Source organism: Pseudomonas sp. LP_7_YM (assembly GCF_004364435.1).
GTDB lineage: Bacteria > Pseudomonadota > Gammaproteobacteria > Pseudomonadales > Pseudomonadaceae > Aquipseudomonas.
The window spans coordinates 1-54,009 of sequence record NZ_SOCT01000018.1; the positions used below are offsets into that span (position 1 = coordinate 1).

A 54,009-nucleotide genomic window follows, 5' to 3' on the forward strand; every position below is an offset into this window, starting at 1 on the left:
ACTTCGAAGGCACCTTAGCTGCCTGACCGTCATCATCTTGTTGAGCTGCCGCAATCGCCGAATAGGAAAGGCTGACGGTGTCTTTCTTTCCCACGTCATCTGCCACTTCTCCCGAAGCGGCCACTGCGCCAGATGCTCCGGAGGCTGGCGTTTTAGTCGGGGAAACTGCGATAAGAGCCTGCGCGTGAGATGCTCCGTTAATATTCATGAGTATTCCTTGAGTGATTCGGCGTCAAACAACATCGACTACAGATGTTAGTAATGAGTTGCGGATTAGGCAAAGCCAGGTGATTCACGAGCAATATGAATTCTAAGCTTCAACAAATCAATACCTGGTCACACAAACAATAAACAACTTACAGCTCATTGATAATAAGCAGCACAGATAACAACTTCTGAAACTTTATCTCCCTATTATTGCGACGTTTCAAGCCAAGCCGACGCCAAATAAAAAGGCACCTCACGGTGCCTTTGGGCTTTGGGGCGTTACGCTACGGACTCAGCGCCCCATCAGGCGCGCCAGCCCTGCAGATAGCGGCGTCGGTTCCGGGACCTTGAAGCGTGCGAGCAGGCGCCGGTTGTCAGCCCGGGAGTGTTTGATGTCTCCGGAACGCGCGGGCAGATGCGTCACGGGCGGTAGCTTGCCGACTACACTGCCAAAGGCCGCCAGCAGCTCGTTCAATGAGGTGGTGGCATTCAGGCCGACATTGACCGCACCCTCATCAACGACAGGCAGCTCGAAGCCCTGAACCACGATATCCACGAGATCTTCAACGTAAAAAAAATCCCGCGTCTGCTCACCGTCCCCGAAAATCGAAATGGGTAGCCCCTTCTCGGCGCGTTCGGCAAAAATGCTGATCACCCCGGAATACGGCGAAGAAGGGTCCTGACGAGGTCCAAAAATGTTGAAGAAGCGAAATATCACTGGCTCCAGGCCATGCTGGCGTCGGTAAAAATCCAGGTAGTGCTCACTGGCCAGTTTGTCCGAGGCGTACGGCGTCAGCGGGGCTTTGGGCGTGTCTTCGGTGATGGCTTCGCCTTCGCCATTGTTGCCGTACACGGCAGCGCTGGAGGCAAACACCACGCGTTTGATGCCTGCCTGACGCATGGCCTCGCAGACGTTCAACGTGCCGATGAAATTACTCTGGTGGGTCTTGACCGGATCATCCACCGAAGCTTGTACCGAGGCCACAGCCGCCAGATGCGCGACTGCCTGACAACCCCTTGCTGCCTGCGCTACCAATGCGGCATCGGCCACGTCGCCCTCGATCAGTTCGACCCCAGGGTTGTCCAGCGGCAGGTTGCTGCGCTTACCGGCAGACAAGTCGTCGAGCACGCGCACTGCGTAGCCTTTGGCAAGCAGCGCGTCGACCAGATGCGAACCGATGAAACCGGCGCCGCCGGTGATGAGGACAGGAGCATCAGACATGACGGTAATAGCGGTCCAGTAAGCTTGGCAAACCGGCACGCCATGCGCGGGGTTTGATACCAAAAGTGTGAAGGATTTTCTTGCACGCCAGCACGGCATTCTGCGGCTCTTCGGCCACGTCGGGGCTGGCGGCATGGGCCTGGGCAGTCGGCGCTTCGATGGCCAGGGGGCGCATCGGACGTGCCTCGGTGAGAACTGCCTGCCCCAGCGCCAGCGGCGTCGTGGCCTCGTGGCCGGCGTAGTGATATGTGCCCCACAGCGGCGCGGCACAATCGAGTTGCTTGAGCACAGAAATGATCACCCGTGCGGCGTCATCGACAGGCGTTGGGTTGCCACGGCGATCATCGGCCAGCAACAGTTCTCCGGGGGTCTGTGCGCGGGTCAGGAAGCGCCCGAGCACACCATCAGCGCTGTCGTCGAGCAGCCAGCCGAAGCGCAACAGCACGTGTTGCGGGCAGGTGGCGCGCACGCTCTGTTCTATGCGCCACAGCGCCTGACCACGAGAGCCCAGCGGGACAGGTTCGTCCTTTTCGCTGTAGGCAGTCGCCCGTGAGCCGTCGAATACCCGGTAGCTGGAAGGCTGGACCAGAACAATGTTGTGGTGCTGGCATAGCTCAGCCAGGCGCCCAACGGAATGCTCCTGGGCGTCCAGCTTTTGCGCGCTTACCCTTTGCGCCTGAAACCAGTCGAAGTAGTAAGCAAGGTTGATCAAGGCATCCGGGCGGGTGTCATCGAGCAGTTGCGTCAGGCTTGCCGCATCCCACCCGTCTTGCGGTGGACGCGGTGCGAGGAAGCCAATGTCCTCCTCGGCACCCAGACGAATCAACGCCTGCCCAAGGGCATTCCCGCCGCCCAACAGCATAAGGCGCATTCGCATAGAGTCAGCAGGCTCGGTCTTGGAATTCAATTGGAAAAATAGGTGAAAAACGGTCGCAAACATAACACGTTGTAGGCGTTTCGCCCAATAACCCGCCCTTGAGACCGCCGCCGATCACCGGCCCTTGCATCCCCTGACGTCCACCCTCATAAACAGAGGCATGAACCTACCCCAGACGCTTACCCAAGGGCTCGACGGCTTTCATCCAGCCGTCAGCGCCTGGTTCGGCCAGACCTTCCCGGCGGTTACCGCTGCTCAGGCCCAGGCGTGGCCGTTGATCAAGCGCCGTCAATCGACCTTGATCGCCGCGCCCACCGGTTCCGGTAAAACCCTGACCGCGTTCCTGGCGGTGATCGATGATCTGGTCCATCAGGGTCTGGAGATGGGAGGCAAGCTGCCGGATCAGACTCTGGTGATTTACATCTCGCCGCTCAAGGCGCTGTCCAACGACATCCAGATCAACCTGCAAAACCCGCTTGCCGGCATCACCGCACAGCTCGAACAGCAGGGCCTGCCGGGGTTGCGCATCAGTACCGCCGTGCGCACCGGTGATACCCCGCAGAAAGAGCGCAATGCGATGCGCAAGACGGCGCCGCACATTCTGGTCACCACCCCGGAATCGCTGTATGTGCTGCTGGGTTCCGATTCCGGTCGGCGCATGCTGTCGAGCACGCAAACGGTAATCGTCGATGAAATCCATGCCATCGCCGGCAGCAAGCGCGGCAGTCATCTGGCGCTGAGCCTGGAGCGGTTGCAGGCATTGTGTAACACGCCGCTGTTGCGCATCGGGCTCTCGGCCACGCAAAAGCCCATCGAGCGGGTGTCGCGTTTCCTGGTGGGCAGCGATCCGGTCAGCCGGCCTTGCGCCATCGTCGATATCGGCCATGCACGACCGCGAGACCTGGCCATTGAAGTGCCTCCCGTGCCGCTGACGGCGGTCATGTCCAATGATGTCTGGCAACTGGTGTACGACCGTCTCGCAGAACTCGCGCGCGAACACCGCACCACGCTGATCTTCGTCAACACCCGGCGTTTGGCCGAGCGCATGGCGCGCTTTTTGAGCGAGCGTCTGGGCAAGGAAGCGGTGGCAGCGCACCACGGCAGCCTGGCCAAGGAACAGCGGCTGGATGCCGAGCAGCGGCTTAAACGCGGCGATCTGCAGGTGCTGATCGCCACCGCCTCACTGGAATTGGGTATTGATATCGGCGATGTCGATCTGGTTTGTCAGATCAGTTCGCCGCGCTCCATCGCAGCATTCCTGCAACGTGTCGGACGTTCCGGCCACCATGTGGGTGGCACGCCAAAGGGCCGACTATTCGCCATCTCCCGCGATGATCTGATCGAGTGCGCAGCCTTACTCGATTGCGTACGCCGTGGCGAACTCGACACCTTGCTGATCCCCAAGGCACCGCTGGATGTGGTAGCGCAGCAGATCATTGCCGAGGTCAGTTGTCAGGAGTGGGAAGAACAGGCGCTACTAACTATGTTTCGCAAGGCGTCGCCCTATGCCGAACTCGACGAAGGCCATTATCAGGCCCTGTTGAGCATGCTTGCCGAAGGCTACAGCGGGCGCCAGGGCGTGCGCGCGGCTTATCTGCATCGCGACGCCTTGACCCGTACGCTGCGGGGAAGGCGTGGCAGCAAACTGACTGCCGTCACCAGCGGCGGCACAATCCCGGACAATGCCGACTACAGCGTGGTTCTTGAACCGCAAGCGCTGAACATCGGCACGGTCAATGAAGACTTTGCAGTGGAAAGCCTCGCCGGCGACATCTTCCAGCTGGGCAACACCTCGTACCGGATTCTACGCATCGAATCGGGACGTGTGCGGGTCGAAGACGCGCAAGGCATGCCGCCGAATATTCCGTTCTGGATGGGCGAAGCGCCGGGGCGCAGCGATGAACTGTCATTTGCAGTGGCACGCTTGCAGGCCGATATCGATCAGCGGCTTGGCGAGCATCCGGGCAATCTGCGGCCCTGCGTTGACTGGCTGATGACCACGTTGGGCCTGGGTCTGGACAGCGCCGAGCAGTTGGTAGAATACCTGGCGCGAGCGCGCTCTGCCCTCGGCGCTTTGCCATCGCAGGATACGCTGGTGATGGAGCGCTTCTTCGATGAGTCCGGCGGTACGCAACTGGTGATCCACACGCCGTTCGGCAGTCGCATCAACCGCGCCTGGGGCCTGGCGCTGCGCAAGCGCTTCTGTCGCACCTTTAATTTCGAACTGCAGGCCGCTGCCAGCGAAGATGCCATCGTACTGTCGCTGTCCACCAGCCACAGCTTTGCGCTGGATGAAGTCTGGCGTTACCTGCATTCCAACAGCGCCGAGCACATCCTGACTCAAGCGGTACTGGATGCGCCGTTGTTCAACGTGCGCTGGCGGTGGAACGCTGGGGTTGCGCTGGCCCTGCCGCGTTACGCGGGCGGCCGGAAAGTCGCGCCACAACTGCAACGCATGAAAAGCGAAGACCTGATCGCGACGGTATTTCCGGACCAGATCGCCTGCCTGGAAAACCTGGTCGGCGAACGCGAAGTGCCCGAGCATCCATTGGTCGAACAGACCCTGGATGACTGCCTGCACGAAGCCATGGACGCCGAGGGCTGGCTGGCCCTGTTGCGGCGCATGGAAACAGGCGAGGTACGCCTGGTCGCCCGCGACCTGCCTGCACCCTCCCCGCTGGCGGCGGAAATTCTCAACGCCAAACCTTACACCTTCCTTGACGATGCGCCGCTGGAAGAACGTCGCACTCAAGCTGTGCTTAATCGCCGCTGGAGCGACCCGGAGTCGACCGACGATCTGGGCGCGCTGGACGCTGAGGCCATCGTTGCGGTGGCTGACGAAGCCTGGCCGCAGCCGCAGAACATCGACGAAATGCACGAGGCGTTGATGAGTCTGGGCTGTATCAGCGGCTCGGAGGCACGTGACCAAAGTGACTGGATGAAGTGGCTGGAGAGCCTGGCCCGTTCCGGGCGCGCCACACGTCTGCAAGTCATGCCTGAACAGGCGCTGTGGATTGCTCTGGAGCGCTTGGCCTGCCTGCAGGCGGTTTACCCGGCAGCTGAAATGCATCCGCCCCTGGTCGTGTTGCCGGGCTTCGATGAAGCCTGGAGCGAAGACGATGCCCAGGTTGAAATCGTCCGCGCCCGTCTGAGCGGCTTCGGGCCTTTGACCTTGCCGGACATCGCCCAGCCGCTGGGGCTGGCTCCCCTTGATGTCGCTCAGGCATTGGCCCGGCTGGAAAGCGAAGGTTATGTGCTGCGCGGCCGTTTCAGCCCCGGCGCCAGCGAAGAGCAATGGTGTGAACGGCATCTGCTGTCGCGCATTCATCGCTACACGGTCAAGCGCCTGCGTCGGGAAATCGAGCCTGTCTCCCTGCAGGATTTCATGCGTTTTCTATTCGACTGGCAGCACCTGTCTGCCTCGACACAGAACCAGGGCAAAGCGGCATTGCCGCAAGTCGTCGATCAGTTGGAAGGCTTTTCGGCAGCAGCGGGCGCATGGGACAGCGATATTCTGCCGGCGCGGCTGAAGGATTACTCCCAGAACTGGCTGGATGATCTGTGCCGGTCCGGCAAAGTGGTGTGGATGCGTCTGACCAATCGCAGCAAAGTGGGCAGCGCTGCGTTGCGCAGTACGCCCATCGTTTTGCTACCCCGCTCGCAGGTGCGCCTATGGAGCGGCCTGACCGAACAACCGGAGCCCACCGAATTGTCTTTGCGTGCCCAACGGGTTCATGAAGTGCTGGCGACCCAGGGCGCGATGTTCTTCGATGAACTGACGGGCGAAGCCCATCTGCTACGCGCCGAACTGGAGAACGCCTTGCAGGAACTGGTCGGCGCAGGCCTGGTGAACGCCGACAGCTTTGCCGGACTGCGCGCCCTGATTACCCCCGCCAGCAAGCGCGCTACCCACACCAGGCGGCGCAATCGCGGGGCGTTCATTGGAGGCATGGACGACGCGGGACGCTGGGCCTTGTTGCGTCGAGCGCCTGCTGCCGACACCACATCGCCGCGACGGCTGGACAGCGATACGCTGGAGCACATCGCCATGACGTTGCTGCGTCGCTATGGCGTGGTGTTCTGGCGCCTGCTGGAGCGCGAAGCGGACTGGCTGCCGAGCTGGCGCGAGTTGCTGCGCACTTTTCATCGTCTGGAAGCGCGAGGTGACATTCGTGGCGGGCGATTCATTGCCGGGCTTGCGGGCGAGCAGTTCGCTCTGCCAGAGGCGATTCCTGTACTCAGAGAGGTTCGTAAACGGCTTCTGGACGGCAGTCTGATCGGGGTGAGTGGTGTCGATCCGCTGAACCTGGCGGGCACTTTGCTGCCGGGCGCAAAGGTCGCGGCGGTGGTGGGCAATCGGTTGGTGTATCGCGACGGCGTACCCATCGCGGCAATCGTGGCGGGTAAGCCCCAGTATTGGGGCGAGCTGGACGCCGGGATGATGCTGCAGGTACGAGACCGATTGTTCAGATAACCGCATCCCGTGATCGATATCAATCTAGTGAGCCGGCTTGCTCGCGAAGGTGCTGTGTCAGTCACCGATTTGGTGTCTGAACCCATGCGTTCGCGAGCAAGCTCATGCCTATAGAACCCTTAGCGATCAATAAGTCCTAGGTTCGAACGGGGCTTTCCGAGCCATCCTTATTGACCAGAGTTGCCTTCCCAGGAATCGGTTGCTGCGTCCCCCCTTCGTCCGTAAGCGGCGCCTGCCCGTTGTGCGGGCTCATGACCAGCTGTGGATAAGTCTGCGCGAATCTCACGTCGTCGGACTTATCCACAAGGCGCTTGAGCTTGTCATTGAACGCGCGGCTCACTGCGTACTGCCCGCCCGACGACGTACGGAATTGCGCAGTGATGACGATGCCATTCATGTCCATACGGTCCAGGCCAAACACCTCCAGCGGCCCTTGCAACTTGCTCGCCAGCAGGAAGTCGTCACTGATCGCTTGCCCGGCTTCGCGGATCAGCGAAGTTGCCGAATCCACATCCGAGTCGTAGGTGAACTGGAACGAGAAGAACGCGTAGGCAAATTGCCGGGACTGGTTGGTCACCGCCTTGATCTGACCGAACGGCACCGAATGCACGAAACCCTTGCCGTCACGCAGACGCAGCGTGCGAATGGTCAGGCTTTCCACCGTACCGGCATGGCCGGAATCGAGCACCACCCAGTCGCCGATGGAAATCGTGTCCTCGATGATGATGAACAGCCCGGTGATCACGTCCTGAACCAGTTGCTGCGAACCGAAACCGATGGCCAGACCGACGACACCAGCACCGGCCAACAGGGGCGCCACATTGATCCCGAGATTGGCCATGGTGGTGATCGTACAAATCACCACCAAAATGATTTTCATCGCGTTACGCAGCAGCGGCAGGATGGTCTTGACCCGAGTACTGGGCTGACGCGAGGAGCGATGGTTAGTGGGCGGCTTCAACGCTTCCTGAATAGCGGTGTCCATCACCACCCACAGCAGCCAGGTCACCAGAAAAATCATCCCGATGCTGCTCAGCGAATCACTGATCACTTTGCCCAACGCGTTGCGCTGGGCAAACTCGAACATCGAAAAGCCCCAGATCCTGCCCAGCACTTCAATGAACCCTACCGCCAGGGCGATGCGCAGCACGGCATGCAGCAGGCTAAGCAAACGCTCTTTGTAAACACTTGAACTGTGGGCTTCGGCGGGCTTGAGCATGTGCTGGAACAGCGTGCTGAGAAACACCGCCCCGATCAGCAATACCGTGGTGAGAATGGCGCAGCGCAACGCCTCCTGACTGTCCTCGCCTGCCCCGACCAGATTGACGGCCGAGACCAGAATCATCAGCAGAATCGGCAGATGCCAGAGGCTCGAAAAAACCTTCAACGTCTGCTGCACTGCCGGGCGAGCCAGCCGAGCGGCCAGCGGGCGATTGCGGATCAGATGCGCCACGGGGCGACGCATGCGAATCACCACCATGCAGAACATGACCGAGGCCATCAGCCCGGTAAACGCGGCCACACTGGTGGTCACGTTGCCGCCCAACTGCCGGGCAATCTGCGGGCTGGTGAGCGCATCACTCAACGCCGCGAAAAAGCCGACGATGAACAGCGGATGCGGCGCGTACTCACGAATGATGCGAACCGCAGGCCGCTTGTGTCCGGCGTTGAACAGCATGACCAATGACATCAGCACCGAAGTCGAAAAAATGCCGCTGCTGGTGGAGTACGCCAGGCACAGCGCCAGCGCCCGGCCAACGGATATCGGTATGAAATGACTGACATACAGTGTCAGCGGCAGACAGATCAGCGCCGCAACGGTGAACGGCAGCACATAGCCCAGCACGCCTTGGATCCGGCCGTACTTTTGCAGCAGCTGATACCGGGACACACGCTTGGCGATAAGCACACCCACCCGGTTGAGGATCAGGAATGCGCCGATCCAGACGAACGAAAGGACCAGAAAGTCCCCGGCCATAGCCCAAGCCGAGCGAGAGGACGGTTTGTTGACCAGGGCGTCCAGTTCATCGGCGGCGCGGTCAGCTCGCAAGCGCCACGAGTCGAGCAAATGGCCATTCAGATCCAGCTTGTCTTGCACGCTATCGATGCTGGAACTGATGGCGCCGAGCAAGCCCCCCTTGACCAGAATCTCAGGTTTGGCGGGCTCGGTGGCCGGTGGCGGGTCAGCCGGTGCGCTTGATTGTGCGGTACTGGCCGCAGGCGCATCAGCCGCTTGGACGGTGAAACTACCGAAACAGAGCATCACACACAGCAGCAGGACAGATTTGAAGTTCGACAAAACGCAGGTCACTCCTTTCAGTCATGAGGGACGGCGGAATCAATGCCCAGAGAAACTGATCGATATTCGCCCCGCAAGTTCGCCTGCACCGCAAAGCTGAATACATATCGGTGTGCCGCGAGCGACGTACGCAGCACTCACGGATGCCACTTGACGCTGGAGAACGATCGTTCTACCGTAAGCGCCATGAGCACACAGACCCACGATACCCGCGAAAAAATTCTCGCGACCGCCGAGCAACTCATCTACCAGAACGGGATTCATGCCACGGGTATGGACCTGTTGGTGAAGACTTCGGGCGTCGCCAGGAAAAGCATCTACCGCCACTTCGCAACCAAGGACGAAATCGCTGCTGCGGCGCTCAATGCCCGGGATGTGCGCTGGATGCAGTGGTTCAAGACCGAATCCGACAAGGCTGGCACACCTCGCGAGCGCATCCTGAATATGTTCGCCGTACTCAAAAACTGGTTCGAATCAGAGGGCTTTTGCGGCTGCGCTTTCATCAATACAGCCGGAGAGGTTGGCGATCCGAATGACCCGATTCGGCTGATCGCCAAACTGCACAAACAGAAGTTGCTCGACTACACCGTTGAGCTGACCAAGCAACTGAACATCGAGCAACCGACAGCACTGGCCAGACAGTTGCTGATTCTGATGGAAGGCGCGATCACCACCGCCCGCGTGATGGGCGACTACAGCGCCGCCGACAGCGCAAGAGACATTGCGCAGCTGTTGTTGAATCAGGTTTCACCCTAAAAGCCTGAGCTTTACTAACGCTTTATTCGACAATCCGTAATTTGCCTGGAGGCTCCGCCATGTCCAACGCCCAGACTCGCCCGCCACTTCCCCCCTTCACTCGCGAAACGGCCATCGAAAAAATCCGCCTGGCCGAAGATGGCTGGAACAGCCGAGACCCGGAAAAAGTATCCCTGGCCTATACCCTCCACACCCAATGGCGCAACCGCGCCGAGTTCGCCAGCAATCGCGAAGAGGCCAAGGGATTTCTGACTCGTAAATGGAAAAAGGAACTCGACTATCGCCTGATCAAAGAGCTGTGGGCCTTCACCGACAATCGCATTGCGGTGCGCTACGCCTACGAATGGCATGACGATTCAGGAAACTGGTTCCGCTCGTACGGTAACGAAAACTGGGAGTTCGCCGAGGACGGTTTGATGCACCGCCGATTCGCTTGCATCAACGACATGCCAATCAAGGAGTCGGAGCGCAAATTCCACTGGCCGTTGGGGCGCCGTCCCGATGACCATCCAGGTTTATCTGAGCTGGGACTGTAGACACAACGAATGCTCAATCACCGCTATGGCTGGAACCGGACCGTTGCGAGGTTGACAACTGTGGCTGGCGCGTCAACGCACGGGCGGCGGACTGAAACGACCTTGCTCCAAAGAGCGCACATCGTTGCCCATCGCATCGCGTGCGTTCAGGTCTGCGCCCTTGGCTGCCAAAGCGTCAAGAATGTCCTTGCGCTGAAACAACGCAGCGTACATGGCAGCCGTCTGGCCTGAATGATTGCGTTCATCAGTGGCGCAGTCGGCGTTGACCAACCGGCGTGCGATGCTGACTTCACCTTTGAAAATGGCGCCCATCAGCGCGGTGTTGCCACGCTTGTCCTGGCTACACGCATTGGCACCGGCGTGCAGCAGTTGCTCCACAGCAGCCTGTTGGCCGTGATAGGCCGCAAGGATCAACGCCGTATAGCCGTTTTCATCGCGCGTGTCCAAGTCATAGTGAGCATCGATGAAAGCGCCCAGCCGATCGGTGCTGCCCTCACGAGCGGCCTCGAAATACAACGCCTGGAGTTGCTGGCGAGTGTCGGGAGAAGGGATGTCATCAGCCATGACGGTTGAAGCCAGCATGGCTGACAGCATCCCAAGGATGAGATTTCGCATAGTCTTTTCCTTGGAGAAGATCACCGGCCGTGGTTACACGGCCGGTGAACGCAGGGGTCAGTCCTGAAGGTTGGCGGCCAATTGCTTGACCTTGGCCAAATCACCTTTGGCGACTTTGGTCACGCCCGTCCCATAGGCGGGGTCGGCTTTGTAGAGGTACGAAAGCATGATGTTCTTGCTTTCAGTATCCGTATCGGCGAGGGACTCACCAAAGCTGTTGATCAGGTCCTGCTGCTCCTTGGGCGAGTAAGAGCGGTACAGGTCACCGGCCTGCTTGAAGTTCTGCTCGCGCTGGATCTTCGCCTGCTGGGTCTTGCCGCTTACGGCCATCTGGCTGTAACGCGCATTGTCATCGGCAGGTCGTGGATTCAGGCGACTCGGCTCGTAATTCACGCTACCGGTAGTGTGGCCGCTATTGAGCGCACCGTCCTGATTGCCATTGTTGACCGTCACCAGTGGACGGTTAACAGGCAGGCTCAAGCCGTTGGCGCCAAGGCGATACATCTGCGTATCGGCGTAGGAGAACACCCGACCTTGCAACAGCCTGTCCTCGGAAGGCTCGATGCCCGGCACGACGTTGGACGGTGCCATGGCCACCTGCTCGGTTTCCTGGAAGAAGTTGTCCACGTTCTTGTTCAGCACCATCTGGCCGATCTTCTGCTCCGGCACGTCAGGCCAGATCTTGGTAGCGTCCAGCGGATCGAAAGCGAACTTGGCCAGGTCTTCAGGCTTAAGCACCTGGATGTACAGGTCCCACTTGGGGTAGTCGCCCTTGTCGATGGCAGTGACCAGATCGTGAGTCATGTGGGCGTAGTCCTTGCCCTGGGTTTGCACCACTTGGGCCGGGTCCAGGTTTTTCAGACCTTGCAGACTCTTCCAGTGGAATTTCACGTAGTGCACTTCGCCCTTGGCGTTAACCAGCTTGTAAGCATGTACGCCGTTGCCGTCCATGAAGCGGTAGCCCGCTGGGGTGCCTTCATTGGAGTACAGTTGCGTGAGGGTACGCGTGGCTTCCGGGACGTGAGAGAAGAAATCGAAACGACGCGAGTCATTGTCCAGGTTGGTGCGCGGATCTGGCTTGAACGCGTGAACCATGTCCGGGAATTTGATCGCGTCGCGGATGAAGAAAGTCGGGAAGTTGTTCCCTACCAAATCCCAGTTGCCGTCGGCGGTATAGAACTTGGTGGCGAAACCGCGAGGGTCGCGCAGGGTTTCTGGAGAATGGTTGCCGTGAACCACCGCAGAGAAACGCACGAAAACCGGCGTATGGGTGCCAGGGGTGAACACCTTTGCCTTGCTCAAATCGCTGATGTTGCTGGAGGCGACGAACTCACCGTGTACGCCCGTGCCGCGAGCATGCACGACGCGCTCCGGGATTCGCTCACGATCAAAGCGTTGGAGTTTCTGCAGCAACTGCACGTCTTGCAGCAGGGCCGGCCCATTGGCGCCAGCAGTCTGCGAATTCTGGTTATCACCCACCGCGGCACCATTGTCGCGAGTCAACGTGTCAGCAAAGGCTGATGGCAACAACATACTCAGGGCCAGCATGCTGACCGCGTACCCGGATAAGCTTCTGTTTTTCATGGTAAATCCCTCACGGTTCTTATGATGTGTACAGGTCCCTAACCCTAGTGGCGAGAACCGCGAGTACCAAATTGGATGAGCCTATAGGGGCGATAGAGGAATATATGAACGGGGTCGCCCACACAATGCAGGGCAGGCCAGCCGGGACCTGTAGCGTACGAGCAGGATTCATTACGGGAGAGCGGATTTAGGAAAGCTGATGAGATGTGAGAGGCCGCTGTGGAGTGGTGTGAACCATAAGCAAAGGGAGAAGCCACTTCGGATGATGGAGAATTACACCGTTCTGTGGCTTCAAAGCGCCGGTGCTGACGGCTATTTCAGAATATTTTTTCAGCCAAGAAATACAAAACCCCCGCAGAGCGGGGGTCTCAGGTCTAAACCTTACAAAATAGTCCTAGTTTATAGATTATAAACAAACTACATCTATTATCAGGTCGGCACAAACAGAGGATTATGTCCGAATTGCATATGTTGCATGTTCGCAGCTTCGAAAATCTGTACCTCGGTACCCGTCCGCATCCCCGGCAAACTGTTAGAAAGTATGTTGATGTTGTACATAATTGAACATCTCGATGCAGGCAGCGTGAAATTTATAACTGCGTGATACATCGGTTCAACCTGCCCTTCTGTCAACCTAGTCAGCAAAGATCCCGGAATAACAATAGCTTGATCCCTGCTCAACTCTACCAAGCACTCTTGATCATTTTTGTACACGACAAGACCAGAGCCGTTGGGCTTGATGATGGTCAATAGGTGGCCATCCTCATGTTTATTTTGCAAATATTTATTACCCTGCAATCGCAAATCTTCACGATAATGATTGAACTGCAGGTAAGAATCATTTTTTATAGAAAGCTTGGTTTCGTATCCGTAATACTCCCGAATTGCATCCAAAATTCCTTGTCCATATTTCTCTGCTTGTGTCTCGTAGCGCTCCGCACGCGCATAAAATTCACTTCTACTGAACTCCCATTGCTTATGTTCAGTTTTGTGTTTCCCCCAGTAATTGAAAGTTTCGCACAAATCAGAATTTACCACCGACTCGAGATAAGAATAACCTACAGGATAGAACCCGTCCGTGCGCTCAACAAAACTGAATGTCTTCCGAACAGTTGTTGAAATATTTTTTATTTCATCTTGCATCGACTTGAAATCAGCCATCATTGAAGGTGATACAGTAATGATCGCATAGCCTTCTTTAATAATATCATTGGCCCACTGCTTAAAGTGGTAGAGGAGTAAGATTGTTGTTCACAATCAAAAAGAGTTCAGAGGCGGAAGGTAATTTGCTTTCGCCTGGCAGTGCTTGATTAGCAGACATAAAGCTCTCCGAGATCCATTATGATTAGTTTTTTAACTTCATAGTGCGAATACGCCATTTTCTTACGGCTTCAGCTTCAAACTCTGTTACTACCATTCCCGCGACTATCAGGCATGCACCTACGAGATTTACTACTCCTAGCCTGTCACCTCCTAGAAAGTACCCAAAAACCCCACCAAACACTGGTTCCAACACTAGAATCAGAGCAATTCTTGCTGGTGGCGAGGCTATCTGCGCCTTCGTTTGAATGAAATAAGCGGCCGCCGTGCCTATGACGCCGATGATGAGTACGGCGGACATGACTGATCCAGAAGCAGGAATCTGGAAGCCTCCGTCCATGACGGACCATAATAAAGAGAGCACGCCTACGACCGCGATTTGAACAAAAGCCAAAACTGCCGCCTCTACTTTTTTGCTAACTTCAGACAAGACAATGATGTGCAGAGCTGTAAATATTGCGCATACCAGCACCAACAAATCACCCACATGAATTTCCAGACCTCGAAGCGTCAGCATACCCAGTCCCGTTGTAGCAATAGCGCCTCCTAAAGCCTGGCTAAAGGTTGGCCTGGCTTTCAAAATCAGGAGAGAAAATATCGGCGTAAAAACTATGGCAAGGCCTGTAATAAAACTAGCATTGGAAGCCGTTGTATATTTAATACCACTTGTTTGAAATGCAAATGCGCAAAAAAGTGCAACCCCAACAGCCCCCGCCTGGAGATAATCAGATAGGGATGTACTCACTAACCGAGCATACACAAAGGGAAGCATGACAACTGCGCCAGTAATGAACCTGAGCGCATTGAAGGAAGGAGCAGTTACCTCCTGCAATGCTATATGGATAGCGACGAATGACCATCCCCAGAGAGCGGTTATAAGTACAAGCGCAAGAGCCCAATATTTTGCGTTCATTCGATATTTCCTCCTTTGTTAAGAAGAAAAATACCTGACATGGAAAACAAAATCCCTAATATTTTATAAGTTGTAAGCGATTCGGCAAACAGAATATTCCCACCTAAACAAACTAAGACGGCACTTCCAGATGCCCACACAGCATAAACAGTACTGATATCGATTGATTTTGCGGCAATACTCATTAAGTAAATGGCAGCCGTGTAGAAAAAGATTGTCAGCAGCGAGGGGGTAAGTTTAGAAAAACCATGTGAGTATTTTAGGGCCATCGTACCGCCGAGTTCAGCTGCAGAACTCAGGATAATCATTAGCCAAGGTGAGGACGCTACTATCATAACAACTCCTGCCACAATGCTTATACCGAGCATTGAGAAAAGGTTGTTTGTAGCGGTACCTGCAACCAAAATTAGCCAATCAATCCGTAAACGGCAACATTTTGCCCATCTTTTTTTAGATCTTTTGGTTATACAACACTCCAATTAAATATATTGAACTTTTGTCTTGTATTGCTGCCTCCCGACACTCAGCACCGACATGAAGTCCCGCAGGCGTCTACTTCGTGTGAGCACAGGAACTCCGTAGAAGCGCAGCGCGCTGCCCAGTCGATGTCAGATTTGAGGCGTAATGCGGGAGTCGGGTGCGCTCATCAATCCACGAAACATAGCGCTCACCTGATTTCATCACAAACCGTTGCGCGCGCAGCATACCCACCCTCAAACACCATAATCCTGTCAAGGTAACTGAGTAGCTCTTTCTGAGGCCGTCAAGCACAACTGGCGTGTAATAAAAAAGCCCTGACTCATCAGGGCTTTAATAGTGAATCTTTACGTTTTAATCGAACGTCCATTCTAGAACGGAATATCGTCATCGAAACTGTCGAAATCAGGCGCTGGCTGAGGAGCTGGCTGCGGAGCGGGGCGCGACTCACGCTGCGGCTGAGATTGCGGCTGAGGGGCAGCCTGCGGACGAGACTGCTGTGGACGAGGTGCGGAGTTCTGATAACCGCCACCACCCTGCCCCTGTTGAGCGTCACCTTGGGGACGGCCACCTAGCAGCTGCATCGTGCCCTGCATGTCAACGACGATTTCAGTGGTGTAACGCTTGATACCGTCTTTTTCCCACTCGCGGGTTTGTAGCTTGCCTTCGATGTAGACCTGCGAACCTTTACGCAGGTATTCGCCAGCGATCTCTGCGACCTTGCCGAACATCGAAACGCGGTGCCATTCGGTCTTTTCGACTTTCTGACCGGTTTGCTTGTCGGTCCACTGTTCGCTCGTCGCCAGACTCAGATTGGTCACAGCGTTACCGTTAGGCAAGTAGCGAACTTCGGGATCCTGGCCACATGTTCCGACCAATATGACTTTGTTAACCCCACGGGCCATAACGTTCTCCTAGGCTTCACACGTTTCCGACGCTGGATTGACCACTTCGTCGAAAGACGCCCGATCCAACAGTTCTTTGTCAAATTTGATATAGATAGCCGCTTCATCGGCCACCACAACTGCGTCTGTTACTCCACGTACGGCCAACACACGATCAGCCAGGCCAAGGTCGCGTTGAGCATCGGGCGACAACGGTAAGCGAAGGCTGGTCACGTACGGAGGTTCGCGCATGGTAACAGCAAATGCGAGCCAGAGTGCGGCCAGCCCGGCCCCGCCGAGGAAGACGACGCTCAGGCCTCCATGCTGAAACAGCCAGCCACCCAGGATGCCGCCAGCCGCAGAGCCAAGGAACTGGCTGGTGGAGTAGATCCCCATCGCCGTGCCTTTACCGCCTGCCGGAGACACCTTGCTGATCAGCGAAGGCAGAGAGGCCTCCAGTAGATTGAATGCTGTAAAAAAGACCACCGTGCCAATTACCAGCGCCCGAAGCGTGTTGCCGAACTCCCAGAAGAATAGCTCAGTGAGCATCAGCACCAACACGGCCCCTAACAATATCCGCTTCATCTGCCGCTTCTTCTCGCCGTAAATGATGAAAGGGATCATCGCGAAGAAAGAGATCAGCAGCGCTGTCAGGTAGACCCACCAGTGTTGCTCCTTGGGCAAGCCGGCTTTTTCGACCAGAGCCAACGGCAACGCCACGAAACTGGACATCAGCATCGCGTGCAACGCAAAGATACCCAAATCCAGGCGCAGCAGATCAGGATGGCGAAGCGTCGCTCCCAGCGCTTGGCGCGCGAGCCCCGATTCGCGGTGCTGCAGAGTCACCGTCGACTTGGGCACCACAAAAGCGACGATAACGATGCCAATCAGTGCCATGGCTCCGGTGGCCAGGAACAGGCCCGACAAGCCGAACGCGCTGGTGAGAATGGGGCCGACCACCATGGCAATGGCGAACGACACACCAATGGTCATGCCAATCATCGCCATGGCTTTGGTGCGGTGCTGTTCGCGCGTAAGGTCAGACAGCAATGCCATGACCGCCGCCGAAATAGCGCCAGCGCCCTGCAGAGTCCGCCCGGCGATCACGCCCCAGATCGATGTCGACTGCGCAGCCAGCACGCTGCCGAGCGCAAACACCACCAATCCCAGGTAAATGACCGGACGACGACCGATACGGTCGGAAATGATGCCGAATGGAATCTGCAGCACGGCCTGGGTCAAGCCGTAGGCACCGATTGCCAGACCGATAAGTGCCGGGCTCGCGCCCGCCAGATCCATGCCGTAGGTAGCCAGTACCGGCAGAACCATGAACATACCAAGCATCCGGAATGCGAACACCAGCGCCAGACCGCCCGCGGCGCGGGTTTCACTGCCACTCATGCGCTCGCTGTGAGAATCGTACATGGAAGAACCTCATGTGAACCGGCGGCGATTCTACCAGTCCCATCGATGTACAGCACATACGACGCTTTGCCGCGCATCGCGAGAAATTTCTTTTTCACAGATGAGGCAGAGCGCTTCTCAATAGTGTGCATCCATCCAGTATTTGGCCGTATACTTCTGCGTTTTGACGCCCGCCGTGCGAGGCCACCTTGGACAAGATCCTGATTCGTGGGGCTCGAACCCACAACCTGAAAAACATCGACCTTACCCTGCCACGCGACAAGCTGATCGTCATAACAGGGCTCTCCGGTTCCGGCAAATCATCGCTGGCATTCGACACGCTGTACGCCGAAGGGCAGCGCCGCTACGTCGAATCGCTGTCAGCCTATGCACGTCAGTTCTTGTCGATGATGGAAAAGCCCGACGTGGATACCATCGAAGGCCTGTCGCCGGCGATTTCCATTGAGCAAAAATCGACATCCCACAACCCGCGTTCGACGGTGGGGACCATCACCGAGATCTACGACTACCTGCGCCTCTTGTACGCGCGAGTAGGCCAGCCACGTTGCCCTGATCACGATATTCCCCTGGAAGCGCAGACCGTCAGTCAGATGGTCGATCTGGTGCTCGCCGAACCTGAGGGTAGCAAGCTGATGCTGCTCGCCCCTGTCATCCGTGAGCGCAAGGGCGAGCATCTGGCCGTGTTCGAAGAACTGCGTGCGCAAGGCTTCGTACGTGCGCGCGTCAACGGCAAGCTGTGCGAACTCGACGAGCTGCCGAAGCTGGATAAGCAGAAAAAGCACTCCATCGACGTGGTTGTGGACCGCTTCAAAGTGCGCTCCGACCTGCAGCAGCGTCTGGCTGAGTCTTTTGAGACGGCATTGAAACTGGCCGATGGCATTGCACTGGTGGCTCCGATGGATGACGAGCCGGGCGAAGAAATGATCTTCTCCGCGCGCTTTGCTTGCCCTATCTGTGGTCACGCCATCAGCGAGCTGGAACCCAAGCTGTTTTCGTTCAACAACCCGGCAGGCGCATGCCCGACGTGCGACGGCCTGGGCGTAAAGCAGTTCTTCGACATCAAACGACTGGTTAACGGTGAGCTTACGCTGGCCGAAGGTGCCATACGTGGCTGGGACCGGCGCAACGTTTATTACTTCCAGATGCTGGGCTCGCTGGCGAAGCACTACGGGTTCGGTCTTGAAGTGCCTTTCAAGCAATTGCCCGCCGAGCAGCAGAAAATCCTGCTCAACGGCAGCGGCAGTCAGAACGTCGATTTCCGTTATCTGAACGACCGTGGCGACATCGTCAAGCGCGCGCATCCTTTCGAAGGAATCGTTCCGAACCTAGAGCGCCGCTACCGCGAGACCGAATCAACCACGGTACGTGAAGAACTGGCCAAATTCCTGAGCACTCAGCCCTGCCCTGATTGCCGTGGCACCCGCCTGCGTCGCGAAGCACGACACGTGTGGGTGGGCGAGAAAACGCTGCCGGCTGTGACTAATCTGCCTATCGGTGATGCTACGGAGTATTTCGGCGAACTGAAACTCACTGGGCGCCGCGGCGAAATCGCGGACAAGATCCTCAAGGAGATCCGTGAGCGCCTGCAGTTCCTGGTTAACGTTGGCCTGGACTACCTGACGCTGGACCGCAGTGCAGACACCCTGTCTGGCGGTGAAGCCCAGCGTATCCGTCTCGCAAGCCAGATCGGCGCGGGCCTGGTTGGGGTGATGTATATCCTTGACGAACCGTCCATTGGCTTGCATCAACGTGACAACGATCGACTGCTGGACACCCTCCGCCACCTGCGCGATATCGGGAATACGGTGATCGTCGTCGAGCACGACGAGGACGCGATTCGCCTGGCAGACTACGTTGTGGACATCGGTCCCGGTGCCGGCGTGCACGGCGGCAGCATCGTTGCTGAAGGTACTCCGCAAGAGGTCATGGACCACCCTGATTCGCTGACCGGCAAATATCTATCCGGTCGAGTGAAAATCGAAGTACCGGCTAAACGTACCCCGCGCAACAAGAAGCTATCTCTTAAACTCAAAGGCGCGCGCGGCAACAATCTGCGTAACGTCGATCTGGAAATCCCGATCGGGTTGCTGACCTGCGTAACGGGGGTTTCCGGCTCGGGTAAATCAACACTGATCAACAACACATTGTTCCCGCTCAGCGCCACGGCACTCAACGGAGCAACCACGCTGGAAGCTGCAACGCACGACAGCATTGACGGTCTGCAGCATCTGGATAAAGTAGTCGATATCGATCAGAGCCCCATTGGTCGAACTCCGCGCTCCAATCCAGCGACTTATACGGGGCTGTTCACACCGATCCGTGAATTGTTCGCTGGCGTGCCTGAATCGCGCTCTCGTGGCTATGGTCCGGGGCGCTTCTCTTTTAATGTCAAAGGGGGTCGTTGCGAGGCGTGTCAGGGCGATGGCCTGATCAAGGTAGAGATGCACTTTCTGCCGGATATCTACGTCCCATGTGACGTCTGCAAGAGCAAGCGCTACAACCGTGAAACCCTTGAGATCAAGTACAAGGGTAAAAGCGTCCACGAAGTCCTGGAGATGACCATTGAAGAGGCACGCGCTTTCTTCGATGCCGTTCCTGCGCTAGCGCGCAAGCTGCAAACCCTGATGGATGTAGGCCTGTCCTATATCAAACTCGGGCAGTCAGCCACGACGTTGTCAGGGGGCGAAGCGCAACGGGTGAAACTCTCCCGCGAGCTGTCAAAGCGCGATACCGGCAAGACGCTGTACATCTTGGACGAACCCACGACCGGTCTGCACTTTGCGGATATTCAGCAACTGCTGGACGTTCTGCATCGCCTGCGCGATCACGGCAATACAGTAGTGGTGATCGAGCATAACCTTGATGTGATCAAGACCGCAGACTGGCTGGTGGATCTTGGCCCTGAAGGTGGCTCAAAAGGTGGGCAGATCATTGCAACCGGCACTCCTGAGCAGGTCGCCGATATGAAGCAGTCCTACACCGGCCACTACCTCAAACCGCTTTTGGAGCGTGATCGCGCTTGATTCACAGAATGTAAAAAGCCCCTGCCACGGTTACCGTGGCAGGGGCTTTTTATTGGAGCGAAATCAGAGCTGTGATTGGAGGTAGTTCTGCAAACCAATGGATTTGATCAGGCCAACCTGCTTTTCGAGCCAATAGGTATGGTCTTCCTCAGTGTCGGCCAGTTGCAGGCGCAAAATATCGCGACTGATGTAATCCTTGTGTTGCTCGCAAAGGGCAATACCTTTGCAAAGCGCGGCACGGACCTTGTACTCCAGGCGAAGGTCGCTGGCGAGCATCCCAGGAACCGTGGTACCGACATCAAGGTCGTCTGGCCGCATACGTGGCGTACCTTCAAGCAGAAGAATTCGACGCATTAACGCATCTGCGTGTTGCGCCTCTTCTTCCATCTCATGGTTGATACGCTCATAGAGTTTGCTGAAACCCCAATCTTCATACATGCGCGAATGAACGAAATACTGGTCGCGCGCAGCCAGTTCGCCGGTCAGCAGCGTGTTGAGGTAATCGATGACGTCCGGGTGGCCTTGCATAACCGTAAATCTCCTTCTTGAAAGCGGGTAGTTTGAACCAACATCTGAAGAAGATCACCGCCTAAAAGACAGAAAAGACGAGAAACAGCACGATTCTCTTACATTATGTGCCGAAAAACGCTGTAAATGAGGAGGGTTCTCTTTATCACTAAGAATTAGCGCAATAATCATGCGGAGTACCTGATAACGCGTTGTGTTCCGCCAAAAGTTACAGGCACAAAAAACCGGGCACTAGGCCCGGTTCTTTGTGAAGACTGATGTCTTACTCAGCGGCTTCTACAGAGCCACTGACAGGACGATCGACCAACTCGACGTACGCCATAGGCGCGTTGTCGCCAGCGCGGAAGCCGCACTTCAGGATACGCAGGTAGCCACCCTCACGGGTTGCATAGCGCTTGCCCAGATCATTAAACAGCTTGCCGACCATTTCTTTCGAACGAGTACGGTCGAAAGCCAGACGACGGTTAGCAACGCTGTCGATCTTGGCCAAGGTGATCAGCGGCTCGGCAACGCGGCGCAGTTCCTTGGCTTTCGGCAGGGTAGTTTTGATCAGCTCGTGCTCGAACAGCGACACCGCCATGTTCTGGAACATAGCCTTGCGGTGAGAGCTGGTACGGCTCAGGTGACGTCCACTTTTACGATGACGCATGGTTCATTCCTTACCAAACACAACGTTCGGTGATTACGACGATCAGGCAGTCGCCTTGTCGTCCTTCTTAAGACTTGCAGGCGGCCAGTTGTCGAGGCGCATGCCGAGGGAGAGACCACGAGAAGCCAGAACGTCCTTGATTTCAGTCAAGGATTTCTTGCCCAGGTTCGGAGTCTTCAACAGTTCTACTTCGGTGCGCTGGATCAGATCACCGATGTAATAAATGTTCTCCGCCTTAAGGCAGTTGGCCGAACGTACGGTCAGCTCCAAATCGTCAACCGGACGAAGCAGGATCGGATCGATCTCGTCTTCCTGTTCGACTACAACGGGCTCACTGTCACCTTTGAGGTCGACGAACGCAGCCAACTGCTGTTGCAGAATGGTTGCCGCACGACGAATAGCCTCTTCAGGATCAAGAGTACCGTTGGTTTCCAGATCAATAACCAGTTTGTCCAGGTTGGTACGCTGTTCGACACGGGCGTTTTCAACCACGTATGCGATACGACGAACCGGACTGAACGAAGAATCGAGCTGCAAACGACCAATGCTGCGGCTTTCGTCTTCGTCGCTCTGACGCGAGTCTGCTGGCTCATAACCGCGACCACGAGCTACAACGAGCTTCATGTTCAGGGCGCCGTTAGACGCCAGGTTAGCGATTACGTGATCGGGGTTAACGATCTCGACATCATGATCCAGCTGAATATCGGCAGCGGTAACCACCCCCGAACCCTTCTTCGACAAGGTCAGCGTAACTTCGTCTCGACCGTGCAGCTTGATAGCAAGACCTTTAAGGTTCAACAGGATTTCAATGACGTCTTCCTGTACACCTTCGATGGCGCTGTACTCATGGAGTACACCGTCAATCTCGGCCTCGACTACTGCACAGCCGGGCATGGAGGACAACAGGATGCGGCGCAGCGCGTTGCCCAGGGTATGGCCGAAACCACGCTCGAGAGGCTCGAGAGTGATTTTGGCGCGGGTTGGACTGACAACCTGCACGTCAATGTGACGGGGTGTCAGGAACTCATTTACCGAAATCTGCATGGATGCACCTATTTTCTAGCCCTTACTTGGAGTAGAGCTCGACAATCAGGCTTTCGTTGATGTCGGCGGACAGATCACTGCGAGCTGGAACGTTCTTGAAAACGCCAGATTTTTTCTCAGTGTCTACTTCTACCCATTCTACGCGGCCACGTTGGGCACACAGATCGAGAGCCTGGACGATACGCAGCTGGTTCTTTGCTTTTTCGCGAATAGCGACCACATCACCAGCACGAACCTGGTAGGACGGAACGTTAACGGTTTTGCCGTTTACGCTTACCGACTTGTGCGATACCAGCTGACGCGATTCGGCACGCGTGGAACCGAAGCCCATACGGTATACAACGTTGTCCAGACGGCATTCGAGCAACTGCAGCAGGTTCTCACCAGTAGCGCCTTTCTTGCCGGCAGCTTCTTTGTAGTAACCGCTGAACTGACGCTCGAGAACGCCATATATACGACGGACTTTTTGCTTCTCACGAAGCTGAGTACCGTAGTCGGACTGGCGACCGCGGCGTTGGCCGTGGATACCAGGTGCTGCTTCAATGTTGCACTTCGATTCGATCGCGCGCACGCCGCTCTTCAGGAAGAGATCGGTGCCTTCGCGACGAGCGAGTTTGCATTTTGGACCAATGTAACGAGCCATTCTTTACAATCTCCTGGATTACACGCGGCGCTTCTTCGGCGGACGGCACCCGTTATGCGGGATTGGCGTCACGTCGGTGATGCTGGCGATCTTGTAGCCACAGCCGTTCAAAGCACGGACAGCGGATTCACGACCTGGACCTGGACCCTTGACGTTAACGTCGAGGTTTTTCAGGCCGTATTCCAGCGCAGCTTGACCAGCACGCTCAGCAGCTACTTGAGCAGCAAACGGGGTGGACTTACGGGAACCGCGGAAACCCGAACCACCGGAGGTAGCCCAGGAAAGAGCGTTGCCTTGACGGTCGGTAATGGTCACGATGGTGTTGTTAAAAGAAGCATGGATGTGAGCGATGCCATCAACCACTGTCTTTTTAACTTTTTTACGAGGACGAGCAGCAGGTTTTGCCATGATTTAATTCCTGTCGATTCGCTGGGGCGATTACTTGCGGATCGGCTTACGCGGACCTTTACGGGTACGCGCGTTGGTCTTGGTACGCTGACCGCGCACTGGAAGACCGCGACGATGACGCAGACCGCGGTAGCAACCGAGGTCCATCAAGCGCTTGATTTTCATGTTGATTTCGCGACGCAGGTCACCTTCAGTGGTGAACTTCGCGACTTCGCCACGCAGCTGTTCAATCTGCTCATCGCTCAGATCTTTGATCTTCACCCCCGGGTTGACCCCGGTGGTAGCACAGATTTTCTGTGCAGTCGTGCGACCAACACCATAGATATAGGTCAGCGAGATAACAGTATGCTTGTTATCTGGAATGTTAACGCCTGCAATACGGGCCATTCAGTGGGACTCCAATTGACAGCTACCTACGCCCCGGAAGCCAAGAAATAGGGCGCGAGATAATATCGCTGTAATAACAAATAATCAACCCAGCAGCGCACTAGCTGCTGGGTTTTTAGCACAGATCACACTCAGCCTTGGCGCTGTTTGTGACGTGGTTCCGCGCTGCAAATTACTCGAACAACACCTTCGCGGCGAATAATCTTGCAGTTACGGCATAGCTTTTTCACCGATGCACGAACTTTCATCACCAACTCCTCGAACCTTATGGGTGCTTCAGCGCAGCATGCTGCTGCCGTAGCCCTTCAGGTTGGCTTTCTTCATCAGGGATTCATACTGGTGCGAAACGAGGTGAGATTGCACTTGGGACATAAAGTCCATCACAACCACAACCACGATCAGCAACGAGGTCCCGCCAAGGTAGAACGGCACGTTTGCAGCAACCACCAGGAACTGGGGCAACAGGCACACGGCCATCATATAAAGAGCACCAAACATGGTCAGCCGAGTCAAAACGCCATCAATATAGCGCGCAGATTGCTCACCAGGTCGGATACCCGGAATAAAGGCACCGGACTTCTTCAGGTTTTCCGCTACATCTTTCGGATTGAACATCAACGCCGTATAGAAGAAGCAGAAGAAAATAATCCCTGCACTAAACAGCAGAATATTCAACGGCTGACCAGGAGCGATCGACTGCGAGATGTCCTGCAACCAGCCCATACCTTCAGACTGACCAAACCAGGCACCCAGCGACGCCGGAAACAGCAAGATGCTGCTAGCAAAAATGGCCGGGATTACGCCAGCCATGTTCACTTTCAAAGGTAAGTGGCTGGTCTGCGCAGCGAAGACCTTGCGGCCCTGCTGACGCTTGGCGTAGTGAACGGCGATACGACGTTGACCACGCTCAATGAACACCACAAAACCGATGATCGCTACTGCCAGCAAACCGATAGCTACCAGAGCGAAAATGTTGATATCGCCCTGACGTGCAGACTCGAAGGACTGCCCAATCGCTCTCGGAAGACCGGCGACGATACCCGAAAAAATCAACATCGAGATACCGTTACCAACACCGCGCTCTGTGATCTGCTCGCCCAGCCACATCATGAACAGCGCACCAGCCACAAAGGTGGTGACTGCCACAAAGTGGAAGCCGATATCAGCAGAGAAAGCAACGCCCTGACCGGCCAAACCAATGGACATGCCAATAGCTTGAACCAGGGCCAGGACGACGGTGCCATAGCGGGTGTACTGGCTGATCTTGCGACGACCAGCCTCACCTTCCTTCTTCAACTGCTCCAGCTGTGGGCTGACTGCGGTCATGAGCTGCATGATGATCGATGCCGATATGTACGGCATGATCCCCAGTGCAAAGATGCTCATGCGCTCCAGCGCACCACCGGAAAACATGTTGAACAAGCTAAGAATGGTCCCCTCATTCTGTCGAAACAGGTCAGCTAACCGGTCAGGGTTGATACCTGGAACTGGGATATGCGCACCGATCCGATAGACGATAATCGCCAGGAACAGAAAACGCAGACGAGCCCAGAGCTCGGATAACCCGCCGCTTTTGCTGAGCGCTGAGAGAGCACCTTGCTTAGCCATTTATTCCTCGAACTTGCCGCCAGCTGCTTCGATAGCCGCACGCGCACCTTTGGTGGCTGCGATACCTTTAAGGGTGACCGCGCGAGTAACCTCACCGGACAGCATGATTTTCACGCGCTGTACGTTTTGGTTGATCACATTTGCATCCTTCAGGGACTGCACAGTTACAACGCCTTCCACTTTAGCCAGCTCGGAGGTGCGAACTTCTGCACGATCCATAGCTTTCAAAGAGACGAAGCCGAACTTAGGCAGACGACGATGCAACGGTTGTTGGCCGCCTTCAAAGCCCGGAGCAATGGTGCCACCGGAGCGGGAGGTTTGACCTTTATGGCCGCGACCACCGGTCTTGCCCAAACCACTACCGATACCACGGCCCGGACGATGCTTCTCGCGACGGGAACCCGGCGCAGGACTCAGATCATTGAGTTTCATCGATTAACCCTCGACTCGCAGCATGTAGTAAGCCTTGTTGATCATCCCACGGTTTTCCGGGGTATCAACGACTTCTACAGTGTGACCGATGCGACGCAGACCCAGACCCTTAACGCACAATTTGTGGTTAGGGATGCGGCCGGTCATGCTTTTGATCAGCGTAACTTTAACGGTAGCCATGATCAGAAGATCTCCTGAACGTTCAAGCCGCGCTTGGCGGCAATCGACTCAGGGGACTGCATGGTTTTCAGACCTTTGAACGTTGCATGAACAACGTTGACCGGGTTCGTTGAACCGTAGCACTTGGCCAGAACGTTCTGAACACCAGCAACCTCTAGGACAGCGCGCATTGCGCCGCCAGCGATGATGCCAGTACCTTCAGAAGCAGGCTGCATGTATACCTTCGAAGCGCCGTGAGCGGACTTGATAGCGTACTGCAGCGTGGTGCCGTTCAGATCAACCTGGATCATATTGCGGCGGGCAGCTTCCATTGCCTTCTGGATCGCAGCAGGCACTTCACGTGACTTGCCACGGCCGAAGCCAACACGGCCTTTACCATCACCAACCACGGTCAACGCGGTGAAAGTGAAGATACGGCCGCCTTTTACGGTTTTTGCTACGCGATTAACTTGAACCAGCTTCTCGATGTAGCCTTCGTCGCGTTTTTGGTCGTTATTTGACATAACTTAGAACTCCAGCCCGCCTTCACGAGCAGCATCAGCCAGCGCCTTGACGCGACCGTGGTACTTGAAGCCAGAACGATCAAAAGCCACTTGCGATACACCAGCGGCTTTCGCACGCTCAGCGATCAGCTGGCCAACTTTAGTGGCCGCGTCGATGTTGCCAGTGGCGCCATCACGCAGTTCTTTGTCCAAAGTCGAGGCGTTTGCCAAGACCTTGCTGCCGTCGGCCGAAATGACCTGGGCATAAATGTGCTGCGAAGAGCGGTACACGCAGAGACGCACGACTTCGAGTTCGTGCATTTTCAGGCGTGCTTTGCGAGCGCGACGCAGTCGGGTAACTTTTTTGACGGTCATTTGCTATGCCCTACTTCTTCTTGGCTTCTTTACGACGGACGACTTCGTCCGCGTAACGCACGCCCTTGCCTTTATAAGGCTCTGGACGGCGGAAGTCGCGGATCTCGGCGGCCACTTGACCAACCAACTGCTTATCGATACCTCGGATCAAGATATCGGTTTGGTTGGGGGTCTCAGCGGTGATGCCTGCTGGCAATTCGTAGTCCACTGGATGCGAGAAGCCAAGGGCCAGGTTAAGAACCGTGCCTTTTGCTTGCGCTTTGTAACCAACACCGACCAGCTGGAGCTTACGCTCGAAACCTTGGCTTACGCCCTGGACCATGTTGTTTACCAACGCACGAGTGGTACCGGCCATTGCGCGAGTTTGCTGATCGCCATTGCGAGCAGAAAAACGCAGCTCACCAGCTTCTTCAACAATTTCAACGGACGAATGAATGTTCAGGTCTAGAGTGCCCTTGGCACCCTTCACCGAAAGCTGCTGGCCGACGAGTTTTACTTCGACGCCTGCTGGCAACTTAACGGGGTTCTTAGCTACGCGTGACATGCTTACCCCCCCCTTAGAACACTGTGCAAAGCACTTCGCCGCCGACACCGGCAGCGCGCGCAGCACGATCCGTCATCACACCTTTACTGGTGGAGACGATAGACACACCGAGACCGCCACGAACTTTTGGCAAATCATCGACGGACTTGTACTGACGCAGGCCTGGACGACTAACGCGCTTGACTTCTTCAATGACCGGACGGCCTTCGAAGTATTTCAGCTCGATAGACAGCGAGGGCTTGGTTTCACTGCTGATCTGATAACCCGCAATGTAGCCTTCGTCTTTCAGGACTTTAGCTACAGCCACCTTCAAAGTGGAAGATGGCATGCTTACGACGGGCTTTTCGGCCATCTGGGCATTACGGATACGAGTTAGCATGTCCGCTAACGGGTCCTGCATACTCATGGGCTAGACGCTCCTAATACAAAATAATTAGCCTTACGGCTACTGCTTGTCGCCACAAAAACATGGGCACGCTAAGACGCGGGCTCTGGCGAGCCGGCAATTCTAGACGTACGCCAGAAACGAATCAAGCCCCAAAAGGGGCTTGATTCGAATTCAGGTCGCACCCCGGCCAGTTTCCGAAGACTCAGACCGGCATGATACGAGAAATACGGCTTACCAGCTGGCTTTCACCAGCCCTGGAACGTCACCACGCATTGCAGCTTGACGCAGCATGTTACGGCCCAAGCCGAATTTGCGGTAAACGCCGTGCGGACGACCAGTCAGGCGGCAACGGTTACGCATGCGCGAAGCGCTTGCGTCACGTGGTTGCTTCTGCAGCGCAACTGTCGCCTCCCAGCGTGCTTCTGGACTTGCGTTCAGATCAACGATGATAACTTTCAGTGCCGCACGCTTGGTGGCGTACTTGGCAACGGTAAGCTGACGTTTCAGCTCACGGTTTTTCATGCTCTTCTTGGCCATGGTCCTACTCCAATCAGTTGCGGAACGGGAACTTGAAGGCACGCAGCAATGCGCGACCTTCTTCGTCCGTACGAGCAGTGGTGGTCAGGGTAATGTCCAGACCGCGCAGAGCATCGATCTTGTCGTAATCGATTTCCGGGAAAATGATCTGCTCTTTTACGCCCATGCTGTAGTTGCCACGACCATCAAAGGACTTGGCATTCAGGCCACGAAAGTCGCGAACCCGTGGCAGGGAGATCGAAAGCAGACGATCCAGAAACTCATACATACGTTCGCGGCGCAAAGTGACCTTGACGCCGATCGGCCAACCTTCACGGACTTTAAAGCCAGCAATGGATTTCCGAGCGTAAGTCACGATGACTTTTTGACCGGTGATCTTTTCCAGGTCAGCAACAGCGTGTTCGATGACCTTTTTGTCCCCGATCGCTTCGCCCAGACCCATGTTCAGGGTGATCTTTGTAACGCGTGGAACTTCCATCACGTTCGAAAGCTTAAGTTCTTCCTTAAGTTTCGGTGCGATTTCTTTCCAGTAAATCTCTTTTAGTCGTGCCATGGTCTTCTACCTAGCAGTGTTCAAGCATCAACCGCTTTTTGGGTCGACTTGAAGACACGAATTTTTTTGCCTTCTTCAACTTTGAAACCAACGCGGTCAGCCTTGTTGGTCGCGCCGTTGAAAATGGCGACGTTCGAAGCGTGCAATGGCGCTTCTTTCTCGACGATACCGCCTTGTACGCCCGACATCGGGTTAGGCTTGGTATGGCGCTTCACCAGGTTGATCCCACCAACGACCAGACGGTCGTCAGCGAGCACCTTGAGCACCTTACCGCGCTTACCTTTGTCTTTGCCGGCGATCACGATGATCTCGTCGTCACGACGAATCTTTTGCATGTCGGATCTCCTTACAGCACTTCTGGGGCGAGCGAGACGATCTTCATGAACTTCTCAGTACGAAGTTCACGGGTCACTGGCCCAAAGATACGGGTGCCAATCGGCTCCTGCTTGTTGTTCAACAGAACAGCAGCGTTGCCATCGAAGCGGATAATGGAGCCGTCTTGACGACGAACACCATGGCGAGTGCGGACTACAACAGCAGTCATCACCTGGCCTTTTTTCACCTTGCCGCGAGGAATTGCTTCCTTGACGGTTACTTTGATGATGTCACCGATACCAGCGTAACGACGATGAGAGCCACCAAGCACCTTGATGCACATAACGCGGCGAGCGCCGCTGTTATCGGCCACATCGAGCATGGATTGAGTCTGAATCATATAATTTCTCCGACCCCTAGTCCTTAGACTTCCACAGCGCGTTCGAGAACATCAACCAACGCCCAAGACTTGGTCTTGGCCAGCGGACGAGTTTCACGAATCGTGACCTTGTCGCCAATGTGACATTGGTTGGTTTCGTCGTGCGCGTGCAGCTTAGTCGAACGCTTAACGTATTTACCGTAGATTGGGTGCTTTACGCGACGCTCAATCAGAACGGTGATGGTCTTGTCCATTTTGTCGCTGACAACGCGGCCAGTCAGCGTGCGGACGGTTTTTTCGGCTTCAGCCATGATCACTTACCTGCCTGCTGGTTGAGCACAGTCTTCACGCGAGCGATGTCACGCTTGACTTGCGAGAGCAGGTGAGACTGCCCCAACTGGCCAGTTGCTTTCTGCATACGCAGATTGAACTGGTCGCGCAGCAAGCCGAGCAGTTGCTCGTTCAGTTGCTGTGCTGATTTTTCACGAAGTTCATTCGCTTTCATCACATCACCGTCCGCTTAACAAAGGAGGTGGCGAGCGGCAGCTTTGCAGCAGCCAGGGCGAAAGCCTCACGCGCCAACTCTTCAGTAACACCCTCGATTTCATACAGGACTTTGCCTGGCTGAATCTGGGCAACCCAGTACTCCACGTTACCCTTACCTTTACCCATACGAACTTCGAGGGGCTTTTTGGAGATAGGCTTGTCCGGGAATACACGGATCCAGATCTTGCCGCCACGTTTTACGTGACGGGTCAGTGCACGACGCGCTGACTCGATCTGACGAGCGGTGAGACGACCACGAGCAACAGACTTCAGCGCATATTCGCCGAAGCTGACTTTGCTACCGCGCAGTGCCAGGCCACGGTTGTGACCAGTCATCTGCTTGCGGAACTTCGTACGCTTTGGTTGCAACATTTGGCGTACCCCTTACTTAGCAGCTTTTTTACGAGGCGCTGGTGCTTGTGGTTTCAGTTCTTCTTGGCGACCACCAATTACTTCGCCTTTGAAGATCCAAACCTTTACACCGATCACACCGTAAGTGGTGTGAGCTTCGTAGTTGGCATAGTCGATGTCGGCACGCAGGGTGTGCAATGGCACACGACCCTCGCGATACCATTCAGTACGTGCGATTTCAGCACCGCCGAGACGACCGCTCACTTGGATTTTGATGCCTTTGGCACCAATGCGCATGGCATTCTGTACGGCACGCTTCATAGCGCGACGGAACATCACACGACGCTCCAGCTGCTGAGCTACGCTCTGAGCAACCAGCATACCGTCAAGTTCCGGCTTGCGGATCTCTTCGATATTGATGTGCACAGGCACACCCATTTGCTTGGTCAGGTCCTGACGCAGTTTCTCAACATCTTCACCTTTCTTCCCGATAACGATACCTGGACGAGCGGTGTGGATGGTGATGCGTGCAGTTTGAGCCGGACGATGGATATCGATACGGCTAACGGACGCGCTTTTTAGTTTGTCTTGGAGATACTCACGCACCTTCAGATCTGCGAGCAAATAGTCCGCATAAGTCCGACCGTCTGCGTACCAGACGGAGGTGTGCTCCTTGACGATTCCCAGGCGAATGCCAATGGGATGTACTTTCTGACCCATCTCTTCGACTCCGTTACTTGTCAGCAACCTTGACAGTGATATGGCAAGACCGCTTGACGATGCGATCAGCACGGCCTTTGGCACGTGGCATGATGCGCTTCAGCGAACGCCCTTCGTTGACGAAAACGGTGGAGACCTTAAGGTCATCAACGTCTGCGCCTTCGTTATGCTCGGCGTTGGCTACGGCCGACTCCAGCACTTTCTTAATGATCTCGGCGGCTTTCTTACTGCTGAAAGCCAACAGGTTGAGCGCTTCGCCCACCTTCTTCCCGCGGATCTGGTCGGCGACCAAGCGGGCTTTCTGGGCGGAGATTCGAGCGCCCGACAACTTAGCGGCTACTTCCATCGTTCCTTACCCCTTAACGCTTGGCTTTCTTGTCTGCCACGTGCCCACGATAAGTGCGGGTACCGGCAAACTCGCCTAGTTTGTGGCCGACCATGTCTTCGTTCACGAGAACAGGAACATGTTGACGACCGTTATGCACAGCGATGGTCAAACCGACCATTTGTGGCAGGATCATAGAACGGCGCGACCAGGTCTTAACTGGTTTGCGATCGTTCTTTTCCGCCGCCACTTCGATCTTCTTCAGTAGGTGAAGATCAATAAAAGGACCTTTTTTCAGAGAACGTGGCACTGTCGTATCCCTCTATTTACTTGCGACGACGGACGATCATTTTGTCGGTACGCTTATTACCACGAGTCTTCGCGCCCTTAGTCGGGAAGCCCCACGGCGATACCGGATGACGACCACCAGAGGTACGACCTTCACCACCACCATGTGGGTGGTCAACCGGGTTCATGGCAACACCACGAACGGTTGGGCGAACGCCACGCCAGCGTTTGGCACCAGCTTTACCCAGCGAACGCAGGCTGTGCTCGGAGTTCGAGACTTCACCTAACGTTGCACGGCATTCCGACAGCACTTTACGCATTTCACCGGAACGCAGACGCAAGGTCACGTAGACGCCTTCACGGGCGATCAGTTGAGCCGAAGCACCAGCAGAACGAGCGATCTGAGCACCTTTACCCGGCTTCAACTCGATGCCGTGTACGGTAGAACCCACTGGAATGTTGCGCAGTTGCAGAGCATTACCTGGCTTGATTGGTGCCAGTGCGCCTGCGATCAGCTGGTCGCCAGCACTTACGCCTTTAGGGGCGATGATGTAGCGACGCTCGCCGTCTGCGTACAGCAGCAGTGCGATGTGAGCAGTACGGTTTGGATCGTATTCAATACGCTCGACAGTGGCAGCGATGCCATCTTTGTCATTGCGACGGAAATCGACCAGACGATAATGCTGCTTATGACCACCACCGATGTGACGCGTGGTAATACGGCCATTGTTATTACGACCACCAGACTTCGATTTTTTCTCGAGCAGCGGTGCGTGAGGAGCGCCTTTATGCAGCTCCTGGTTGACCACCTTGACCACAAAACGGCGGCCAGGGGAAGTCGGTTTGCATTTAACGATTGCCATGATGCACCCCTTCCTTACTCAGCACTGCTGCTGAAATCGAGATCTTGGCCTGGCTGAAGGGAGATAACCGCCTTCTTCCAGTCATTACGCTTGCCCAGACCGCGAGCAGTGCGTTTGGTCTTACCCAGAACATTCAGGGTAGTCACGCGCTCTACTTTCACGCTGAACAGGCTTTCGACGGCCTTCTTGATTTCCAGCTTGGTTGCATCAGTAGCAACCTTGAAAACGAACTGACCTTTCTTGTCTGCCAGAACCGTAGCCTTCTCGGAAACATGCGGGCCAAGCAGAACTTTAAATACGCGTTCCTGGTTCATCCCAGCAGCTCCTCGAATTTCTTCACGGCCGACACAGTGATCAACACTTTGTCGTATGCGATCAGACTAACTGGATCGGAACCTTGCACATCACGTACATCGACGTGTGGCAGGTTGCGAGCAGCCAGGTACAGGTTCTGATCAACAGCGTCCGACACGATCAAAACGTCGGTCAGGCTCATGTCGTTCAGTTTGCCCAGCAGATCTTTGGTTTTCGGCGATTCAACAGCGAAATCCTGAACCACGACCAGACGATCAGTACGAACCAGTTCAGCAAGGATGGAGCGCAGTGCTGCGCGGTACATCTTCTTGTTGAGCTTCTGAGAATGGTCCTGAGGACGTGCTGCGAAAGTGGTACCGCCGCCGCGCCAGATTGGGCTACGGATAGTACCGGCACGAGCACGGCCAGTACCCTTTTGACGCCACGGGCGCTTACCGCCACCGGAAACGTCGGAACGGGTCTTTTGCTGCTTGCTGCCCTGACGACCGCCAGCCATGTAGGCCACGACTGCCTGGTGAACCAGCGTCTCGTTGAATTCGCCGCCAAATGTCAGTTCGGAAACTTCGATCGCTTGAGCGTCATTTACATTTAATTGCATGTCAGCTTCCCCTTAACCGCGAGCCTTGGCTGCTGGACGTACAACCACATTGCCGCCAGTAGCGCCTGGAACAGCGCCCTTGACCAACAACAGATTGCGTTCAGCGTCCACGCGCACTACTTCCAGGGACTGCACGGTCACGCGCTCAGCGCCCATATGACCGGACATTTTTTTGCCCTTGAATACACGACCAGGAGTCTGGCACTGGCCGATAGAGCCCGGGACGCGGTGGGATACGGAGTTACCGTGGGTGTTATCTTGCCCGCGGAAGTTGTGACGCTTGATCGTACCCTGGAAGCCTTTACCCTTGGACTGACCGGTTACATCAACCATCTGACCTGCGGCAAAGATTTCAGCATTGATCAGATCGCCAGCCTGGTACTCACCTTCTTCAAGACGAAATTCGAGAACAGTACGACCAGCGGCAACATTCGCTTTAGCAAAGTGACCTGCTTGAGCAGCAGTGACACGCGAAGCACGACGCTCACCGACAGTGACTTGCACTGCACGATAGCCATCGGTTTCTTCGGTTTTGAACTGAGTGACGCGATTCGGCTCGATCTCAATGACCGTGACCGGAATGGAGACACCTTCTTCGGTGAAAATACGGGTCATACCGCATTTACGACCGACTACACCAATAGTCATGTTGTAAACCTCATGAGTGTACGGGGCTTTCACCCGCTATGGCCGCCCATTTCAGAGCGTTACACGACTAAGACCCAAGTCTTAGCCGAGGCTGATCTGTACTTCCACACCGGCCGCCAGATCAAGCTTCATAAGTGCGTCAACGGTTTTATCCGTCGGCTGAACGATGTCCAGAACGCGCTTATGAGTGCGGATCTCGTACTGGTCGCGCGCGTCTTTGTTGACGTGCGGAGAAACCAGAACGGTGAACCGCTCTTTACGGGTAGGCAATGGAATTGGACCACGCACTTGAGCACCAGTACGTTTCGCGGTTTCCACGATTTCCTGGGTGGATTGGTCGATCAGGCGATGGTCAAAAGCCTTCAACCTGATACGGATTTGCTGATTTTGCATTGGATTTCAGACTCCAGGCTACTTCCCACCGAGCGCAATGCGCCCGTTAAAAGGAGGCGCAATTCTATAGACGGGCTGACAGGGTGTCAACCCAATAAAAAAAGCCCCCGCAAGCGGAGGCTTTTTCTTAAATCATCACTTACGCGATGATTTTGGCTACGACGCCAGCGCCGACGGTACGACCGCCCTCACGGATAGCGAAACGCAGACCGTCTTCCATTGCGATTGGTTTGATCAGAGTGACGGAAACTTTAACGTTGTCACCTGGCATAACCATCTCAACGCCTTCCGGCAGTTCGCAGCTACCAGTTACGTCGGTAGTACGGAAATAGAACTGCGGACGATAGCCTTTGAAGAACGGAGTATGACGGCCGCCTTCTTCCTTGCTCAGCACGTAGATTTCAGCTTCGAACTGAGTGTGCGGCTTGACGGTGCCCGGCTTGACCAGAACCTGGCCACGCTCAACGTCGTCACGCTTGGTGCCACGCAGCAGAACGCCGCAGTTCTCGCCAGCACGACCTTCGTCGAGCAGCTTACGGAACATTTCAACGCCGGTGCAGGTGGTGACGGTTGTGTCACGCAGACCAACAATTTCCAGCGGATCTTGTACCTTGACGATACCGCGCTCAACACGACCAGTCACAACAGTACCGCGACCGGAGATCGAGAATACGTCTTCGATTGGCATGAGGAACGGCTTGTCAGTCACACGAACTGGATCTGGGATGTAGCTGTCCAGTGTTTCAACCAGTTTACGAACGGCAGTGGTGCCCATTTCGTTGTCGTCTTTGCCTTCCAGAGCCATACGAGCAGAACCGATGATGATCGGAGTGTCGTCGCCCGGGAAATCGTAAGTGCTCAGCAGGTCGCGAACTTCCATCTCAACCAGTTCCAGCAGCTCAGCGTCATCAACCAGGTCAGCCTTGTTCAGGAAGACCACGATGTAAGGAACGCCTACCTGACGGGACAGCAGGATGTGCTCACGGGTTTGTGGCATCGGACCATCAGCAGCCGAACAAACCAGAATCGCGCCGTCCATCTGGGCAGCACCGGTGATCATGTTTTTCACATAGTCAGCGTGACCTGGGCAGTCAACGTGAGCGTAGTGACGGATCTTCGAGTTGTATTCAACGTGCGCGGTGTTGATGGTGATACCACGAGCTTTTTCTTCCGGTGCGCTGTCGATCTTGTCGAAGTCAACAACAGCCGAACCGAAAACTTCGGAGCAGACGCGAGTCAGAGCAGCGGTCAGCGTAGTTTTACCATGGTCAACGTGACCGATGGTGCCAACGTTGACGTGCGGAAGGGAACGATCAAATTTTTCTTTAGCCACGACAAATAACTCCTAGCCTAAAGGCGCTGAATCAGCCTTGTTTTTTGGTTACAGTTTCGACGATGTGCGACGGAGCTGTATTGTATTTTTTGAATTCCATAGAGTAGCTTGCGCGACCCTGAGACATGGAACGAACGTCGGTCGCATAACCGAACATTTCACCCAACGGAACCTCGGCACGAATTACTTTGCCGGAAACCGTATCTTCCATACCCAAGATCATGCCGCGACGACGGTTAAGGTCGCCCATCACGTCACCCATATAGTCTTCAGGCGTAACAACCTCTACCGCCATGATCGGCTCAAGCAACTCACCACCGCCCTTCTGGGCCAGTTGCTTGGTCGCCATGGAGGCAGCCACCTTAAACGCCATCTCGTTCGAGTCGACGTCGTGGTAAGAACCATCAAACACGGTAGCCTTCAGGCCGATGAGCGGATAGCCGGCAACAACACCGTTCTTCATCTGCTCTTCGATACCCTTCTGGATAGCCGGGATGTATTCCTTAGGAACCACACCACCCACTACTTCGTTCACAAATTGCAGACCTTCCTGACCTTCGTCAGCAGGCGCAAAACGGATCCAGCAGTGACCAAACTGGCCACGACCGCCGGACTGACGAACGAACTTGCCTTCGATTTCACAGCTCTTCGTGATGCGCTCACGATACGAAACCTGAGGCTTACCGATGTTGGCTTCGACGTTGAACTCACGGCGCATCCGGTCAACCAGGATGTCCAGGTGCAACTCGCCCATGCCAGAGATGATCGTCTGACCCGTCTCTTCATCAGTTTTCACGCGGAAAGATGGATCTTCCTGAGCAAGCTTGCCCAGTGCGATACCCATTTTTTCCTGGTCATCCTTGGTTTTTGGCTCAACGGCAACCGAAATTACCGGCTCCGGGAAGTCCATACGAACCAGAATGATTGGCTTGTCAGCGCTGCACAAGGTTTCGCCAGTAGTGACGTCCTTCATGCCAATCAAGGCCGCGATGTCACCAGCGCGTACTTCCTTGATCTCTTCACGGGCGTTAGCGTGCATTTGCACCATACGACCCACGCGCTCTTTCTTACCCTTGACCGAGTTGATGACACCGTCGCCGGACGCCAATACGCCCGAATAAACGCGGACGAAAGTCAAGGTACCCACGAATGGGTCGGTAGCGATCTTGAACGCCAAAGCCGAGAACGGCTCATTGTCGTCTGCATGACGCTCCAGGTCTTTAGTCTCGTCATCAGGATCGGTGCCCTTGATGGCAGGAATATCAACCGGTGCCGGCAGGTAGTCGATAACGGCGTCGAGAACCAGGGGAACGCCCTTGTTCTTGAAGGAAGAACCGCAAACAGCCAGAACGATCTCACCAGCGATAGTACGCTGACGCAGAGCGGCCTTGATTTCCTCGTTGGTGAGTTCTTCACCTTCAAGGTACTTGTTCATCAGCTCTTCGCTGGCTTCGGCCGCAGCTTCGACCATGTTGCCACGCCACTCGTCAGCCAGTTCTTGCAGTTCTGCAGGGATAGGCTCGCGACGAGGGACCATGCCCTTGTCAGCGTCGCTCCAGTACACAGCTTCCATGGACATCAGGTCGATCTGACCCTGGAAGTTGTCTTCGGCACCGATAGCGAGCTGGATTGGCACCGGAGTGTGACCCAGGCGCTGCTTGATCTGACCAATTACGCGCAGAAAGTCCGCACCGGCACGGTCCATTTTGTTTACGTACACAAGACGCGGAACGCCGTATTTGTTGGCCTGACGCCATACGGTTTCCGACTGCGGCTCAACGCCCGAGGTGCCGCAGAACACAACGACCGCGCCGTCGAGAACACGCAGGGAACGCTCAACTTCAATGGTGAAGTCTACGTGGCCCGGGGTGTCAATGACGTTGAAGCGGTACTGGTCTTTGTGCTGTTTCTCGGAACCCTGCCAGAAGGCAGTGATAGCAGCAGAAGTAATGGTAATACCACGCTCCTGCTCCTGAACCATCCAGTCCGTGGTCGCGGCGCCGTCATGCACCTCGCCCATTTTGTGGCTTTTGCCGGTGTAAAAAAGGACGCGCTCGGTGGTGGTAGTTTTACCAGCATCCACGTGAGCAACGATACCGATGTTACGGTAGCGGTTGATCGGTGTAGTACGAGCCATAAAGCCCTCGCAAAATGAGTGACGCTGTGATTAGAAGCGGTAGTGCGAGAAAGCTTTGTTGGCTTCAGCCATACGGTGCACATCTTCACGCTTCTTAACTGCAGCACCTTTACCTTCGGCGGCGTCCATCAGTTCGCCCGCCAAACGCAGAGCCATGGATTTCTCGCCACGCTTGCGGGCGTAGTCTACCAACCAGCGCATTGCCAAAGCATTGCGACGGGATGGGCGAACCTCAACAGGAACCTGGTAAGTAGCACCACCTACGCGGCGCGACTTCACTTCGACCAGCGGAGCGATGGCGTCGAGTGCTTTTTCGAAGAGTTCCAGGGGATCAGTACCGGCCTTGCGGGCTTTGACAGTATCCAGAGCACCGTAAACGATACGCTCGGCAACGGCTTTTTTACCGCTTTCCATTACGTGGTTCATGAACTTGGCGAGAATCTGGGATCCGTACTTCGGATCGTCAAGAATCTCACGTTTGGCTGCTACGCGACGTCTTGGCATGATAAGCCCTCAAACGGTCTTCAGGTTCGCTCGGGACAGCGCATTAGAGATGCAGTGCCCGACCTTACTCTTATCGACTCAATAAATTTAATAAATGACGAAAAAACGACCGAATTACTTCGGACGCTTGGTACCGTATTTCGAACGACCCTGGTTACGGCCTTTAACGCCCGAAGTATCCAGAGAGCCGCGAACGGTGTGGTAACGAACACCTGGCAAGTCTTTAACACGGCCGCCGCGAATCAGAACGACGCTGTGCTCCTGCAGGTTGTGGCCTTCACCACCGATGTACGAGGAAACCTCGAAACCGTTGGTCAGACGCACACGGCAAACTTTACGCAATGCCGAGTTAGGTTTTTTCGGCGTAGTGGTGTACACGCGAGTGCACACCCCACGACGTTGCGGGCAGTTCTGCAGCGCAGGCACGTCGGATTTCTCGACGATACGCTTACGCGGCTGACGTACCAGCTGGTTGATAGTTGCCATCTACTAGCTCCACTGTTGTCTTGCGACGCTATTGTCTTGCAAGAAAAGCAAAATGGCAGGACATGAGTCCCGCCAGATTTAGGGGTACAAGAGTCTAAAGAGGATCTTGCCCCCAGTCAAGGCAAAGCCCCGACCTCATCTCCGCCCATTCGCTGTGAAAAACGTGCGAATGGGAAAAGATGAGTATCAGGGCCCTACGCTCAATTACTGCTTGAGTTCAACGCTTCGGTCAGCGCGGCTTCGACTTCGCTCGCACTTACACGCAACGGCTTGTCTGCTTCACGACGACGCTTGCGCTCGCTGTGATAAGCCAGACCTGTACCCGCGGGAATCAGACGACCCACGACCACGTTCTCTTTCAGGCCGCGCAAATAATCGCGCTTGCCGGTGACAGCCGCCTCGGTCAGCACACGAGTGGTTTCCTGGAAGGAAGCCGCCGAGATGAACGATTCGGTGGACAACGACGCCTTGGTGATACCGAGCAGCACACGAGTGAATTTCGAAATGAACTTCTCGTCTTGCGCCAGACGCTCGTTTTCAACCAGCACATGTGTCAACTCCATCTGGTCGCCCTTGATGAAGCTTGAGTCACCAGACTCACTGATCTCAACTTTACGCAGCATCTGACGAAGAATCGTTTCGATGTGCTTGTCGTTGATCTTAACGCCCTGCAAACGGTAAACGTCTTGAATCTCGTTGACGATGTATTTCGCCAGAGCGCTGACACCCAACAAACGCAGAATATCGTGCGGATCACTAGGACCGTCGGAGATAACCTCGCCACGGTTGACTTGCTCACCCTCGAAGACGTTCAGGTGACGCCATTTCGGAATCAGCTCTTCATACGGATCACTACCATCGTTCGGTGTAATCACCAGACGACGCTTGCCTTTGGTCTCTTTACCGAAAGCAATCGTACCGCTGACTTCTGCCAGGATCGACGCTTCTTTCGGACGACGCGCTTCGAACAAGTCGGCAACGCGCGGCAGACCACCAGTGATGTCACGGGTCTTGGACGTTTCTTGCGGGATACGGGCGATAACATCACCCACGCCCACTTGAACACCATCCGCCACACCAACCAGGGCGTTTGCCGGGAGGAAGTACTGTGCAGGTACGTCGGTACCCGGCAGCAGCAGATCCTTACCATCGGCCCCAACCATCTTGACTGCAGGACGAATATCTTTACCTGCTGCAGGACGGTCTTTGGCGTCCAGTACTTCGATGTTGGTCAGACCTGTGAGTTCGTCGGTCTGACGCTTGATCGTAATACCTTCTTCCATGCCCACGTAGGTCACGGTACCTTTCATTTCGGTAACGATTGGGTGAGTGTGCGGATCCCACTTGGCTACGATAGAGCCAGCGTCGACCTTGTCGCCTTCCTTCACCGAAATCACTGCACCGTATGGCAGTTTATAACGCTCACGCTCACGACCGAATTCGTCTGCAATTGCCAGCTCACCGGAGCGCGAAACCGCAACCAGATTGCCGTCAAGACGCTCAACGTGTTTCAGGTTGTGCAGACGGACGATGCCGCCGTTCTTGACCTGAACGCTGTCGGCTGCAGATGTACGACTTGCCGCACCACCGATGTGGAACGTACGCATGGTCAGCTGTGTACCCGGTTCACCGATCGACTGAGCCGCGATAACCCCGACAGCTTCACCGATATTCACCTGGTGACCACGAGCCAGATCGCGACCATAGCACTTGGCGCAGATCCCGTAGCGCGTCTCACAGCTGATTGGCGAACGAACGATCACTTCGTCGATGCTGTTCAACTCGATGAACTCGACCCACTTCTCGTCAACCAGGGCGCCGGCAGGAACGATAACGTCTTCGGTACCTGGCTTGAACACGTCACGCGCGATCACACGACCCAAGACACGCTCGCCTAGCGGCTCGACAACGTCGCCGCCTTCGATGTGCGGCGTCATCAACAGGCCTTGCTCGGTGCCGCAATCGACCTCGGTAACCACGAGATCTTGAGCGACGTCTACCAGACGACGAGTCAGGTAACCGGAGTTAGCGGTTTTCAACGCAGTATCCGCAAGACCCTTACGAGCACCGTGAGTCGAGATGAAGTACTGCAGTACGCTTAGACCTTCACGGAAATTCGCGGTGATCGGCGTCTCAATGATTGAGCCGTCCGGCTTGGCCATCAGACCACGCATACCTGCCAGCTGACGAATCTGGGCTGCGGAGCCCCGCGCACCCGAGTCGGCCATCATGTACATCGAGTTGAATGACTCTTGGTCCACGGTATCGCCGTGACGGTCTACAACCTTCTCTTTCGAAAGGTTGGACATCATGGCCTTGGACACTTCGTCGTTCGCCTTTGACCAGAGGTCGATTACCTTGTTGTACTTCTCGCCCTGGGTTACCAGGCCAGATGCATACTGGCTCTCGATCTCTTTAACTTCTTCGGTCGCTGCATCGATGATGCGAGCTTTTTCATCCGGGATAACGAAGTCGTTAACACCGATGGAAACACCCGAAATCGTGGAGTAGGCAAAACCGGTGTACATCAACTGGTCAGCGAAGATAACGGTCTCTTTCAGGCCAACCACGCGATAGCACTGGTTGATCAGCTTGGAGATCGCCTTTTTCTTCATCGGCTGGTTGACGACATCGTACGACAGACCTTTTGGCACCACTTGATACAGCAGCGCACGGCCGACAGTGGTGTCGACGATACGAGTGCCGCTTACGCTTCCGCCATCACGGTCATTGACGGTTTCATCGATTCGTACTTTGACCTTGGCGTGCAGCGCAGCTTCGCCGGCGCGGAACACGCGGTCGACTTCTTGCAGATCCGCGAAGATACGGCCTTCGCCTTTGGCGTTGATGGCTTCACGGGTCATGTAGTACAGACCCAAAACAACGTCCTGCGACGGAACGATGATGGGCTCACCGTTGGCTGGCGACAGAATGTTGTTGGTGGACATCATCAGTGCGCGCGCTTCGAGCTGAGCTTCCAGCGTCAGCGGCACGTGAACGGCCATCTGGTCACCGTCGAAGTCGGCGTTGTAGGCCGCACAAACCAGCGGGTGCAGCTGGATTGCCTTGCCTTCGATCAACACCGGCTCAAACGCCTGGATACCCAGACGGTGAAGGGTCGGTGCACGGTTGAGCAACACTGGGTGTTCGCGAATCACTTCAGCGAGCACGTCCCAGACCTCTGGCAGCTCGCGCTCGACCATCTTCTTGGCGGCTTTGATGGTGGTCGCAAGACCGCGCATTTCCAGCTTGCCGAAGATGAACGGCTTGAACAGCTCGAGAGCCATTTTCTTCGGCAGGCCGCACTGGTGCAGGCGCAGGGTCGGACCTACGGTAATTACCGAACGACCCGAGTAGTCAACACGCTTACCGAGCAAGTTCTGACGGAAGCGACCTTGCTTACCCTTGATCATGTCAGCCAGGGATTTCAGAGGACGCTTGTTCGAACCGGTGATTGCACGACCGCGACGTCCGTTGTCGAGCAGCGCATCTACAGCTTCCTGCAGCATGCGTTTTTCGTTACGCACGATGATGTCCGGAGCGGACAGATCCAGCAGGCGCTTCAAACGGTTGTTACGGTTGATCACTCGACGATACAGATCGTTGAGGTCGGAAGTCGCGAAACGACCACCATCCAGAGGAACCAGTGGACGCAGATCTGGCGGCAGAACCGGCAGAACGGTCAACACCATCCACTCAGGCAGGTTACCCGAGCCCTGAAAAGCTTCCATCAACTTCAGACGCTTGGACAACTTCTTGATCTTGGTTTCGGAGTTGGTTTGCGGAATCTCTTCACGCAGACGGCCAATTTCGTGCTCCAGATCAATAGCGTGCAGCAGCTCGCGGACAGCCTCGGCACCCATGCGGGCATCGAAGTCGTCCCCGAACTCTTCGAGCGCTTCGAAGTACTGCTCGTCGTTCAGGAGCTGGCCTTTCTCAAGAGTGGTCATGCCTGGATCGATAACAACGTAGCTCTCAAAGTAGAGCACACGCTCGATATCGCGCAGAGTCATGTCCATCAACAGGCCGATACGAGACGGCAGCGATTTCAGGAACCAGATGTGGGCAACCGGAGATGCCAGTTCAATGTGAGCCATACGCTCACGACGGACCTTGGCCAGTGCAACTTCAACGCCGCACTTCTCGCAGATAACACCACGATGCTTCAAGCGCTTGTATTTACCGCACAGGCACTCGTAATCCTTGACCGGGCCAAAGATCTTGGCGCAGAACAGGCCGTCACGCTCAGGTTTGAACGTACGGTAGTTGATGGTTTCCGGCTTTTTAACTTCACCGAACGACCACGAACGGATCATTTCAGGCGAAGCCAATCCGATACGGATGGCGTCGAACTCTTCGACTTGACCCTGGTTTTTCAGCAAATTCAGTAGGTCTTTCAAGGCCTTTCCTCCTGGCGGAGCAGAGGGCAGTCATACCGACCCACCCTCGATTCGCGTCACGTGTTATTCGGTTTCCAGATCGATATCGATACCGAGCGAACGGATTTCTTTGATCAACACGTTGAAAGACTCGGGCATGCCCGGCTCCATACGGTGATCGCCGTCCACGATGTTTTTGTACATCTTGGTACGACCGTTCACGTCGTCCGACTTCACTGTGAGCATTTCTTGCAGAGTGTATGCCGCGCCGTATGCTTCCAGCGCCCAGACCTCCATCTCCCCGAAGCGCTGACCACCGAACTGAGCCTTACCACCCAGAGGCTGCTGGGTAACCAAGCTGTAAGATCCAGTGGAACGCGCATGCATCTTGTCGTCCACCAAGTGGTTCAGCTTCAGCATGTACATGTAGCCAACAGTTACCGGACGCTCAAATTTGTTGCCCGTACGACCGTCGAAGAGTTGCATCTGGCCACTATCTGGCATGTCCGCCAGTCGCAGCATTGCCTTGATTTCGCTTTCCTTGGCACCGTCGAATACCGGAGTTGCCATTGGAACGCCGCCACGCAGGTTCTTCGCCAGATCCAGAACTTCCTGATCAGTCAAATCGTCCAGACTTTCCTGGCGACCGCCGATTTCGTTGTAGATTTCGTTCAGGAACTTGCGCAACTCAACGACTTTACGCTGCTCTTCGAGCATACGGTTGATCTTCTCGCCCAAACCCTTAGCCGCGAGGCCCAGGTGAGTTTCGAGGATCTGACCGACGTTCATACGCGAAGGTACACCCAACGGGTTGAGGACGATATCCACAGGTGTGCCATTGGCATCGTGCGGCATGTCTTCCACCGGCATGATCACGGAGACCACACCTTTGTTACCGTGGCGACCGGCCATTTTGTCGCCCGGCTGAATGCGACGACGAATGGCAAGATAGACCTTAACAATTTTCAGCACACCTGGAGCCAGGTCATCGCCCTGCTGCAGCTTGCGCTTCTTGTCTTCGAACTTGTCGTCCAGCAGACGGCGACGATCCACGATATAAGCCTGGGCTTTTTCGAGTTGCTCGTTCAGCGCGTCTTCAACCATGCGCAGTTTGAACCACTGACCATGCTCAAGTCCGTCAAGGACTTCGTCGGTGATTTCCTGGCCTTTCTTCAGGCCGGCACCGCCTTCTACGGAACGGCCGATAAGCGCAGAGCGCAGACGCTCGAAGGTCGCACCTTCGACGATGCGGAACTCTTCGTTCAGATCCTTGCGGATCTCGTCCAACTGGCTCTTCTCGATGGACAGTGCACGTGCATCACGCTCAACACCGTCACGAGTGAAGACCTGAACGTCGATGACAGTACCCTTGGTGCCAGTAGGTACACGCAGGGAAGTATCTTTAACGTCGCTGGCCTTCTCACCGAAGATCGCACGCAGCAGTTTTTCTTCCGGGGTAAGTTGTGTCTCGCCTTTTGGAGTGACTTTACCTACCAGAATGTCGCCAGCGCCTACTTCAGCCCCCACATAAACAATACCGGCTTCGTCCAGTTTGTTCAGCGCTGCTTCACCCACGTTCGGGATGTCAGCAGTGATTTCTTCTGGGCCCAGCTTGGTATCACGAGCCACACAGGTCAGTTCCTGAATGTGAATCGTGGTAAAGCGGTCTTCTTGAACGACACGCTCGGACAGGCAGATGGAGTCTTCGAAGTTGAAGCCGTTCCACGCCATGAATGCGATACGCATATTCTGACCAAGAGCCAGCTCCCCCATGTCGGTGGACGGACCGTCAGCCATGATGTCGCTACGCTGTACGCGATCACCTTTGCTTACCAGCGGACGCTGGTTGATGCAGGTGTTCTGATTGGAGCGTGTGTACTTGGTCAGGTTGTAGATGTCGACACCGGCTTCGCCCGTCTCAACTTCGTCATCGGCGACACGAACAACGATACGACTGGCGTCAACCGAGTCGATCACGCCGCCGCGGCGAGCAACGACACAAACGCCCGAGTCGCGCGCAACGTTGCGCTCCATACCGGTACCGACCAGCGGCTTGTCAGCACGCAGGGTAGGTACAGCCTGACGCTGCATGTTCGAACCCATCAACGCACGGTTGGCGTCGTCGTGCTCGAGGAACGGAATCAGCGACGCAGCGACCGATACAACCTGTTTCGGCGATACGTCCATCAAGGTGACGTCTGCGGGCGCCTTGACGGTGAATTCGTTCAGGTGACGAACAGCTACCAGCTCGTCGATCAGCATTTTCTTGTCGTTCATCGTGGCCGAAGCCTGAGCGATCACATGATCGGCCTCTTCGATGGCGGACAGGAATACGATCTCATCGGTGACCAAGGCGTCTTTCACCACACGATACGGGCTCTCGAGGAAACCGTATTGGTTGGTGCGAGCGTAGGCCGCCAGCGAGTTGATCAGACCGATGTTCGGACCTTCCGGCGTTTCGATCGGGCAAACACGGCCGTAGTGCGTCGGGTGTACGTCACGAACTTCAAAACCCGCGCGCTCACGGGTCAGACCACCAGGGCCGAGTGCGGAAACACGGCGCTTGTGGGTGATCTCGGACAGCGGGTTGTTCTGGTCCATGAACTGCGACAGCTGGCTGGAGCCGAAGAATTCTTTGACCGCAGCAGCGACCGGCTTGGCATTGATCAGGTCCTGAGGCATCAGACCTTCGCTTTCCGCCATAGAAAGACGCTCTTTGACCGCACGCTCAACACGTACCAGACCGACCCGGAACTGGTTCTCGGCCATCTCGCCTACGCAGCGCACACGACGGTTACCCAGGTGGTCGATGTCATCGACGATGCCTTTGCCGTTACGGATATCGACCAGTGTCTTCAAGACAGCAACGATATCTTCCTTGCACAGAACACCCGAACCTTCGATTTCGGTCCGACCGATACGACGGTTGAACTTCATGCGGCCAACAGCGGACAGATCGTAGCGCTCAGGACTGAAGAACAGGTTGTTGAACAGGGTCTCGGCAGCATCCTTGGTAGGCGGCTCGCCAGGACGCATCATACGATAGATTTCGACCAGCGCTTCCAGCTGGTTGCCGGTCGAATCGATCTTCAAAGTGTCAGAGATGAAAGGACCACAGTCGATATCGTTTGTGTACAACGTCTCGATACGAACAACCTGAGCCTTGGCAATTTTTGCCAGTATTTCAGTGTTCAGCTCGGTATTGCATTCGGCAATGATCTCGCCGGTTGCCGGGTGCACGATAGCTTTGGCGGTCGTACGGCCCAGAACGTAATCCAGCGGTACTTCCAGCGTCTTGATACCTGCTTTTTCAAGCTGGTTGATGTGGCGAGCTGTGATGCGACGGCCTTGCTCGACGATCACCTTGCCTTTGTCATCCAGGATATCCAGAACGGCAATTTCACCGCGCAGGCGCTGAGGCACCAGTTCCAGGCTCAGGAGTTCGCCCTGCACATGGAAGACGTTGGTGGTGTAGAACGCATCCAGCACTTCTTCGGTGGTGTAGCCAAGAGCACGGAGCAGAACCGATGCAGGAAGCTTGCGGCGACGGTCGATACGGACGAATACACAGTCCTTTGGATCGAACTCGAAGTCCAGCCACGAACCACGGTAAGGAATGATGCGAGCGGAGTACAGCAGCTTGCCAGAGCTGTGCGTTTTACCGCGGTCGTGGTCGAAGAACACGCCCGGGGAACGGTGCAGCTGGGAAACGATAACGCGCTCGGTACCGTTGATAACGAAGGTACCGTTCTCAGTCATCAGGGGAATTTCACCCATGTAGACTTCTTGCTCTTTGATGTCCTTGATCGCTTTGTTCGACGATTCTTTGTCGAAAATGATCAGGCGCACTTTTACCCGCAAAGGTACGGCGTACGTCACACCGCGCAGCACGCATTCCTTGACATCAAACGCCGGTTCGCCCAGACGATAACCGACGTACTCCAGCGCAGCATTGCCGGAGTAGCTGATGATCGGGAAAACGGATTTGAAGGCCGCATGCAGGCCCACGTCGCGGAACTGATCTTTAGTCGCTCCCGCTTGCAAGAATTCACGATACGAATCCAGCTGGATGGCCAGGAGGTAAGGCACATCCATGACGTCCGGCAACTTGCTAAAGTCCTTGCGGATACGTTTTTTCTCAGTATATGAGTAAGCCATCAGCGTTCCCCAGCTTGGTCACCTGCTTGTTTGGCCTCCCCCGACGGGAGCGGCCAGAAAATCTTGCAAACCCCATGGTTTGCGCCACCATTCGCGGTGGTTGAAGCACGTTATTGGCACCGACCGGATCGGTTACTAATAACGGAAAAAGGCCGGTGGCAGAAGCCACCAGCCATCAGCCTTCACTTAACGCTTGGGCTGGAGACGCAAGGTCGATACTTACTTCAGCTCGACTTTAGCGCCTGCTTCTTCCAGAGTAGCTTTGGCTTTGTCAGCAGCGTCTTTTGCTACTGCTTCCAGAACCAGGGCTGGAGCGCCGTCAACGACTGCCTTGGCTTCCTTCAGGCCAAGACCAGTCAGTTCACGAACAGCCTTAATGACGTTAACTTTCTTCTCGCCAGCTTCCAGCAGCATAACGTTGAATTCAGTTTGTTCTTCAACAACGGCAGCTGCAGCAGCTGGACCTGCCGACGCAGCAGCAGCGCTAACACCGAATTTTTCTTCGAAAGCTTTGATCAGCTCAACAACCTGCAGAACGGACATTTCAGCTACGGCGTTGAGGATATCGTCTTGAGAGATAGACATGACTCTAATTCCTGAATTGTGTGAGGGCCTATGCGGCCTTCGAAATAAACAAAAATACGCGAAAAGAGTGTGCGGCCTTTAGGCTGCAACAGCTTCTTTCTGTTCGCGAACTGCCGCCAGTGTACGAGCCAATTTGCTGGTAGCGCCTTGAATCACGCTCATCAGCTGGGAAATTGCTTCGTTACGGGTCGGCAAGGTTGCCAGTACGTCGATCTGATTAGCTGCGAGGAACTTGCCCTCGAACGCAGCTGCCTTGATCTCGAACTTGTCCTGACCCTTAGCGAACTCTTTGAACAGACGGGCAGCAGCGCCCGGGTGCTCGTTAGAGAAAGCGATCAAGGTCGGGCCGGTGAACGCGTCGTTGAGAACACTGTATTCAGTGTCAGCAACAGCACGTTTGAGCAGGGTGTTACGTACAACACGTACGTAAACACCAGCTTCACGAGCCTCTTTACGGAGTCCGGTCATCGCGCCTACCGTCACACCGCGGGCATCAGCCACGACAGCGGACAGAGCGACTTTGGCAGCCTCGTTGACTTCAGCGACGATGGCCTTCTTGTCTTCGAGTTTAATTGCCACGGGTTTAACTCCTGCTTGTTACCGTTTCATCTGGCCAGAGCCGGATGTCGTTTTGGTGTCTGATTCGGTAAGGAACCGGGAGCACCATCTGCGTAGGCTTGTTTTTTAAGACTTGCGCCGCCTACGGTCTTGGATAGCCCCCGCCAGGCAGGGACCCCAATTTTTTGCAAGGTACGGTTACCCGCACACAGGCGGTCTTACGCGTCCAGCGAACCTTGGTCAATGACCAGGCCCGGGCCCATGGTAGTGCTCAGGGTAACGCGCTTGACGTAAATACCTTTCGAAGAAGCTGGCTTGATGCGTTTCAGATCAGCGATCAGGGCTTCAACGTTTTCACGCAGCTTGTCGGCATCGAAGCCAACCTTGCCAACGGAAGTGTGAATGATGCCGTTTTTGTCGGTGCGATAACGAACCTGACCGGCCTTGGCGTTTTTAACTGCGCCAGCTACGTCTGGAGTTACCGTGCCTACTTTCGGGTTAGGCATCAGGCCACGAGGACCGAGGATCTGACCCAGTTGACCTACAACACGCATTGCATCAGGGGAAGCAATAACGACGTCATAGTTCAGATCGCCGCCTTTCATTTCGGCAGCCAGATCGTCCATACCAACGCGATCAGCGCCAGCAGCCAGTGCAGCTTCTGCAGCTGGCCCCTGGGTGAAGACAGCGACGCGTACAGTCTTGCCAGTGCCGTGTGGCAACACAGTTGCGCTACGAACGACCTGGTCGGATTTACGCGGATCAACACCGAGGTTTACAGCGACGTCCACGGACTCACTGAATTTTACGGTCGACAACTCTGTCAGCAGGGTTGCAGCTTCGTTGAAGCTATAAGACTTGCCTGCTTCAATTTTAGAAGCGATTGCCTTTTGGCGCTTGGTCAGCTTAGCCATTACACACCCTCCACGTTAAGGCCCATGCTACGAGCAGAGCCGGCGATGGTACGCACGGCTGCTTCCATGTCAGCAGCAGTCAGATCCGCATTTTTGGTCTTCGCGATCTCTTCCAGCTGAGCACGGGTAACAGTGCCAACTTTGACGGTGTTCGGACGAGCCGAGCCGCTGGTCAAGCCAGCTGCTTTTTTCAGCAGAACCGAAGCAGGAGTACTTTTGGTTTCAAAAGTGAAGCTACGGTCGCTGTAAACAGTGATGATCACCGGAGTCGGCAAACCTGGTTCAAGACCCTGAGTACGGGCGTTGAAGGCCTTGCAGAATTCCATGATGTTTACGCCATGCTGACCCAGAGCCGGGCCAACCGGTGGACTAGGGTTAGCTTGAGCAGCTTTCACTTGAAGCTTGATGTAAGCGGTAATCTTCTTGGCCATGAGGCACTCCAATTACGGGTTCAAACGCCTCGAAAGGCTCCCCGGTTACTTGCGCGTTTATCCCAGTGACGAAAAAACCCCACAGCCCAGGGCTGCGGGGTATGGGATTTCCAGTTCAGTTATGCCTTTTCGACCTGACTGAACTCTAGCTCCACCGGAGTGGAACGTCCGAAAATGAGCACAGCCACTTGGATCCGGCTCTTTTCGTAGTTAACTTCTTCAACCGTACCGTTGAAATCCGCGAAAGGACCATCGGTAACACGAACCACTTCACCTGGTTCGAATAAGGTTTTGGGCTTGGGCTTATCGCTACCGTCCGCAACGCGACGAAGGATAGCCTCAGCTTCTTTATCGGTAATAGGAGCCGGCTTATCCGCCGTCCCGCCGATGAAACCCATAACACGAGGGGTATCCTTGACCAAGTGCCAAGTACCCTCATTCATGTCCATTTGAACAAGCACATAACCAGGGAAGAATTTACGCTCGCTTTTGCGCTTCTGGCCGTTACGCATTTCTACCACTTCTTCGGTAGGAACCAGAATTTCGCCGAAACCATCTTCCATGCCTGCCAGCTTTACACGCTCGACAAGAGAGCGCATCACATGCTTCTCATAGCCCGAGTAGGCATGCACTACGTACCAACGCTTAGCCACGGGACACCCTTAGCCGACGATCAAGGAAACAAGCCAACCGAGCAGGGAATCGAGCCCCCACAACAGCAACGCCATAACAAGAACCACAGCTACCACAATGAGGGTAGTCTGCGTGGTTTCTTGACGAGTAGGCCATACGACTTTACGAATCTCAGCGCGAGCATCTTTGGCCAACACGAAAAATGCCTTGCCCTTGCCAGTCTGCAGCCCTACATAAGCTGCGACAGCTGCAATTACGAGCAAAGCGAGCACGCGATACAGGATTGGCTGCGCCGAGTAGTATTGATTTCCGACAACACCCACAGCGATCAGAAGCACTACTACAAGCCACTTTACGAGATCAAAACGGGAGTCTGGGGCTTCAGCCTTTGGATTCATCTACTAAAATCCTGTGAAAAGAAAGCCAGACACGTTAAGCGAATCTGGCAGGTCAGGAGGGAATCGAACCCCCAACCTACGGTTTTGGAGACCGTCGCTCTGCCAATTGAGCTACTGACCTAAAAGCAAAATCAGGCCGACTATTATACGGACCTGACAGAAAGATTTCAACAGCTATTCGACCAGACCGCTCAGCGACCTACCGAACCACTGCAGGAGCCAAACTTTCCCAGGCCTCACGCCGAAACACCGGGAGAATCATGACACCTAAAACAAAGGCAGATACTTTCATATCTGCCTTAGTAATGGAGCTCTTGAGCGGATTTGAACCGCTGACCTCACCCTTACCAAGGGTGTGCTCTACCAACTGAGCTACAAGAGCCAAACACATTGCACAACCAGCAAAACTTGGAGCGGGTAGCGGGAATCGAACCCGCATCATCAGCTTGGAAGGCTGAGGTTCTACCACTAAACTATACCCGCAGAGCTTTGCTACTTACGCTCAAAATATGGTGGAGGGGGAAGGATTCGAACCTTCGAAGTCGTAGACGTCAGATTTACAGTCTGATCCCTTTGGCCGCTCGGGAACCCCTCCTAAGCGAGGCAGCATTTTATCTTATGCCACCCTTCTGTCAACCTTTTTCTCAATAAAAACTTGAGGTTACAACCGTTGACTCGTGCTTCGCATGCGTCCCAACTCTGTCTTGCACTCCGAAGCGGGCGCCATTCTATGCAAACTATTCGGCGGTTGCAATGCCTGCGCACGAGATTATTTCGTTTTTCAACAGTGGGAAGTCTTGTTTAAGCGCCTTTAGCAACAACTCATCTAAAAGACGACTGCTGCCCGGGGCGATCTTTAACCAATAGCCTGCTATGGAGTCGCCCATGAGCTTACTAAATCGGGTTTGGATATCCAGACTCGTCAGGCGCTGCTGTATTGCTCTGACCTCACTTTCAGGCATGTCTCCTCCCAGGTAGAGGCACTGGGTAGAATTTAGCCTTGAGCGGACTTCGGATAGATCAACTCCATCCTCGTTCAACAGGCGAATGTCCTGTTGCGCCCCCTTGTAAAGTGATAGTGGCGATGCTTCTTTGGGTGTTAAAGGCATCTCTTGCTGGTGCCATACGTAATAAAATGCATTCAACATCGCCAAAAGCAAAAATATCCAGCGCATGATGTACCTCCCCTGCAAGCCCCAGCACGACGGCCTTCATGGCGTCCACGGAGAGCACCCTATAAGCTAGAGTGCTCCCGCAACCTTAAACTGAGCTCTCCACCACTAAACACCTTTACCTGCTCGCCGACTCTCAGACGCAATGCGCCAACAGCATCGATCCCCACAACGATCCCCTCGATGGCATTCGAGGCCGTTAACAACATCACTGGCCGGTTTTGCCATAGATGATTGGCCTCCCATTCCGCCTGGAAAGCGCCAAAACCTTTCTCGCGATGGGCGGCCAGGTAATGGTGCAAATGAATACCCAAACGCGCTGCAAGGCGATTGCGATCAAAATTTATGCCTGATTCCAACGCCATGGACGTCCACGCTTGATCGACCTCTTCAGCCGTCCGCATGTTGACATTGATCCCGATGCCTATCACGACATGGCACACATCCGCCGGGTCCCCCGTGATTTCAAGAAGCACGCCAGCCAACTTGCGCTGACCAACGAGAATATCGTTGGGCCACTTCAGTCCTGCGCCGCTCACACCGGCCTCATGAAGTGTTCTTAGAACAGCCAATCCCACAAGGAGGCTTAGTCCTTCCAATTGACGCATCCCACCGTCGATGCGTAACGCAACGCTGTAGTAGAGATTCTCTGCAAATGGGCTAACCCACTTGCGCCCTCGGCGACCGCGACCTGCTGTTTGCTGCTCAGCGAGGATTAGAAGAGGCATTGAGCTGCCCAGGGCAACCAAGCGCATAGCTTCAGCATTTGTGGAGTCGATCGTATCGTAGACATGGATCGACCAGTCGACATCGCTTTGACCATTTTGTAGCCATTGCTGGTCCAGCAAGAGCAGCGGGCTAGGGAGGCGGTAGCCGCGACCACGGACCTTGTGAATCTCAACTCCCGTTTCCGCCTCCATCTGCTGTAGCTTTTTCCAGACAGCACTGCGACTTATTCCCAAGTCAACACCCAGATCCTCGCCTGAATGGAATTCTCCATCGCTTAGAAGCTTTAACAACGTCCGCATCGGTTACACGCCCTCAATGAGGACGCATAATAGCCATGCGGCCCGCCGGTGCATAGAAGCCCTTCCCTGAAACGTACCTCAATGGCTTTTTCCGCGCGCAAAAACAAAACCCCACCTGCTTGCGCAGACGGGGTTCTGAAATTCAATCTTGACGATGACCTACTCTCACATGGGGAAACCCC

At 55.3% G+C, this 54,009-nt stretch carries 58 protein-coding genes and 4 tRNA genes; 4 read left to right on the top strand and 58 right to left on the bottom strand.

Features of this window, described 5'->3' with window-relative positions; all coding sequences use genetic code 11:
• From EC915_RS25040 to EC915_RS23320, 3 genes are all read right to left on the bottom strand, one after another.
• The coding region (locus EC915_RS25040) for a hypothetical protein (protein ID WP_218568095.1) at window positions 1-208 on the bottom strand (208 nt) is incomplete at its 3' end.
• 291 nt (window positions 209-499) lie between these two features.
• On the bottom strand, window positions 500-1,429 hold the full coding sequence (locus EC915_RS23315) for an NAD-dependent epimerase/dehydratase family protein (RefSeq protein WP_133752866.1): 930 nt from the start codon (window positions 1,427-1,429) through the stop codon (window positions 500-502).
• The gene (locus EC915_RS23320) at window positions 1,422-2,306 is read right to left on the bottom strand and encodes a sugar nucleotide-binding protein (protein ID WP_133752867.1); all 885 of its coding nucleotides are present in this window, start codon (window positions 2,304-2,306) and stop codon (window positions 1,422-1,424) included. The genes EC915_RS23315 and EC915_RS23320 overlap by 8 nt, the downstream gene beginning before the upstream one ends.
• Window positions 2,307-2,466: 160 nt before the next feature.
• Between EC915_RS23320 and EC915_RS23325 the strand changes: the two genes are divergently transcribed.
• A complete protein-coding gene (locus EC915_RS23325; protein WP_133752868.1) occupies window positions 2,467-6,780 on the top strand; it encodes a DNA glycosylase AlkZ-like family protein in 4,314 nt (1,437 codons plus the stop codon).
• Between the two features lie 136 nt (window positions 6,781-6,916).
• Here the strand turns inward: EC915_RS23325 and EC915_RS23330 are convergent, their stop codons facing one another.
• Complete coding sequence (locus EC915_RS23330) at window positions 6,917-9,043, bottom strand: mechanosensitive ion channel family protein (protein WP_133752899.1); 2,127 nt, start codon at window positions 9,041-9,043, stop codon at window positions 6,917-6,919.
• A 222-nt stretch (window positions 9,044-9,265) separates the two neighbouring features.
• Here EC915_RS23330 and EC915_RS23335 point away from each other — a divergent pair, with 222 nt between their 5' ends.
• The gene (locus EC915_RS23335; protein WP_133752869.1) at window positions 9,266-9,835 is read left to right on the top strand and encodes a TetR/AcrR family transcriptional regulator; all 570 of its coding nucleotides are present in this window, start codon (window positions 9,266-9,268) and stop codon (window positions 9,833-9,835) included.
• 59 nt (window positions 9,836-9,894) lie between these two features.
• A complete protein-coding gene (locus EC915_RS23340) occupies window positions 9,895-10,371 on the top strand; it encodes a nuclear transport factor 2 family protein (protein WP_133752870.1) in 477 nt (158 codons plus the stop codon).
• 72 nt (window positions 10,372-10,443) lie between these two features.
• On the opposite strand, the gene EC915_RS23345 is transcribed toward EC915_RS23340, so the two are convergent.
• The 7 genes from EC915_RS23345 to EC915_RS23375 form a co-directional block, all read right to left on the bottom strand.
• Window positions 10,444-10,986 carry an ankyrin repeat domain-containing protein gene (locus EC915_RS23345; RefSeq protein WP_133752871.1) on the bottom strand — a complete coding sequence of 181 codons (543 nt, stop codon included), beginning with the start codon at window positions 10,984-10,986 and terminating at the stop codon, window positions 10,444-10,446.
• Between the two features lie 57 nt (window positions 10,987-11,043).
• Window positions 11,044-12,534, bottom strand: a complete 1,491-nt coding sequence (gene katB / locus EC915_RS23350; protein WP_256658820.1) for a catalase KatB — start codon at window positions 12,532-12,534, stop codon at window positions 11,044-11,046.
• 465 nt (window positions 12,535-12,999) lie between these two features.
• Window positions 13,000-13,734 (bottom strand): hypothetical protein, encoded by a 735-nt coding sequence (locus tag EC915_RS23355; RefSeq protein WP_218568096.1) that lies wholly within the window; start codon window positions 13,732-13,734, stop codon window positions 13,000-13,002.
• Window positions 13,735-13,915: 181 nt separating this feature from the next.
• Window positions 13,916-14,803 carry a DMT family transporter gene (locus EC915_RS23360; protein ID WP_133752873.1) on the bottom strand — a complete coding sequence of 296 codons (888 nt, stop codon included), beginning with the start codon at window positions 14,801-14,803 and terminating at the stop codon, window positions 13,916-13,918.
• Complete coding sequence (locus EC915_RS23365; protein WP_166651067.1) at window positions 14,800-15,138, bottom strand: multidrug efflux SMR transporter; 339 nt, start codon at window positions 15,136-15,138, stop codon at window positions 14,800-14,802. Before EC915_RS23365 ends, EC915_RS23360 begins: the two co-directional genes overlap by 4 nt.
• Before the next feature lie 513 nt (window positions 15,139-15,651).
• Window positions 15,652-16,185 carry a single-stranded DNA-binding protein gene (locus EC915_RS23370; protein ID WP_133752875.1) on the bottom strand — a complete coding sequence of 178 codons (534 nt, stop codon included), beginning with the start codon at window positions 16,183-16,185 and terminating at the stop codon, window positions 15,652-15,654.
• Between the two features lie 9 nt (window positions 16,186-16,194).
• A complete protein-coding gene (locus EC915_RS23375) occupies window positions 16,195-17,589 on the bottom strand; it encodes an MFS transporter (protein ID WP_133752876.1) in 1,395 nt (464 codons plus the stop codon).
• A gap of 188 nt (window positions 17,590-17,777) precedes the next feature.
• On the opposite strand from EC915_RS23375, the gene uvrA reads away from it, so the two are divergent.
• Window positions 17,778-20,612 (top strand): excinuclease ABC subunit UvrA, encoded by a 2,835-nt coding sequence (gene uvrA, locus EC915_RS23380; RefSeq protein WP_133752877.1) that lies wholly within the window; start codon window positions 17,778-17,780, stop codon window positions 20,610-20,612.
• A gap of 63 nt (window positions 20,613-20,675) precedes the next feature.
• Here uvrA and bfr read toward each other — a convergent pair whose 3' ends face one another.
• The 47 genes from bfr to birA form a co-directional block, all read right to left on the bottom strand.
• Window positions 20,676-21,140: a bacterioferritin gene (gene bfr / locus EC915_RS23385; RefSeq protein ID WP_133752878.1), complete on the bottom strand. Its 465-nt coding sequence runs from the start codon at window positions 21,138-21,140 to the stop codon at window positions 20,676-20,678.
• A 262-nt stretch (window positions 21,141-21,402) separates the two neighbouring features.
• Window positions 21,403-21,789, bottom strand: coding sequence for a 50S ribosomal protein L17 (rplQ, locus tag EC915_RS23390; protein ID WP_133752879.1), 387 nt, complete (start codon window positions 21,787-21,789; stop codon window positions 21,403-21,405).
• Window positions 21,790-21,831: 42 nt separating this feature from the next.
• Entirely contained in the window at window positions 21,832-22,833 is a 1,002-nt protein-coding gene (gene rpoA, locus EC915_RS23395) for a DNA-directed RNA polymerase subunit alpha (protein ID WP_007970428.1), read from the bottom strand.
• A gap of 22 nt (window positions 22,834-22,855) precedes the next feature.
• Window positions 22,856-23,476, bottom strand: a complete 621-nt coding sequence (gene rpsD, locus EC915_RS23400; RefSeq protein ID WP_002555465.1) for a 30S ribosomal protein S4 — start codon at window positions 23,474-23,476, stop codon at window positions 22,856-22,858.
• A gap of 18 nt (window positions 23,477-23,494) precedes the next feature.
• The gene (gene rpsK / locus EC915_RS23405; RefSeq protein ID WP_002555466.1) at window positions 23,495-23,884 is read right to left on the bottom strand and encodes a 30S ribosomal protein S11; all 390 of its coding nucleotides are present in this window, start codon (window positions 23,882-23,884) and stop codon (window positions 23,495-23,497) included.
• A gap of 30 nt (window positions 23,885-23,914) precedes the next feature.
• The gene (rpsM, locus tag EC915_RS23410) at window positions 23,915-24,271 is read right to left on the bottom strand and encodes a 30S ribosomal protein S13 (RefSeq protein ID WP_133752880.1); all 357 of its coding nucleotides are present in this window, start codon (window positions 24,269-24,271) and stop codon (window positions 23,915-23,917) included.
• Between the two features lie 131 nt (window positions 24,272-24,402).
• A complete protein-coding gene (gene rpmJ / locus EC915_RS23415) occupies window positions 24,403-24,519 on the bottom strand; it encodes a 50S ribosomal protein L36 (protein ID WP_002555468.1) in 117 nt (38 codons plus the stop codon).
• Window positions 24,520-24,547: 28 nt separating this feature from the next.
• The gene (secY, locus tag EC915_RS23420; protein ID WP_133752881.1) at window positions 24,548-25,879 is read right to left on the bottom strand and encodes a preprotein translocase subunit SecY; all 1,332 of its coding nucleotides are present in this window, start codon (window positions 25,877-25,879) and stop codon (window positions 24,548-24,550) included.
• The gene (gene rplO, locus EC915_RS23425) at window positions 25,880-26,311 is read right to left on the bottom strand and encodes a 50S ribosomal protein L15 (protein ID WP_037017733.1); all 432 of its coding nucleotides are present in this window, start codon (window positions 26,309-26,311) and stop codon (window positions 25,880-25,882) included.
• Between the two features lie 3 nt (window positions 26,312-26,314).
• Window positions 26,315-26,491 (bottom strand): 50S ribosomal protein L30, encoded by a 177-nt coding sequence (rpmD, locus tag EC915_RS23430; protein ID WP_028621547.1) that lies wholly within the window; start codon window positions 26,489-26,491, stop codon window positions 26,315-26,317.
• 2 nt (window positions 26,492-26,493) lie between these two features.
• Window positions 26,494-26,994, bottom strand: a complete 501-nt coding sequence (gene rpsE, locus EC915_RS23435) for a 30S ribosomal protein S5 (RefSeq protein ID WP_081569209.1) — start codon at window positions 26,992-26,994, stop codon at window positions 26,494-26,496.
• A 3-nt stretch (window positions 26,995-26,997) separates the two neighbouring features.
• Window positions 26,998-27,348 (bottom strand): 50S ribosomal protein L18, encoded by a 351-nt coding sequence (rplR, locus tag EC915_RS23440; protein ID WP_037017727.1) that lies wholly within the window; start codon window positions 27,346-27,348, stop codon window positions 26,998-27,000.
• 10 nt (window positions 27,349-27,358) lie between these two features.
• Window positions 27,359-27,892, bottom strand: a complete 534-nt coding sequence (rplF, locus tag EC915_RS23445) for a 50S ribosomal protein L6 (RefSeq protein ID WP_062384491.1) — start codon at window positions 27,890-27,892, stop codon at window positions 27,359-27,361.
• A gap of 13 nt (window positions 27,893-27,905) precedes the next feature.
• Window positions 27,906-28,298, bottom strand: coding sequence for a 30S ribosomal protein S8 (gene rpsH / locus EC915_RS23450; RefSeq protein ID WP_133752882.1), 393 nt, complete (start codon window positions 28,296-28,298; stop codon window positions 27,906-27,908).
• A gap of 213 nt (window positions 28,299-28,511) precedes the next feature.
• Window positions 28,512-28,817, bottom strand: coding sequence for a 30S ribosomal protein S14 (gene rpsN, locus EC915_RS23455; protein ID WP_133752883.1), 306 nt, complete (start codon window positions 28,815-28,817; stop codon window positions 28,512-28,514).
• 13 nt (window positions 28,818-28,830) lie between these two features.
• Window positions 28,831-29,370 carry a 50S ribosomal protein L5 gene (rplE, locus tag EC915_RS23460; RefSeq protein WP_133752884.1) on the bottom strand — a complete coding sequence of 180 codons (540 nt, stop codon included), beginning with the start codon at window positions 29,368-29,370 and terminating at the stop codon, window positions 28,831-28,833.
• A gap of 20 nt (window positions 29,371-29,390) precedes the next feature.
• Window positions 29,391-29,705 carry a 50S ribosomal protein L24 gene (rplX, locus tag EC915_RS23465; protein WP_133752885.1) on the bottom strand — a complete coding sequence of 105 codons (315 nt, stop codon included), beginning with the start codon at window positions 29,703-29,705 and terminating at the stop codon, window positions 29,391-29,393.
• Between the two features lie 11 nt (window positions 29,706-29,716).
• The gene (gene rplN, locus EC915_RS23470) at window positions 29,717-30,085 is read right to left on the bottom strand and encodes a 50S ribosomal protein L14 (RefSeq protein ID WP_133752886.1); all 369 of its coding nucleotides are present in this window, start codon (window positions 30,083-30,085) and stop codon (window positions 29,717-29,719) included.
• 23 nt (window positions 30,086-30,108) lie between these two features.
• Complete coding sequence (gene rpsQ / locus EC915_RS23475) at window positions 30,109-30,375, bottom strand: 30S ribosomal protein S17 (RefSeq protein ID WP_003176419.1); 267 nt, start codon at window positions 30,373-30,375, stop codon at window positions 30,109-30,111.
• Between the two features lie 2 nt (window positions 30,376-30,377).
• Entirely contained in the window at window positions 30,378-30,569 is a 192-nt protein-coding gene (gene rpmC, locus EC915_RS23480) for a 50S ribosomal protein L29 (protein WP_002555481.1), read from the bottom strand.
• Window positions 30,569-30,982, bottom strand: coding sequence for a 50S ribosomal protein L16 (rplP, locus tag EC915_RS23485; RefSeq protein ID WP_016779178.1), 414 nt, complete (start codon window positions 30,980-30,982; stop codon window positions 30,569-30,571). Before rplP ends, rpmC begins: the two co-directional genes overlap by 1 nt.
• Before the next feature lie 12 nt (window positions 30,983-30,994).
• Complete coding sequence (gene rpsC / locus EC915_RS23490; protein ID WP_008065719.1) at window positions 30,995-31,681, bottom strand: 30S ribosomal protein S3; 687 nt, start codon at window positions 31,679-31,681, stop codon at window positions 30,995-30,997.
• Window positions 31,682-31,694: 13 nt separating this feature from the next.
• Window positions 31,695-32,027, bottom strand: coding sequence for a 50S ribosomal protein L22 (gene rplV / locus EC915_RS23495; protein ID WP_003210077.1), 333 nt, complete (start codon window positions 32,025-32,027; stop codon window positions 31,695-31,697).
• A gap of 13 nt (window positions 32,028-32,040) precedes the next feature.
• Entirely contained in the window at window positions 32,041-32,316 is a 276-nt protein-coding gene (gene rpsS, locus EC915_RS23500) for a 30S ribosomal protein S19 (protein WP_002555486.1), read from the bottom strand.
• 16 nt (window positions 32,317-32,332) lie between these two features.
• Window positions 32,333-33,157: a 50S ribosomal protein L2 gene (rplB, locus tag EC915_RS23505; protein WP_003317104.1), complete on the bottom strand. Its 825-nt coding sequence runs from the start codon at window positions 33,155-33,157 to the stop codon at window positions 32,333-32,335.
• 14 nt (window positions 33,158-33,171) lie between these two features.
• Window positions 33,172-33,471: a 50S ribosomal protein L23 gene (rplW, locus tag EC915_RS23510; RefSeq protein ID WP_008374165.1), complete on the bottom strand. Its 300-nt coding sequence runs from the start codon at window positions 33,469-33,471 to the stop codon at window positions 33,172-33,174.
• Window positions 33,468-34,070, bottom strand: a complete 603-nt coding sequence (gene rplD, locus EC915_RS23515) for a 50S ribosomal protein L4 (RefSeq protein ID WP_037017717.1) — start codon at window positions 34,068-34,070, stop codon at window positions 33,468-33,470. Before rplD ends, rplW begins: the two co-directional genes overlap by 4 nt.
• A gap of 12 nt (window positions 34,071-34,082) precedes the next feature.
• Complete coding sequence (gene rplC / locus EC915_RS23520) at window positions 34,083-34,718, bottom strand: 50S ribosomal protein L3 (RefSeq protein WP_133752887.1); 636 nt, start codon at window positions 34,716-34,718, stop codon at window positions 34,083-34,085.
• Window positions 34,719-34,799: 81 nt separating this feature from the next.
• The gene (rpsJ, locus tag EC915_RS23525) at window positions 34,800-35,111 is read right to left on the bottom strand and encodes a 30S ribosomal protein S10 (RefSeq protein ID WP_003186070.1); all 312 of its coding nucleotides are present in this window, start codon (window positions 35,109-35,111) and stop codon (window positions 34,800-34,802) included.
• Between the two features lie 139 nt (window positions 35,112-35,250).
• A complete protein-coding gene (gene tuf / locus EC915_RS23530) occupies window positions 35,251-36,444 on the bottom strand; it encodes an elongation factor Tu (RefSeq protein WP_133752888.1) in 1,194 nt (397 codons plus the stop codon).
• A gap of 31 nt (window positions 36,445-36,475) precedes the next feature.
• Window positions 36,476-38,581 (bottom strand): elongation factor G, encoded by a 2,106-nt coding sequence (gene fusA, locus EC915_RS23535; protein ID WP_133752889.1) that lies wholly within the window; start codon window positions 38,579-38,581, stop codon window positions 36,476-36,478.
• 30 nt (window positions 38,582-38,611) lie between these two features.
• On the bottom strand, window positions 38,612-39,085 hold the full coding sequence (rpsG, locus tag EC915_RS23540; RefSeq protein WP_133752890.1) for a 30S ribosomal protein S7: 474 nt from the start codon (window positions 39,083-39,085) through the stop codon (window positions 38,612-38,614).
• 114 nt (window positions 39,086-39,199) lie between these two features.
• Window positions 39,200-39,571: a 30S ribosomal protein S12 gene (gene rpsL / locus EC915_RS23545; protein ID WP_003186084.1), complete on the bottom strand. Its 372-nt coding sequence runs from the start codon at window positions 39,569-39,571 to the stop codon at window positions 39,200-39,202.
• Window positions 39,572-39,771: 200 nt separating this feature from the next.
• On the bottom strand, window positions 39,772-43,971 hold the full coding sequence (rpoC, locus tag EC915_RS23550; protein WP_133752891.1) for a DNA-directed RNA polymerase subunit beta': 4,200 nt from the start codon (window positions 43,969-43,971) through the stop codon (window positions 39,772-39,774).
• A 63-nt stretch (window positions 43,972-44,034) separates the two neighbouring features.
• Window positions 44,035-48,108, bottom strand: coding sequence for a DNA-directed RNA polymerase subunit beta (gene rpoB / locus EC915_RS23555; RefSeq protein ID WP_133752892.1), 4,074 nt, complete (start codon window positions 48,106-48,108; stop codon window positions 44,035-44,037).
• A 219-nt stretch (window positions 48,109-48,327) separates the two neighbouring features.
• Window positions 48,328-48,693 (bottom strand): 50S ribosomal protein L7/L12, encoded by a 366-nt coding sequence (gene rplL / locus EC915_RS23560; RefSeq protein WP_133752893.1) that lies wholly within the window; start codon window positions 48,691-48,693, stop codon window positions 48,328-48,330.
• 78 nt (window positions 48,694-48,771) lie between these two features.
• Entirely contained in the window at window positions 48,772-49,272 is a 501-nt protein-coding gene (gene rplJ / locus EC915_RS23565; RefSeq protein ID WP_133752894.1) for a 50S ribosomal protein L10, read from the bottom strand.
• 197 nt (window positions 49,273-49,469) lie between these two features.
• Window positions 49,470-50,165 carry a 50S ribosomal protein L1 gene (gene rplA / locus EC915_RS23570; protein ID WP_133752895.1) on the bottom strand — a complete coding sequence of 232 codons (696 nt, stop codon included), beginning with the start codon at window positions 50,163-50,165 and terminating at the stop codon, window positions 49,470-49,472.
• Window positions 50,165-50,596 carry a 50S ribosomal protein L11 gene (gene rplK / locus EC915_RS23575; RefSeq protein ID WP_007933726.1) on the bottom strand — a complete coding sequence of 144 codons (432 nt, stop codon included), beginning with the start codon at window positions 50,594-50,596 and terminating at the stop codon, window positions 50,165-50,167. The genes rplA and rplK overlap by 1 nt, the downstream gene beginning before the upstream one ends.
• Window positions 50,597-50,715: 119 nt before the next feature.
• On the bottom strand, window positions 50,716-51,249 hold the full coding sequence (gene nusG, locus EC915_RS23580) for a transcription termination/antitermination protein NusG (protein ID WP_003317113.1): 534 nt from the start codon (window positions 51,247-51,249) through the stop codon (window positions 50,716-50,718).
• A 9-nt stretch (window positions 51,250-51,258) separates the two neighbouring features.
• Window positions 51,259-51,627: a preprotein translocase subunit SecE gene (gene secE / locus EC915_RS23585; protein ID WP_133752896.1), complete on the bottom strand. Its 369-nt coding sequence runs from the start codon at window positions 51,625-51,627 to the stop codon at window positions 51,259-51,261.
• A gap of 45 nt (window positions 51,628-51,672) precedes the next feature.
• A tRNA-Trp gene (locus EC915_RS23590) sits at window positions 51,673-51,748 on the bottom strand.
• 185 nt (window positions 51,749-51,933) lie between these two features.
• Window positions 51,934-52,009: transfer RNA gene (locus EC915_RS23595), tRNA-Thr, on the bottom strand.
• Between the two features lie 27 nt (window positions 52,010-52,036).
• Window positions 52,037-52,110 (bottom strand) — tRNA-Gly (locus tag EC915_RS23600).
• Window positions 52,111-52,137: 27 nt separating this feature from the next.
• Window positions 52,138-52,222 (bottom strand) — tRNA-Tyr (locus tag EC915_RS23605).
• A 142-nt stretch (window positions 52,223-52,364) separates the two neighbouring features.
• The gene (locus EC915_RS23610) at window positions 52,365-52,802 is read right to left on the bottom strand and encodes a hypothetical protein (RefSeq protein ID WP_133752897.1); all 438 of its coding nucleotides are present in this window, start codon (window positions 52,800-52,802) and stop codon (window positions 52,365-52,367) included.
• A 59-nt stretch (window positions 52,803-52,861) separates the two neighbouring features.
• Window positions 52,862-53,827 (bottom strand): bifunctional biotin--[acetyl-CoA-carboxylase] ligase/biotin operon repressor BirA, encoded by a 966-nt coding sequence (birA, locus tag EC915_RS23615; RefSeq protein WP_133752898.1) that lies wholly within the window; start codon window positions 53,825-53,827, stop codon window positions 52,862-52,864.
• Between the last annotated feature and the right edge of the window lie 182 nt (window positions 53,828-54,009).

Coding starts and splice junctions, on each gene's coding strand:
- EC915_RS23315 (WP_133752866.1), bottom strand. CDS start 1,429: ATGTCTGATGCTCCTGTCCTCATCACCGGCGGCGCCGGTTTCATCGGT.
- EC915_RS23320 (WP_133752867.1), bottom strand. CDS start 2,306: ATGCGAATGCGCCTTATGCTGTTGGGCGGCGGGAATGCCCTTGGGCAG.
- EC915_RS23325 (WP_133752868.1), top strand. CDS start 2,467: ATGAACCTACCCCAGACGCTTACCCAAGGGCTCGACGGCTTTCATCCA.
- EC915_RS23330 (WP_133752899.1), bottom strand. CDS start 9,043: ATGCTCTGTTTCGGTAGTTTCACCGTCCAAGCGGCTGATGCGCCTGCG.
- EC915_RS23335 (WP_133752869.1), top strand. CDS start 9,266: ATGAGCACACAGACCCACGATACCCGCGAAAAAATTCTCGCGACCGCC.
- EC915_RS23340 (WP_133752870.1), top strand. CDS start 9,895: ATGTCCAACGCCCAGACTCGCCCGCCACTTCCCCCCTTCACTCGCGAA.
- EC915_RS23345 (WP_133752871.1), bottom strand. CDS start 10,986: ATGCGAAATCTCATCCTTGGGATGCTGTCAGCCATGCTGGCTTCAACC.
- katB (WP_256658820.1), bottom strand. CDS start 12,534: ATGCTGGCCCTGAGTATGTTGTTGCCATCAGCCTTTGCTGACACGTTG.
- EC915_RS23355 (WP_218568096.1), bottom strand. CDS start 13,734: ATGATGGCTGATTTCAAGTCGATGCAAGATGAAATAAAAAATATTTCA.
- EC915_RS23360 (WP_133752873.1), bottom strand. CDS start 14,803: ATGAACGCAAAATATTGGGCTCTTGCGCTTGTACTTATAACCGCTCTC.
- EC915_RS23365 (WP_166651067.1), bottom strand. CDS start 15,138: ATGATAGTAGCGTCCTCACCTTGGCTAATGATTATCCTGAGTTCTGCA.
- EC915_RS23370 (WP_133752875.1), bottom strand. CDS start 16,185: ATGGCCCGTGGGGTTAACAAAGTCATATTGGTCGGAACATGTGGCCAG.
- EC915_RS23375 (WP_133752876.1), bottom strand. CDS start 17,589: ATGTACGATTCTCACAGCGAGCGCATGAGTGGCAGTGAAACCCGCGCC.
- bfr (WP_133752878.1), bottom strand. CDS start 21,140: ATGCAAGGCCACCCGGACGTCATCGATTACCTCAACACGCTGCTGACC.
- rplQ (WP_133752879.1), bottom strand. CDS start 21,789: ATGCGTCATCGTAAAAGTGGACGTCACCTGAGCCGTACCAGCTCTCAC.
- rpoA (WP_007970428.1), bottom strand. CDS start 22,833: ATGCAGATTTCGGTAAATGAGTTCCTGACACCCCGTCACATTGACGTG.
- rpsD (WP_002555465.1), bottom strand. CDS start 23,476: ATGGCTCGTTACATTGGTCCAAAATGCAAACTCGCTCGTCGCGAAGGC.
- rpsK (WP_002555466.1), bottom strand. CDS start 23,884: ATGGCAAAACCTGCTGCTCGTCCTCGTAAAAAAGTTAAAAAGACAGTG.
- rpsM (WP_133752880.1), bottom strand. CDS start 24,271: ATGGCCCGTATTGCAGGCGTTAACATTCCAGATAACAAGCATACTGTT.
- rpmJ (WP_002555468.1), bottom strand. CDS start 24,519: ATGAAAGTTCGTGCATCGGTGAAAAAGCTATGCCGTAACTGCAAGATT.
- secY (WP_133752881.1), bottom strand. CDS start 25,879: ATGGCTAAGCAAGGTGCTCTCTCAGCGCTCAGCAAAAGCGGCGGGTTA.
- rplO (WP_037017733.1), bottom strand. CDS start 26,311: ATGAAACTCAATGATCTGAGTCCTGCGCCGGGTTCCCGTCGCGAGAAG.
- rpmD (WP_028621547.1), bottom strand. CDS start 26,491: ATGGCTACCGTTAAAGTTACGCTGATCAAAAGCATGACCGGCCGCATC.
- rpsE (WP_081569209.1), bottom strand. CDS start 26,994: ATGTCAAATAACGACCAAAAACGCGACGAAGGCTACATCGAGAAGCTG.
- rplR (WP_037017727.1), bottom strand. CDS start 27,348: ATGACCGTCAAAAAAGTTACCCGACTGCGTCGCGCTCGCAAAGCACGC.
- rplF (WP_062384491.1), bottom strand. CDS start 27,892: ATGTCACGCGTAGCTAAGAACCCCGTTAAGTTGCCAGCAGGCGTCGAA.
- rpsH (WP_133752882.1), bottom strand. CDS start 28,298: ATGAGTATGCAGGACCCGTTAGCGGACATGCTAACTCGTATCCGTAAT.
- rpsN (WP_133752883.1), bottom strand. CDS start 28,817: ATGGCCAAGAAGAGCATGAAAAACCGTGAGCTGAAACGTCAGCTTACC.
- rplE (WP_133752884.1), bottom strand. CDS start 29,370: ATGGCACGACTAAAAGAGATTTACTGGAAAGAAATCGCACCGAAACTT.
- rplX (WP_133752885.1), bottom strand. CDS start 29,705: ATGCAAAAGATTCGTCGTGACGACGAGATCATCGTGATCGCCGGCAAA.
- rplN (WP_133752886.1), bottom strand. CDS start 30,085: ATGATTCAGACTCAATCCATGCTCGATGTGGCCGATAACAGCGGCGCT.
- rpsQ (WP_003176419.1), bottom strand. CDS start 30,375: ATGGCTGAAGCCGAAAAAACCGTCCGCACGCTGACTGGCCGCGTTGTC.
- rpmC (WP_002555481.1), bottom strand. CDS start 30,569: ATGAAAGCGAATGAACTTCGTGAAAAATCAGCACAGCAACTGAACGAG.
- rplP (WP_016779178.1), bottom strand. CDS start 30,982: ATGTTGCAACCAAAGCGTACGAAGTTCCGCAAGCAGATGACTGGTCAC.
- rpsC (WP_008065719.1), bottom strand. CDS start 31,681: ATGGGTCAGAAAGTACATCCCATTGGCATTCGCCTGGGAATCGTCAAG.
- rplV (WP_003210077.1), bottom strand. CDS start 32,027: ATGGAAGTAGCCGCTAAGTTGTCGGGCGCTCGAATCTCCGCCCAGAAA.
- rplB (WP_003317104.1), bottom strand. CDS start 33,157: ATGGCAATCGTTAAATGCAAACCGACTTCCCCTGGCCGCCGTTTTGTG.
- rplW (WP_008374165.1), bottom strand. CDS start 33,471: ATGAACCAGGAACGCGTATTTAAAGTTCTGCTTGGCCCGCATGTTTCC.
- rplD (WP_037017717.1), bottom strand. CDS start 34,070: ATGCAATTAAATGTAAATGACGCTCAAGCGATCGAAGTTTCCGAACTG.
- rplC (WP_133752887.1), bottom strand. CDS start 34,718: ATGACTATTGGTGTAGTCGGTCGTAAATGCGGTATGACCCGTATTTTC.
- rpsJ (WP_003186070.1), bottom strand. CDS start 35,111: ATGCAAAATCAGCAAATCCGTATCAGGTTGAAGGCTTTTGACCATCGC.
- fusA (WP_133752889.1), bottom strand. CDS start 38,581: ATGGCTCGTACTACACCGATCAACCGCTACCGTAACATCGGTATCGTT.
- rpsG (WP_133752890.1), bottom strand. CDS start 39,085: ATGCCAAGACGTCGCGTAGCAGCCAAACGTGAGATTCTTGACGATCCG.
- rpsL (WP_003186084.1), bottom strand. CDS start 39,571: ATGGCAACTATCAACCAGCTGGTACGTCAGCCGCGTAAGCGTATCGTC.
- rpoB (WP_133752892.1), bottom strand. CDS start 48,108: ATGGCTTACTCATATACTGAGAAAAAACGTATCCGCAAGGACTTTAGC.
- rplL (WP_133752893.1), bottom strand. CDS start 48,693: ATGTCTATCTCTCAAGACGATATCCTCAACGCCGTAGCTGAAATGTCC.
- rplA (WP_133752895.1), bottom strand. CDS start 50,165: ATGGCTAAGCTGACCAAGCGCCAAAAGGCAATCGCTTCTAAAATTGAA.
- rplK (WP_007933726.1), bottom strand. CDS start 50,596: ATGGCCAAGAAGATTACCGCTTACATCAAGCTTCAAGTGAAAGCTGCT.
- secE (WP_133752896.1), bottom strand. CDS start 51,627: ATGAATCCAAAGGCTGAAGCCCCAGACTCCCGTTTTGATCTCGTAAAG.
- EC915_RS23610 (WP_133752897.1), bottom strand. CDS start 52,802: ATGCGCTGGATATTTTTGCTTTTGGCGATGTTGAATGCATTTTATTAC.
- birA (WP_133752898.1), bottom strand. CDS start 53,827: ATGCGGACGTTGTTAAAGCTTCTAAGCGATGGAGAATTCCATTCAGGC.